Origin of the sequence: Acidovorax sp. NB1, from assembly GCF_005405905.1 — a bacterium.
GTDB lineage: Bacteria > Pseudomonadota > Gammaproteobacteria > Burkholderiales > Burkholderiaceae_C > Acidovorax.
Genome location: NZ_BJHU01000030.1, coordinates 111,878 through 169,548, shown reverse-complemented (window position 1 = coordinate 169,548; position 57,671 = coordinate 111,878). Strand labels below are relative to the sequence as shown.

Here is a 57,671-nt window from a genome sequence, read left to right as displayed (position 1 = left end):
AAGTTTTTGACACGTTCAAGGCGCAGACCGGCAAGGCCGCAGCGCCAGCCGCTCAGGACAAGGGCAAGCCACCGGAGGTGCAACGCCGCGTCCCCAACTCGCTGTCGGAGGCATCGGGTGAGCAACACCAGGACATGGCCCAGCAAGTGATTGCTTCGGCTGGTGCAGACCCCAACGCGCTCATTGAGCGCATGCAGGACATGACGCCCGAGCAGATCGAGCGCGTGCTGAACGCCATTTAGTTTTGAAACCGGGCCGCTCGTGATGAGCCGCCCCCATCCCATCGAAGGAGTTCACTATGAACAGCCACGTACCGGCCGGTTCCGACAAGGGGCAGTTTGTCCAGTCGGCTGGCATGTTTGCCCTCGCAGAGAACCGTGGTTCTCGCCTGGGCCAAATGTCCGGCCCACTGCCCAAGGGCGAGGGGAAGGTCGCGGAAATGATCCGCAAGCAGTCCAGCTCCGATTTCCCCATCGTGAAGTGCATGGACTTGTCGCGCGGCACTGGTGACGAGGTGGAATTCCACTTCGTCCAGCCGACCAAGATGCGTCCCACCATGGGCTCGCGCATGGTCGAGGGCAAGGGCAAGGGCCTGGCATACGAGAAGGCCCGCATCCGCGTGGACCAGGCTCGTATCCCTGTGAAGCTGGGCGACACCATGACGAACATCCGTTCGGCCGTGGACTTCACCCGCTTGGCCCGCCCGGTCGGCCAGTCGCATGCCAATGCGTACCTCGACCAGTCGATCCTGACCCACATTGGTGGTGCTCGTGGCTTCCACGACAACATCGAGTGGCGCCTGCCCACCGAAGACGATCCCGACTTCGCGGAAATGCTGGTGAACCCGGTGAAGGCCCCCACCAAGAACCGTCACTACCTGGCTGACGGTACCAACGGTGTGAAGGCTTTCTCCGTGAGCGCTGGTGAAGTCGCGCTGGCTACCACGGATGACCTGAACATGACCGTGGTGGACGCGATCCGCACGCTGATCGAGTCGCTGCCGCTGCCACCTCCCGCCGTGAAGATCCCCGGCGACGTGGCCGCAGAAGACGAGCCTCTGCGCGCGCTGATTCTGTCCCCAGCGCAGTACCACGCCTTCGCGCAGGATGACGCTTTCCGCAAGTTCCAGGTGGCGGCCCTGAACCGCGCTGCGAACGCGAAGCGTCACCCCTTGTTCCTGGGCGAGGCTGCACTGTGGAACGGCATCCTGCTGCTCAAGCAGCCCAAGCCGATCCGCTTCTACGCGGGCAACACCATCCGCTACGCCGCGAACTACACGACCGAGAACGAAAACACCTGCGTGGTGCCCGCCTCGTTCGGTACCACGCACGCGGTGGACCGTGCCGTCCTGCTGGGTGGTCAGTCGCTGATGCAAGCCTTCGCGGCCTCCGGCCTGTCGGGCATGCCGTTCTTCTGGAACGAAGAAACCTTCGACCACAAGGACAAGCGCGAGCTGATGATCGGTGTGATCCAGGGCCTGCAGAAGGTGCGCTTCGCAGTGGATCAGGGCGAAGGCACGAAGCACTGGACCGATATCGGTGCCATGGCCATCGACACCGTGGTGAAGCTCATCCCCGGCGAACGCTGATAGGCCACGCAGGACGCCCCGCGCGTCCTGCCCCCATCCCCATCAATTCAAGAACGGAGGCCAACCATGGCAACCATTACCAAGAAGAACCCGGACAACGGTGTGCAGCTGGGCAACACGCCCTGGGGCAACCTCACCGCGCTGCGCTATGTCCTCAAGACGGCCGCGAACGGTTCCGTCATCAACTCCGATTCCGCCGTCGCCCTGGCCGCGAACGATGTCATCCGGGTGGGCCATCTGCCTGCTGGCTTTCGCTTCGTGGACAGCCAGGTGGTGGTGGTCAACGGCATGACCGCAACCGTCACCGGCGACCTGGGCTTTGCCTACAAGGACGGCGTGGACGAGACGGCTGTTCCCCAGGACGCCGACTACTTTGGTGCCGGCCTGAATCTGGCTGCAGTTGCCCGCCTGCGCAATGCCACGGCCAACCCTGCCGTGGTGCTGCCCAAGGATGCGCACCTGACGCTGACCGTGAAGACGGCTGGCAACACCGAGGCCTCGGAAATCGAGGTGGTGATTTTCGGCATTGCCGAAGGCGTGAAGTAAGGAACGGCGGGCCGGGTAACCGGCCTGCCTCCTTTTCTGGAGGCTCCCATGAAGTTTGAGTTGATCCGCTACGAGGGCACGGCCCCGTACACCGACCGCACCCCCATGCGCAACGCTTGGGAGCCCGGCGATGAAAAGCTGGTGTCCGAAGCGGATGCCAAGGCGCTGTTGCGCTACCTGGAGTTCAAGCGCGTGCCCGCAGACGCCCAGAACGCGGCCAAGGCCGACGACTCCAAGACCGACCCCGCTCTGGCCCTGGCCAAGCAGGCTGCCGCCGAGCAGCAACTGCGCCAGAAGAAGACCGCCGACCAGATCGAATCCACGCTGCTGGAGGTGTCCCAGATGACCAAGGGCGCACTGGCTGAATTTGCCAAGGCGAACTACGGCGTGGAGCTGAGCATGAAGGACAAGGCCGATGACCTGCGCAACCAGGTCACGGCGCTGGTGCAGGGCGGGCTCAACTGATGACGCTGGCCGACCTGATCCGCCGCTTTCGGGTGCTGGCCGATGACAAGGTGCAGCCGTACCTGTGGTCGGATGAGGATGTCATCGACTGGCTGAACGACGCGCAGGCCCAGGCGGCAGTGCGCGGGCGTTTGCTGCGCGAGGACGCCAACCCAGCCGTGTGCAACATCACGCTGGCCCCCGGGGTGCACACCTACCCGCTGCACTACAGCGTGTTTGAAATCGCCATCCTGCGCCTGATCCCCCCGGCCGGTGCGGACAAGCCACGCACGATCTTCCTCAAGTCGCGCGAGTGGCTGGACCGGGAGTTCTCGAACTGGCGCGACTACCCCAGCCCAGCGCGGTACGCCATTCAGGAAGACACCACGCTTCGCCTGGTGGGCGGGTTCAACGCTGGCGACACGCTGGCGCTGGAGTGCTACCGGCTGCCGCTCAAGCAGTTCACCGGCACAAACCTGACTGCGAAGCCAGAGATCCACACAGCGCACCACGCGCACCTGATCCAGTGGGCTTTGCATCGCGCCTACGGCATCCCGGACGGCGATGGCTTCGACCCGCAGCGCTCCGAGAAGGCCGAACGCGAGTTCACCGATTACTTTGGCCCTCTGCCAGACAGCGACATGCGCCGCACCACACGTGTGGACGAGGTGCACCACAACGTGGCTGTGCTGCCATAGCTTCCGCACGGCCAAGACAGTTACAGACCGAGATTCCAAGGAGGCTCCATGCGAGGCTTTCAACCTGCTGAGGCCCGTGCCAAAGCCAAGAACTATGCAGACGGCGGCGTGGTGCACTCCATCAAGGGCATGTTGGGCTTGCGGCCCCGCACGCCTGACGAGCTGCGCGCAGCCGATGCGAAAGCCCAGGCGCGAAACCAGGAGGCCTCTGCCGCCGTCGCTGAACGTGCGCAATCGGCCCCAGCTCCCAGCCCAGCACCGTCTGGCGGGACCGCAACAGCTCTTTCCGGCTACTCCGGCATGACGGCGGTGGAACGCCGTGAAAAAGCGGCGGGCTTTGCCAATGGAGGCCTGGTGCGCGGGCCAGGCTCTGGCACTTCCGACGATGTGCCTGATGAAGTGCCCCAGGGCACCTACATCATGCCTGCGGACAGCACCGATGCCGTGGGCGTTGAGGCGCTTGAATCCATGGGCGCACCGCGTGGCTTCAAGCCCGGTGGCGAGAAGTCGGTCCCCGTGAACCTGAGCAACGGCGAGTTCAAGATGCCGCCCGAGCAGGTGCATGCCGTGGGGGTGCAGGCCCTCGACCAGATGAAGAACGCAACGCACAAGCCGGTGCGCGGATTCGCCCCCCAGGCTCAGCCGGAGGAACCGCGCCAGTTCTTTGTGGATGGCGGTGTGGTTGGCAACGAAGTCACCCGCGTGGGCAACAGCTACAGCGGTGGGAACGTGTCGGGCGGTATTGCAGTCAATGGCCAGGCCCCTGGTGGCGCGGTCAGCTCGACCTCCTGGACAACGCCAGCACCGGCCCCGGCGCCAGCTCCAGCACCAACCATCGTGGCCACGAACACTGTGGCACCTGCAGCGCCCGCCGCATCTCCTGCGCCAGCGCCTGCAGCCCCTATGGGATGGGCGGAGCGCAATGCTCAGCGCAGCACCGAAGTGACGGCTAGCTCCATCATGGATAGTCCAGAGCGCCGGGCGGCACAGACTGCTCTTGCGCCGCCGCCCGCACCTACACTCACTCCAGCCCCTGCGTCCCAGGCGCCGGGGTATCCCCCTGCAGCGCAGCGCCCGAGCACTCTGCCCGTTGTTGGTTTCCAGCCCCGGCGGTACGCGGATGGCGGCGTGGTGACGGATGAGAAACGCCAGTCTTTTGTGGATGGTGGCGAGGTGAAGCGCCTGGTCGCAGGCTTCATGCCCGGCACGCGCGCGGTGTTCAATGAATCGGGCAAGGCCATTGGTGATCTGGCAAGCCAGGGCCGGTATGGCGCTGCTGCAGGCGAGACTGCCCGGGCAGCGCTGGCCTACGGCCCGGCCGTGGTGGATGACGTGGTGGGTGGTGCATGGCGCGCCGCCGCGCCTGCCGTGGCGGATGCCGGGAAGCAGTTTTTTGGCATGGACGGCACCAGTGCACCGCAGGAACAGGCCGCGCCCACTGCGGCCAGCCCTGCGCCCGTTGCTGCCCAAGCACCGGCTGCGCCAGCGCCTGGTGCTGCTCCAGCCCCCACGGCGCCGACGCAGGCTGCCGTAGCGCCCGCCCAAGGCGCTGTCACCCGCGTGGGCAACAGCTATTCGGGCACCAATGTGTCGGGCGATGTGTCGATCAACGGTGCGGCGCCGCGCAATGGCGGCCAGATCAGCGCCCAGAACATGGCCGCAGCCGACGCGCTGGCCGGGCGGCAAAGCCAAGCGCCTGTCGGTTTTGCCCCAGCAGGCGTTGCAACTCCCGTGCTGCGCAACTCGACCAACGACTGGGCCGCGCGCAAGGCTCTGGAGAATGCGGCCACGTCTGCTTCCAGCATCACCAACAATGGCGGCAAGTTCGACCGTAGCGGGCCGGGCGATTCCGTTGCGATGGCGGGCTACAAGGCAGCCCTGGCCACCGACCAGGCTTCGCAGCAGGCGCAGGCCGGCCTGGAGCAGACGGCCATGCGCGAAAACGGTGGGCTGCAGCGCGAGCAGGTGCAGCAGACCGGGGCGAACGAGCGTTCTGCTAGGGGCTTCCAGGTCGATAGCCGCCGGGCGGACATCGAGGGCAAGCGCGCGAACAGCGAGATCGAGGCGCGCGGGTTCCAGACACGGGCGCTGCAACAGCAGGAGCAGTTGCGCGAAGTGCTCACGAACCCCAATTCGACCCCGCAACAGAAGGCACAGGCTCAAGGTGCGCTGCAGGCGCTCAGCGGCAAGGGCGATAGCTGGAAGGCCGTGGCGCTGCAGGGCGGAACGGATGCACAGGGCAACAAGACCGAAAGCATCCTGGGTGCGGTGAACGAGCGCACGGGGGAAATGAAGCGGATGGATGGGCAGGGCGGGGCGGCAGGGCAAGCCGCGCCACAAGATGCTTCGCAGCGTCGGGTTGGCACGACTTACACCCTGCCCAATGGGAAGTTGGGCCAGTGGACGGAAAAGGGTTGGCTGCTGGTTGGCTAGCGTTTCGCCGGGGAGCCAACTTCTTCAATTGCAGTGAGCGTAGCCTGCCTGCATGGTGCATGTCCGCCCGTCAGTGCTATTCAGGTGGTTGCCGTTCCGATAGTAGGTGTTGCCGTTGGTGTCGGAGCAAAAGCCAGCGTTGCAGCTGGTGATCATTGCGGGAGGGTTTGGGGCGGGAGTCCGAAGCGCTTCCTCCCGGCGCGCCCTGGCGCGCTCTGCTTCTGCCTTTTGATCCCATCGGCTTCGATTGTTGGCAATGCTGCTGGAGGTCGTTGCCGCGTTTTCTGCGTCTTTGCGTCGTTGCCAGTCGCTGGTGGCACTGCCGACCACAGGAGGATTTTGAAGGCCGCGCCGCTGGTCGGCCGCCTCTCGTTCTTGCTCCGCAAGCCGCTGAGCCTGTTTTCGCTGCTCCGCGTTCATGGCCTGCTCGCGTTCCAGAAGGATTTCACCCTGCGTGCGCTTGCGCTGGACCATTTCGCCCGATTGGCTGGCTTCACATGGGCGGTCGGAAAAAATCAGCTTACCAGTGGCGTCCTTGCAGCGATGAACTTGGGCGCTTGCTGTGGTGGCACAAAGCGCGACGAGTAGGCTTGCGATGATGTTGGCGATCTGCATCTGGTCCTCCTGGAAGGAATGTAGCAGGGGACTATGCATCGCCACGGTCGGGCCCCAGCATAGGGTTTCCCGCTTTCCCTTGTGCGCGAGAGAGTGGGGGGATGAACCCACAGCATTTGACCGACCAAGAAGTAGGCTTTGGCGCACCGGCCGCAGGCAGCAGCAAATCCAAAGCTGACAACAAATACCTGAGCGATGTCGAAGCTGGCTTTGAGCCGCCATCGCGCGGTTTCAAGGGTTGGGTAGGTGATGCACTCGGGGTCGCGGCCCGTGGCGCTATCTCCGTGCCGGAAGCGGCGGTTGGCCTGCTCGACATCCCCACCGGCGGCGCAGTCGGCAAAGCCCTGGAGAACGAGGGTGGATCTGTGGGCCTTCGGTTCAAGCAAGCCAAGGAGGCCGCGAGCGATCTGTTCGACTCGGACGCCACCAAGCAGCAGAACCAGCAGTTCCAGCAAGCCGATGGCATCGTAGAAAAAGCCAAGGTGGCGCTTTCCAACCCCAGCATGGTCGTGCGTGCGGTTGGCGAGTCGCTTCCGGCCATGGGCGCCGGTGGCGTTGCCTCGCGCGGCCTGATGGCTGCCACCAAACTTGGCCAGATGGGCACCGCTGGTGCAGCGCTGGCGGGCGCGGCTGGTGAGGGCATCACGATGGCGGGCTCTGCGGCCGAGCAGATCCGCCAGGAAACCCCGGATGGTTTGCTGACCCCCACCCAATCGGGCCTTGCCGCGGCTACCGGCGTGGCTGGCGCTGCAATCGGTGCGCTCGGTGGGCGCGTGGCCCAGAAGCTGGGCATTGGCGATGCTGAAACCCTGCTGGCCCAGGGCACCAAGGGCATGGCCAAGGCCAATGCGGATGACGCGGCCCGTGCCGCCGTGAATCCGCTGGTGCAGCAGCAGGCCGCCAAGAGCATCCCCCGCCGCGTGGTGGAGGGCGCCATTGCCGAGGGCTTCCTGGAGGAACTGCCGCAGTCGGTGGCCGAGCAGGTGTTCCAGAACGTCGCGTTGGGCAAGGACTGGCTCACGGACGTGGATGCGGCCGTGGTCATGGGCGTGTTGTCGGGCTCTGCAATGGGGGGCGCAGCCGCCGGTTACCACGGATTCCGCCAGCCCAAGGCAGGGGAGCCTGGCGCAGCACCCGGCAACGCGCAGCCCGCAGGTGGCGAGCAGCCGGGCGCTGCCGTGCGCAACCCTGGCATGGACCGCATTCAGCAGGCGTTCGCTGACCAGCTGAGCGCCCTGCAGCAGCAGGAGCAGGGCGAGCCCGCAGTGCCGCAGACCACGCCACCCGATGGCGCCGCCGCGCTGGCCCAGCAGCAGGCCCAAGCCGCCGCGCAGCGCCAGGCAGCCCTGGACGCATCGCGCGCTGTGCAGAGCCCGGATGACGAGATTTACCAGTCCACCGGTGCCACCGTGCCGCGCTCTGTGGCCATGGGCCTCGATCCGGCTGCAGGCCCGCTGTCTGCCAGCGCCGCGCTGGCCGTCGATACCGGCGTATCCGACCAGGTGCAGCAGGCTGCCGCGCTGGCGCAAGCCGCAGAAGTGGCGCAGAAGCAGGGCAAGAAGCCTGCCCGGGGCAATCAAAAACAAGAGCAACAAGCGCTTAAGCAGCAAGGCGTGAACCAGGAAACCGGCGAGATTTCGCAGGGTTCGGCAATGGAGAGCTGGAGCGATGCCCAGCTGTCCGACACCTTCCGTGGCGCCCAGTCGCGCGAGGTGCGCATGCAGCTGGCCCAGGAGCTGGGGCGCCGCCGCGCATTGCGCGAACAGCAGGAGCTGCAGGCCGAGCTTGATGCCGAGCAGCGCGCCACCGTGCCTGGTGCAGATCGCGCCGATGCCGCTTTTGCCTCCCTGACCGAAGACGCCGGCCCGGTACCGGCCGATCTGACCATTCCCGCAACCACCGAAGGAAACAGCAATGGCCCTCAAGCCGCCCAAGCCCAGCAAGATCGCGCGCAACCATCGCAAGTCGGCGCAGCGCCAGCAGACGCACGCGGAGCAACAGATGCTCAAGGACGCGCAGGCGCGAATGGCGCGCAGCAATCAGCAGCGGCAGGCCTGACCGATGGCGCCCCGACTGAGAACCCTGGAGCGCAAGCAGCGGCAGCGCCAAGCGCGCAAGCTACGCCGAAAGCAGAAGATCCCGCGCAGCGCGTAGCTCGCACGGGTGACGCCTGGACGCGCATGCCCACCGCCGAGCGCCAGGGCCTGGCCGAGCGTGCTGACCTCAAGCCCATCGTGCGCAAGAACGTGCACCGGGCTGCCTGGGCCGATCTGAACCGCGATGTGCAGCGCAAGCTGGCGGATGCGATGGAGCCGAATGCCGCCGCACCTAGCGCCCAGCAACGATTGGGAGCACTGACCGAGCAATGGAATGATGCTGTGCGTCGTTACAACGTGGCGGATGAAGGCGGAAAAGCGCTTATTCGTCCTGCCATGGACAAGCTGGACGCGGAAATCAAGGCGGTGCAGCGCCAAGGTTTGGTAGAGGCCAGACAGGCTATTGAAAAAGAGGGAGAGGCTCGTGCCGCTGAGGATGGCCGCAAGGCCGCCGAGATGCCTGTCGGTTCGCGTTTTCGTCCGTCAGAGTTTGCAGAGGCCACGGGACTGTACTGGGAAAAGACGGGTCAGGATGAGTGGACGGCACGTGGCGACTGGCACCAAAAAGGCAAGACCCGGACCAGCGCTGAACTGATGAAGAATGGCGGAATGGTGGCAATGGCGCCTGTGCAGCAGGCCCAGGCCGACGAGCAGAAAGAATCCCAGGAAAAACAGGCGGGTACCAGCGCCAATCAAGCGCCTGCAGCTATCAATTCGGAAGCGGACAAGGACGGAAACGCCATCGTCGGCCGCCGCGCTGATGGCGTGATGATTCGCCAGGACAAGAACGGTGTGCGCTGGTACGCCCAGGGCGGCGTGCGCATCGAGGAAACCGTGTCCATGCGCCCAACGCGCCAGGGCATGCAAATCGAGCGCGGCGAGCTGAAACCCGAGTTCATGACGGCTGCCGAGAGCGAAAACGCGAATTCGCGCTCGGCCAAAATGCAAGGCAAGGATGCTGACAAGCTGAATCCAGCGATTGAGGCTGTGCGGGAGCACGTTGCCAACAATATCAACAAGGCTGAACTGATTGATCGTCTGCGCCCGCTGGGCCTGACCGAAGCGCAGGTGGGCTCAGTCACCATGAAGCTGGGCGATGATTTTTCGGCGGCGGACATTCGCGCTGTGCTCGCCCCAGCGCCAGTAACGCAGCCTCCCAAGTCCGCGGCCAAGAAGAAGCCCAGCACCGACCAGACCCGCGCCAAGGCCGACCTCATGAACGCCCTGGCCGACCTGGGCGACATCCTGGGCAAGGGCACCCGCATGAACATCGTGCCCGAGCAGGAGCAAAAGCTGCTGCCGGTGCTCACGCGCGTGCTGGATGCCGCATTCCGCCTGGGGTACCACAAGTTCAAGGATTCGGCTAAGTTCGCCTTGGACCAGATCCGCACCCACCTGGGCGACGAGGCGGCCGACGCGCTGACGCTGGATCACCTGCAAGGCGCCTACATCGCCATGGCGGGGGGCAAGCCGAACGCGGACACCAAGCGCGCGGTCATCGACGTGGAAACGAAGGGCGAGATTGAACAACACGAGGCGGTTGTTGCTGCCGAACAGGCCGAGGCTGATAATGCAGAGCAGGAGAACCCCAGCGATGAGCGCACAACTGTACGAAGCGAAAGCCCGCAAGCACTGGATGCAGTGGCTGCCGAAGAAGGTGGCCGCGTTGAAGGCGGGCGGGGAGCTGGAGCAGGCGCTGCAGACAGCGGGCAAGCAGGCGCAGCAGGAAGTGCTGTCGTTGATGGCGCAGGGCTTCCGGCAGCACGAAGCGGAGGAAGTGGCGTTGAGCCAGTACGTGCTCCTAAAACCCGAGCCCGAGGCCGATCTGGAGCCGTGGGAGCGCAAGGAACTGGCACAGCTGGAGAGCCAGTACCGCAAGCAGATGGGCGCGTAGCCGTCCCCGGGGGCGAGGCCAGCGCCCCGAACATCCCCGCTGCAGACTTCCAGATCACCGATGAGGTGGGCCTGGGCAAGGGCGGCGAGGTTCAGAAGTTCAATGACAACCTGGCCGCGATCCGTGCCCTCAAGGCCATCGAGGCGGCCAACCGCCGTGCCACCCCCGAAGAACAGGCGATGCTGGCCCGCTATGTGGGCTGGGGCGGCTTGGCCAACGCTTTCCCCGCCCCCACTTCCGGCCAGTTCAAGGACAAGTGGAAGGCGCGTGGCGAGGAACTGCGCGAACTGCTGACCAAAGAGGAATACACCGCCGCGCGTCGTTCGACCCGCAACGCGCACTACACCTCGCAGACGGTGGTATCCGCCATGTGGGACATGGTGCGCCGCCTGGGCTACCGTGGCGGCCTGGTGCTGGAGTCCTCGATGGGCTCCGGCAACTTCCTGGGCCTGGCGCCCAAGGACATGGCCAATCGGTTTGTCGGTGTGGAATACGACAGCCTGACCGCGCGCATCGGGCAGGCTCTGTACCCGCAGGCGACCGTGCTGCATTCCGGCTTCCAGAAGGTGCCGGTGGCCGACAACGCTTTTATGCTGAACATCGGCAATCCGCCGTTCGGGGATGAGTCGCTGCGCTTCCAGTTCAAGCCCGAGCTGCAGGGCGTTTCGATCCACAACCAGTTTTTCCGCGCCGGCATGGATGCACTGCGCCCCGGCGGCATTCAGGCCATGGTGGTGTCGCGCTACCTCATGGACGCGCAGGACAAGAGCAGCCGCTTGGCCCTGGCCGCGCAGGCGCGCCTGGTGGCCGCGATCCGCCTGCCTGATACGGCATTCAAGGAGAACGCCCGCACGGAGGTGGTGACGGACATCCTGATCTTCCAGAAGATGGACGCTGGTGAGCAGGCCGCGATGCAGGCCGCCATCACCGAATACAACAAGCTCAAGGCCAACAAGAAGGACGCGGACGCTGCCGCCGCCGCGCTGGTGCCGTCCTGGGTAGAAACGGTCAAGGTGCCCGACCCGCTGGGCGGCGAGCCCATGAACGTGAACGCCTATTTTGCGGAGAACCCGGCGAACGTCCTGGGCGTCATGGAGCGCTCCGGCTCCATGCAGCATGGTGCCGACATTACCGTGCGCCTGGACAACCCGGCCGAGCTGGGCAAGCTGCTGAGCGCGGCGGTGCAGCGCCTGCCCGTGGGCATCCAGAACTTCCAGCAGGATGTGCTGGACGCTACTGCATCCCGCCACAAGTCCATGAGCGATGCGCTGCGCATCGCCGTGGCCAACGAAGAAGCCGGGCACATCAAGGCCAACCCGGACGGCAAGCTGCAGCGCGTCATCGAGCGCGAGACGCCAGAGGGCGATTTCGAGTTTGCCTACCAGGAGGTTGGCGAAAACAGCCCATGGCACGAATCCCTGAGCCAGAACGCGGATGGCCAGTGGTACTCCCTGGAGCCCGTCCTGGACGATCAGGGCAAGAACGTCAAGGCGGTGAACGCCAAGGGCGAGGCCACGCGCAAGAACCTGTACGAGCGCAAGGTGTACGCCAAGCCCGAAGACGTGCCCGAGAAGCTGCGCCTGGGCAAGCTGGGCATGAAGCGCCTCAGTGGGCTCGTGGGCCTGCGCGACATGCTCAAACGCCAGCTGGTGCTGGAGACAGCAGATGCCGTGCCCGCAGTCATGGAGGGCAACCGCAAGAGCTTGGCCGCCGCCTATGAGGCGTTCGTGAAGGCCAACGGCCCGGTGGGACTTTCCACCAACATGAAGTTGGCGATGACGATGCCGGATGGCGGCCTGATCGCTGCGCTGGAGGTGGACTACCAGCCCGAGCGCACCGCCGAGCAGGCCGCACGGTCTGGCCTGGAGGCGCAGAAGGAGAAGGCAACGCCAGCGCCGATCCTGCGCGAGCGCGTGGTGCCCAAGTATGAGCCCGCGACAAAGGCCGCCAGCCCATCGGACGCCCTGGCCATCACGCTGGCTGAATCCGGCCGCGTGGACATGGAGCGCATTGCCAGCCTCCTGGGCGTGAGCCCGGAGCAGGCCGGGGAGCAGCTGCAGCAGGGGGCCGACCCGCTGGTGTTCAAAGACCCGGAAACCGGCCAGTGGGAAACCGCAGACGCCTACCTGTCCGGCATGGTCAAGCGCAAGCTGAACGCTGCGCGCGCCGCTGGCATGACCAAGAACGCCGAGGCGCTGGAGAAGATCATTCCAGCCGATTGGACCGCCGAGAACGTGGCTGTGACCATGGGCGCGACCTGGGTGCCCCCTGAAATCTATGCGGACTTCGTGCAGCACCTGGTGGGCGGCAAGGCCCGCGTGAGCTTTTCGTCCCTGACCAACAGTTTCAGCGTGACGGCGAGCGGCAGCGACGGCCCCAAGTGGACGAACTGGAGCAGCGAGGGCGCCCCGGCCGACTACATCATCACCCGCATCCTGAACAGCAAGGCAGTGACCGTCACCGCGCGCGATGCGGACGGCAACACCTTCATCGACAAGGAGCGCACCGCCCTGGCCGGGCTCAAGGCGCGGGAGATTGAGGCCGAGTTTGGCGACTGGGTTTTCAAGAATGGCGAGCGCCGCCAGCGGCTGGTGGACGTGTTCAACGAGAAGTTCAACACCCGCGTGGTGCGCCAGTTCAATGGCCAGCACCTGCAGCTGCCCGGCAAGGTGCCCGACGCCATCCTCAAGATGCGCCGCCACCAGATGAATGCCATCTGGCGCGGCATCTACGAGCGCTTCATGCTGGTGGATCATGCCGTGGGCGCGGGGAAGACCTTCACCGCCATCGCCCGCGCGATGGAGCGCCGCCGCATGGGCCTGTCCCGCAAGCCCATGATCGCCGTGCCCAACCACCTGGTTGAGCAGTGGGCCGCCGACGTGTACCGCCTGTACCCCGGCGCCAAGGTGCTGGCCGCTGGCAAGAAGGACTTCGAGGCCAAGCGCCGCCGCCGCCTGTTCGGCAAGATCGCCACGGGCGACTGGGACATCGTGATCGTTCCCCATTCGTCCTTCGGGTTCATTGGCATCGCGCCAGAAACGGAAACCCGCTACCTTGAGCTGGAAATTGCCCAGGCGCAGGCCGCCATTGAGGACGCCTGGGCGCAGGCACAGGAGGACGGCACGGACAACGGGCGCCGCAAGCCGTTCAACGTGAAGGAGGCTGAGCGCCTGGCCGAGAAGATCCAGGCGCGCATGGACCGCCTGGCAGAGGGCGTGCGCGACCGCCTGCTGACCTTTGAACAGCTGGGCGTTGACGACCTGACCGTGGACGAAGCCCACGAGTTCAAGAACCTGTACTACTCGTCCAACTTGACGGGTGTGCGCGGCATGGGCGACAAGACCGGATCGCGCAAGGCCAACGATCTTTACAACAAGGTGCGCGTGCTGCGCGAGCAGCCCACTGGCAGCGTCACCTTCCTAACCGGCACGCCCATCAGCAACAGCGCAGTGGAAATGTTCACGATGCTGCGCTACCTGGCGGCTGATTCGCTGGAAGAAATGGGCCTGTCCCACTTTGATGCATTCCGCGCGCAGTTCGTTGAGGCGACCCCGGCATTTGAGCCCACCGAATCGGGCCGCCTCAAGCAGGTAACGCGCCTGGGCCGCACCTGGTCGAACATGCGTTCGCTGATGGATCTCTACTACCAGGTCACGGACGCCGTGAGCCTGGACGACATCAAGCGCTTCTACGCCGAGGACAACCCGGGCCTAGAGTTCCCCGTGCCCAAGGTGGCCGGAGGCAAGGACCGCAACCTGGTGGCCGTCAAGCCCACGCCCGCCCAGGAGCAGGGCCTCAAGGATGTGATGGACGGGTTCGACGGCCTGGACGGCATCGAAGACCCCTACGAGCGCAACGCCGAGCGTCTGCGCCTGATGGACCGGGCGCGCAAGCTGTCTCTCGACATCCGCGCAGTGGACCCGCGCAGCACCAGTACCGAGCAGGGCGGGAAGCTGCAGGTGGTGAGCGAGAACATTAAGCGCATCTACGACAAGTGGGACGCCGACCAGGGCACCCAGCTGGTGTTCCTCGACCGTTCCGTGCCGAAGTCCAAGGGCGACGACGCCATCATCAAGGCCTATGACGAGCTGGTGGCCAAGCGCGACGCCGCGCTGCGCGCCGATGACCAGGAGGCGTTTGAAGAAGCCCAGGAAGCCCTGGACCGCTACGACCCCCAGGAGATTGCCGAGCTGCGTATGGCGCAGACCTCTCCTTGGAGCGCCTACCAGCAGATCAAGGACAACCTGATCGCTTCGGGCATCCCCGCCAACGAAATCCGCTTCGTGCAGGAGGCCAACAACGACGAGCAAAAGGCCGCGCTGTTCGACAGCGTGAACGGCGGCAAGGTGCGTGTCCTGATCGGCTCCACCCCGCGCATGGGCGCCGGTACCAATGTGCAGCAGCGCATCGTGGCGCTCCACCATGTGGACGTGACCTGGAAGCCCAGCGACATCGAGCAGCGCGAAGGCCGCGCTATCCGGCAGGGCAACCTGTTCAGCACGCCACCAACGGCCGAAAAGCCCAATCCATTGTTCCGCCCAGACTTTGAGGTGGAAATCCTGGCCTACGCCACCGAGCGCACGGTGGACGCCAAGATGTGGGACTTGAACGCGACCAAGCTGCGGACCATCAACGGCATCCGCAAGTATGACGGCGCGTTTTCCATGGAGTTCGATGACGAGGAAGCCGTGGGCATGGCCGAAATGGCGGCCCTGGCTTCCGGTAACCCCCTGCTGCTGGAGCGCGTCAAGACGGAATCCGAGATCACCACGCTGGAGCTGCAGGAGCGTGCATTCCGCCGCCGCATGTTCGGTATCGAGGACGCTGTGGAGAGCGCGGAGCGCGCCATCGAGCGCAACCCCGGCCGCATTGCCGACGAGCGCGCTAAGAAGGAAAAGGCCAACGCAGCCATGGAGGCTGCCGACGCCCGCAAGGCAGAGCGCCGCGTGAGCATCGAGGGCAAGGAGTACGACAGCCTGCGCGACGCGATGACCGCCGTGAACGAGGCCATCGAGCAGCAGCAGGGCGGCAAGCCCACGGCCCGCTACTCCATTTCTGTGGATGGTGCGCGCCTGACCAACAAGGATGGCATCGACGCCGCCATTGGCGCTGCCCTGGGCGACGCATCCCTATTCGATGTGACCATCGACGGGCGCCTGATCGCCCAGCACACCGTTGCTGCCCGTGAGCTGGCCGCCAAGTTCAACGAGCTGACCAAGGGCATTCAGCCCGGCGACTCGCGCACCGCCACCGTGGGCAGCATGCTGGGCTACGACCTGGTGCTGGACGCCCAGGCCCGAGAAACCGGCAAGGGCGGCGCCCAGATCGACGCCGCGGTATCGCTGGTGGACGAGGACGGCTCCACCGTCACCAGCCGTGGATTGAATTCGTTCGCGGTCAATCAGTCCGTAGTGCCGGCCAACGTGCGCAACCTGGTCACTGACCTGTTCGATGACATCGGCCGTCTGGCCAACAGCAGCACCGACTACCTGGAGCGCCAGCTGGCGCGTGCGAAGGAGGAACTGCCCGCGCTGCGCGAGCAGCTGAACCAGACTTTCCCCAAGGGTGCGGAACTGGTTGCCAAGCGCGAGCGCCTGCGGGAGCTGGTGGGCATGCTGGAGGGCAAAGCGCCGAGCGACGCCCAAACGACCCCCGAAGATGCCGAGGCGGGCGATGCTCCTGCCTTCCGCCGCGAGGATGAGGGGCGTGCAACGCCCTTCGACGTGGGCGCATTCCTCAAGGCCCGGGGGCGTCCATCGGCATACTCCGAGGCCGCACAGCGCCAGGCCATCGACACGGTTTCGGCCACGGTGGACGCCATCCGTACCGCCTGGGGGCCGAATGCTCCCGAGGTGGTTGTGGCGTTCGACATGCAGGACCAGCGCATCCCGGAGGCGGCCCGCAAGGCTGACCTGCGCCAGCGCAGCGGCGGTGCGCGCGGAGCGCCCGAGGGCTTCTACTACCGGGGCAAGGCCTACCTGATGGCCTCTCGCCTGAACACGCCCAACGATGCGGCGCGCGTGCTGTACCACGAGGTGCTGGGCCACCATGGGCTGCGTGGCAAGTTCGGCAGCGACCTGGACCAGGTGCTCAATCAGATCGCCACCATGCGCAAAGCTGAGGTGGCCTCCAAGATGCAGGAATACGGCCTGCGGGGGGTGAACAGCCTGAGCGTGCGCGAAGCAGCCGAGGAAGTCCTGGCAGAAATGGCCGAGAAGAATCCCCGGCTGCCCTTTGTGCAGCGGGCGATTTCTGCTATCCGCAACTTCCTGCGCCAGCACGTCCCAGGCTTCCAGAGCCTGCGCCTGACGGACAACGACATCATTCAGGCGTACATCCTTCCGGCACGCGGCTGGGTGGAGCGCGGGGGGCCTGACGGCGGGCCGCGTGGTGGCCAGCCGGTGATGAGCCGAGCTGGTGATGCTGACCGGGCCAACCAGGACATCCGTTTCAGCCGTTCCAGCGCAGCCGACCTGAAAGACAGTGCGCTGGCGCAGATCCACCAGACGCTGACGCACGCGGGCAAGGTGTCGCTGTGGGACAAGACCGTGGGCACCATGCGCAACCTGGGCGAGCGTTCGCCAGCGTTCAAGCCGGTGTACGAGGCCGCGCAGCGCTTCATTGATGACGTGTCCATGCTGGGCAACGACGCGGCCGACCGCGCGCCACGCCTGCTGCCCCGGGTGGAAACGCTGGCCGACCTCAAGAAAAAGCCCATCACCGCCGCCGACAACCAGGCCGTGGCCAAGCCACTGTTCGAGGGCACGCTGCTGTGGGCCCGCGACGTGGATGGCACGCCCGTGACCACCGAGGCGCTGAACGCGAAGTACCGCAACTCCACGCCCGACGAGAAGGCGCAGATCCTGCTGCGCACCGGCAAGATCCAGGAGCAGATGCTCAAGGAGTGGCGCGGCCTGCCGGTGGATCAGTACAACACCATCATCAACAATAAATTTGATAGCACTATTCTCAAGCCGGGCGTGGTTTGGACCCAAAAAGAACTGAAAGAATTGTTCGGCCTGAGCACCCAGCAGGTGAGCCTGTACCAGGAGGCGCGCGCGGCCATTGATCGCTCCATCGACATGACCGCCCGCGCCGACATGCTGCGCGCCCTGGGCAATGGCTACGCTGACCTGCGCGAGGCGGTGCTGGCGCAGGCCACTGCGGAAGACGCCATGGTGCTCATCACGGACACGCTGCAGGCCGAGGCGCGCGAGTACCCCGACCAGGCCGATCGCGTGCTGAGCCTGAACAACGCCGTGGTCAAAAGCCACGAGCGTGCACAGGCGCTGATGGACGCAGGCTACGCGCCGCTGTCGCGCTTCGGCCGCTACACCGTGGATGTGGTGGGCAAGGACGGCACGCGCGAGTATTTCGGCATGTTTGAGTCGATGTACGAGTCCAACAAGATGAAGGCCGCCATGGAGAAGGAATTCCCAGGCGCGACCGTCACCCAGGGCACCATGAGCGACGAGGCTTTCAAGTTGTTCCAGGGTGTCACCCCGGAAAGCCTTGAGCACTTCGGCCAGATGCTGGGGCTGAGCGGCGAGGGCACGGACCCGAAGGACAAGGCGTTTCAGGCTTACCTGCAGCTGGCCAAGAACAATCACAGCGCGCTCAAGCGCCTGATCCACCGCAAGGGCATCAGCGGCTACAGCGAGGACGTGGGCCGGGTGCTGGCGAGCTTCGTGTATTCCAATGCCCGCCTGGCGGCCGGTGGCCTGAACGCGGGCACGCTGGAGACGGCCATCGAGGGAATTCCGAAGGAGCAGGGCGAGCTGCGCGACGTGGCCATGGGCCTGCGCAGCTACATCCAAGACCCCCAGGAAGAAGGCCAGGCCATCCGGGGCATGCTGTTTGCGCAGTACCTGGGCGGCTCTGTGGCTTCGGCCGTGGTCAACATGACCCAGCCTTTCCAGATCACCATGCCCTGGCTGTCGCAGTACGGGGGCATGCGCAGCGCAGCCTCGCACCTGGCCGGCGCCGTGCGCGACATGACCCGCCGCAGCGCCTACGAGCCGGACTTGGCCAAGGCGCTGCATACGGCCGAGGCCGAAGGCATCGTTTCGCCCCAGGAAATTCACCAGCTCATGGCCCAGGCCCGGGGCACGGGCTCGCTGCGCACTGGGGATGGCACCAAGCTGGGCGATGCCCGCGCTGCCGCTTCCAACAACTGGGAGCGCGTGAAGGTGGCATGGGGCCAGCCCTTTGCCCTGGCCGAGCAGTTCAACCGCCGCAGCACCTTCATTGCCGCCTACCGCATTGCCAAGGAGCAGGGCATGGCCGACCCGGCGAAGTTCGCCGAGCGCGCAGTGCTGGAGACGCAGTTTGTCTATTCCAAGGCCAACAAGCCGAAGTGGGCACGCGGCGCCATCGGCGGGACGCTGTTCACCTTCAAGACCTACTCTGTCAGCTACCTGGAGCTGATGCACCGCATGTGGAGCCAGGGTGGCCCGGAGGGTAAGCGTGCCGTGGGCTGGGCCGTGGCCATGCTGCTGCTGATGGGCGGCGCCGGTGGGCTGCCGTTCATGGAGGATGCCGAAGACCTGATCGACGGCGCCGGCCAGCTGATGGGCTACAACGTCAGCACCAAACAGTGGCGCAAGCAGGCGCTGCGCGATGTCGTGGGCAAGGAGCTGGCCGACTTTGTGGAAAACGGCGTGTCTGGCTTGCCTGGTGCGCCCATCGACGTGTCGGGCCGCCTGGGCATGGGCAACCTGATCCCTGGTACCGGCCTTCTGCTGTCCAAGCAAAGCCGCGAGCGGGATCTGCTGGAAGTGGCGGGCCCTGCGGGCGACCTGGTGGCACGCGGCTTCACCGGTGCGCGCAAGCTGCTGACTGGCAATGTGGGCGGCGCGGCGCTGGAGGTGTCTCCTGCTGCGGTGCGCAACTGGGCCAAGGGCATCGACATGGGTTTCAGCGGCATCTACAAGGACGCCAAGGGCTACAAGGTGCTGGACACCACGCTGGCCGAAGCTGCGGCCAAGTTCTTCGGGTTCCAGCCGCGCAGCGTGGCCGAGGTGCAGGAGGCCAACAGCTTCATGCAGCGCTCCAAGAGCTTCTACGTCCAGACCAGCAGCGACATCAAGGCGCAGTGGGCCCAGGCGGTGTTTGAGAAGGATGAGGCCGCGCTGCAGCGGGTGCGTGATCGGCTGGCCGACTGGAACCGCAACAACCCGGACCAGATCATCGTGGTGAAGATCCCCGATGTGATGAAGCGCGTGCGCGAAATGGGCAAGGACCGGACCCAGCGGATTGCCGACACGGCGCCCAAGGCGCTGCGCCAGCAGATGCGGGACATGGCGCGGGAGACTTCGCAGGGCCCAGCATAGGGCTAAGGAAAAAGGGGGTTTCCCGGAAACATACCGGGCATGGCCGCCACAACCCCCACCCTTGGCCCATTCCCCGGCGGGATGGACAACCGCCGCGCTGACTACGATCTGCGCGGCGGCCGTGACGTGGGCGACCTGCTGCGCAACGCGGTCAACGTGGACCTGACGAACCAGGGCCGCGCGCGGCGCCGGGCTGGGTTCGACCTGGCCCAGGCTGGGCTGGACTGTCATTCGCTCTGGGCCCCGCGCTCCGGCGCCTTCGGGCTGTATGCCGATGCGGGCGATGTGTTCTGCGTGCGGCCCGTGGCCGGGGCCTTGCAGCGCGTGCAGATCGCCCAGGGCTACGGCATGACCAGCGCCCTGAGCTTTGCCGAGGTGCACGAGGCCGTGTATTTCTCGGACGGCCTGCGCGTGGGCTCCTACCACCCTGTTTCCGGGCCAACGCCCGCATGGGTGCCTCAGTTCGGTGTGGAGATCCAGGGGCGGCGCCTCGATGCGCTGCCTGCGGGCCACATCGTGGCATTCCACCGCAACCGCGCACTGGTGGCCGTGCACAACACGCTGTTTTACAGCGAGCCCTTCGTTCCCCACCTGTACGACCCTGCGCAGAACTTCATGCAGTTCCCGGGCCGCATCACGGTGCTGGCCTGCGTGGAGGCGGGTATTGCCGTCTGCGCGGATCAAACCTACTTCCTGCCCGGCGGCGTGCCATCGGCCTCGATGGTGGCAACCCTCAACTACGGCGCCGTGGAGGGCACGTTGACCTACCAGCCCGGAACGGGCGGTGGCGCTGCCTGGATGAGCCCGATGGGCCTGGTCACATTGAGCCAGTCGGGCGAGATCACCAATGTTCAAGAGAGCCGCGTGGTGGTGGGCACCGCCGACCGTGGCGCCTCTGTCTACCGCCGCAGCAATGGCCTGCGGCAGCTGATTTCCACGCTCTCCGACCCCGGAGAAGCGAAGGCGGGGATTGGCTCATTCATGGAAGCCGAGATCGTGAGAAAGGAAACCCTCCTATGAACCAAGTCAACATGGGCGCGACCTACGTGGTCGAGCTTTTCGACAAGCGCACTGGTGTAGTGCTGCACCGCGATGTGGCCAAGAACCTGGTGCCCACCGAGGGCCTGAACGCGATGGCGAACATCCTGTTCGCTGGCGCTGCTGCCCCCGCGAATCTGTACATCGGGCTCTATGGCGCCGACTACACCCCGCTGCCCACGGTGACGGCCGCCACGCTGCCCGCACTGGCGGGCGAGATCACCGACTACGAGCAAGCCTCGCGCGTGCTGTTCGTGCCCGATGCCGTGGTGGCAGGCGCCATCCTGAACACCGCCAACAAGGCCGAGTTCTCGTTCGCGGCCCCGGATCAGGTGTACGGCGCCTTCATGTCCACCAACTCCACCAAGGGCGGCACGACCGGAACGCTGTTCAGTGCCGTGAAGTTCCCTACCGTCAAGAACGTGGACGCCGACCTGGCGCTGCGCGTGCACGCCGGTTTCCAGTTTCTGTCCATCTAAGGAGCCACCATGCCCCTCAAGTCCTCAAAAGGCCTGCGCAACTACATGCTCGACTCGGGCAGCCTCAAGGCCGCGCTCGCGGACGGCCTTCTCAAGATCTACGCGGGCACCATCCCGCCCACTGCCGATGACGCCCTGGGCGCCGCCACGCTTCTGTGCACGATCTCCGATAACGCCACGGGCGGCGGGATCGAGTTCGAGGTCAACGCCGTGGATGGCGCCATTGCCAAGAAGGCGTCGGAAACCTGGAAGGGCGTGAATGCCGCCAGCGGCACGGCGACTTTCTTCCGGCATGTGGCCCCGGGCGATGACGGCACGGCCAGCACGACACAGCGGCGCCTGCAGGGCACGGTGGGCACGTCGGGCGCCGACCTGAACCTGTCCAGCATCATCCTGACGGCGGGCGCGGATCAGCTGATCGACTTCTACAACGCCAGCCTGCCCACGTTCTAAGGCCCGCCCATGGCCGAGGTGCTGATCTATTCGGGTGGTTCGCTGGTCCCCGGCGGTTCGCCGCCGCGCGAAGTGTCCACGAGCGGCATCCTGTGCACGAACAATGCCGTGGATGAGCCCTGGGCGATTGGCATGCTCGCGGATGGCGCGCGGCCGGACCCAGCTCCCACGGTGGCCGGTGCGCCTGGCTGGAAGCTGGATTTCACGGCGGGCGCGCAGCACGCGATGGTGGCCATGTGCACGGGGCCCAGCCCGTTCTCTCCCTGCCTGATCGCTGCGTTCGGCTACTCGGAGCCTTCCCTGCTGCCCGTCATCATGATCGGGGCCTTCGACCGGGAGGGCCAAACCTTCGACGGGTTCGTGAACCCAGCCGCCGGCACGCTGGTGATGGGCGCGTTGACCGGCACGCTGTCGCTGAGCTTTGAGGCGGCGGGCCTGTTCCTCAAGGATGCGGGGGGCGCGAACCTGGCCATCGTGTCCGCTGCCACTATCGCCGCGCTGTTCACCGGGCTGCTTTATGAAGATGGCGTGACCCCCGTGGATTACGACTGGAGCAAGCTCTACCCCTACGCCGTGACGGCGGCGACGGGCGCCCCCAGTGCCCAGCCCATCACCCACGATGCCCTGAGCCTGGCCGCGTTCCAGGAGGATGCCTACGCGGGCGATTCCGCCATGGTGGCCTTCACTTACGACTACGAGGGCGGGGGCACGGTGCCCACCGCGTTCTGGCAGAAGCTGGTGGGCTGCGAGGAACGGCTGTGACCATCCGCCGCATCCACGACCAGGTGCCTGCCGATTCGGGTTTCGAGCGGCAGGCCATGGCCTCTATGGAAAACGTCGGGTCGGACTTCATGACCTACGACGACGGGGCCAGCCGTGTGCAAATCTCGGGCGAGTTCCGCGAGCTGGAGCGGCGCAGCCCCCAGGGCCTGCAGCTGTTCGCCATCTGGGAGCCGCAGGGCGACCGCTGGCGCGTGCTGGGTTCCGGTGGAGAAAACCCATGGGAGGGTGTGGTGGGTGATGACCAGTCGCTGGGCGATGGCCTGGCGCCCGTGTCTGGCCCGCTGCCCCGAACCCATGCCATGGCCTGCGACGGCCAGGTGTGGGAGGTGTCGGCCGCCAAGAAGCTGCGCGCGCGGGCCCCGGTGTTCGACTTCAATGGCTGGCTCGGGCTGCTGCGCTCCAAGCGCGCGCCGCTGCACAAGCTGCCCCGGGGGCGGCTGCAGCTGGTGGCCGAGGGCAACTGGCGCGCGGAGCGCAAGCTGGTCGGCTACCGGATGACCAGCTACACCATCGTGTTCCCCACCAACATGCGCCTGATGGCGCGCGTGTGGGCGCCCGCACTGACCACCGTGCGCGTGCTCAGCGTGGACCCCGCGACCATGGCCAGCCGGGCGTTGCTGGAGTTCAGTCCGTTCTGCGGCCTGGGCCCCTCGCTCACCGGCCTGACGGCCGATGCGGACGACCTGCGTGAAGCCCAGCCAGCAGAGCCCGCCATCGACCCGATCACCCACGAATACATCATCCGCCCGCTGCTGTGGCACCGCGACGGCGACCCCGCAGAAATCTACTACCCGAACCTCATGCGCATCGGGCCCTGGTCCGGTGTGTCCTGGGTGGACCGCCAGCGGCCGGCGCACTACGACGTGTCGCCCCCCGCCCTGGTGCAGGAGGGCGATTCGGCCTTTGTCTCCGTGGCGGCGGTGTATGCCACGGCGGCAGGCGCGATCTACCCCGATGGCTCCGGTGTGGCCAGCCTGACGTGCATGCGCACCACCAGCGGCGACCCCGCGCTGTCGGCTGTCACCTGGGATGACCCCGAGGGCTGGGGGCCGGAGTTCTACGCGGCTGCCGCCCAGTTGTACCTGCACCGCGCCGGGCCCACGCGGCTGTTCCTGCTGCTGCGCACGCTGCGCCAGCTGCGCCCCGGGCAGGCGTGGGAGGTGGTGAACGTCGGCGGCACCTACACCGTCAAGCTCCCCAGCGACCTGCAGTATCGCTCGCCCGCCAACGACCTGCGCCTGATCTGGTCGGACACCAACGGGGCGGGCTGGGCCCAGATGCCCATGGCGGCCGTGCGCGCAGCGCTGGGGGATTTTTCAGCCACGGACGTGGTGGCGCCGGATGGGGAGGGTGGTGTCTGGATGACGGCGGTGCTGCAGCGCACGGTGAGTTTCAGCCCCACCACCTCGCCGATCTACGGGCAGTGCAACACCCACCGCGTGCTGCGCGCTTCGCCCACGGGCCTGGAGCAGGTGTTTGAGGTGACGGACGAAGACCTCTACCAGCACCTGTACCCGGGCGCCATGCGCACGGCGTCGCCGCGCTCCAGCATGGTGGAGGTGGTGCCATTCCGCCGCTGGGCGGCCTTTCGGCTCACGATGGGCTGGTTCAGCTCTGGGTCGGCGGTCACGCTGAACGACCCGCGCACCGTGCTGGCCGTGGCCGAGTTCAACGGAGCTTCCTGGTCCTGGTCATTCCGTGCACTGCCTGTGGCGGATGCCCGCGCCGTGGTGCGCATCTTTGCCATGGACGAGAAGACGCTGGCGGCCGTGGTGGTGCTGGGCGCCCCGCGCTTCAACAGCTTCACGACGGCGGGCGGCGTGGACTACCCCGGGGCCCTATCGAAGATGAAGGGCGTGCTCTGGGTCAGCAAGGACCGGGGCCTGACCTGGAAGCGCCACCCCAGCGGGGAATTCGCGCTGCCACGGTACGCGCAGCTGGATGGCACGTCCCACACGGCCCTGCGCCAGACGCTGAACGCGACCATCAGCGATCTGCGCGCGAACACCTCCATCCATGTCACCCAGGAGCTGTATGGCCCTGTGGTGATCGAGGACAACAGCGGGCGCGAGGCCGCTATGTGCCCCGGGCTGCCCTGGGTGTACGACCAAACCAAGGAGATTCCTACGTGAGCAACGACCTGATCAAGCTGCGCAAGACCGAGGGCGGCGGCATCGGCGGCGGAACGGGCAGCGGCGGCATCACTCTCCCGGCCCAGCCCTACGAGCCCGGCGGATGGGTTGCGCCTGGCGACGGCGGCCCGGGAGAGTTCGTGGTGAACCCACCAGGCACCCCGCCCGGCTTCAACTGGCCCGGCACGAGCTGAACAAGGACGCACCATGAGCACAACTGATTGGGGCACGGTGTACGTGCCGCCATGGCCGCAATACGTACCGCCCCGCCCAGGGCAAGCGGTCACGCCGCCTCTCAAGCGGCCAGAGGACTACACCGAAGCCGAGTTCAACCTGGGCTGGAATGCGAGCGCGTTCAGCGTGGCCAGCCTGACGGGCAACCTGGTGGCGCGGTTCAACGTGCGCGCGGGCTCCATCGGCGTGGTGGTCGGCCTGGCCGCTGTCCCAGAGGGCGATGGGTTCTCCAACATGAGCCATTCGCTGGCCTTCGACCGAGGCGCGATCGGCGTGCGCGAGCTGGGCGTGCTCGTGGCCGACGACCTGGGCACGAACGCGGCGGGCGATGTGTACGAGATCATCCGCATGGGCAATGACGTTGTGTACTACCGCAACGGCGCGGTGTTGTACCGCAGCAAGGTGCCCAGCGACGGCAAGGTGTGGATGGACGCGGCCCTGTTTGCTGCGGGCGATGGGGTGCTGTCCCCGGCGTTCGAGCCCTACACCGGGGCCTACATGAACACCATGATCCACCCCATTGGCGAGGTGCAAAGCTTTTCCGGGCTCGCGCAATTGGTGCTGCGACCGCTGGATCTGGCCCAGCCGCAGGGGGCGACGCTCACCATGGCGCCGCTGGCGGTGTGGGGCGCCAACCAGCTCAGCGGCAGCATGGCCAGCAGCATGGCGGGCCTGTCGCTCCAGGCGCACAACGAGGCGTGGACGCCTGCCTATGCCATCTGCTCCAGCTACCTCTACCCCATGATCGGCGTGGGCCGGGGGCTGACGGGCACCATTGGCGGCGGCGATGTGGCCTTGCAGGAATTGTCCCTGCTGGCCGCCGACCACCCGTATGCCGAAGGCCGTGGGCGCATGCGCCCCATGGAGGCTTTCAGCTGGGCCGCCCCCGAGGCGGATCTGGTCTACATGATCGAGCGGCCATTCCTGCTGGGCGACTTCCGCGCCACGCGGTCCGTGGTGCTGGCGATGAACGAGACGCTGACGGCCGGTGCGCTCATCACGGTGGAGGCCCTGGCCGGGGTGTCCACCATCGAAGACCTGAGCATCGAGACGCTGGCCTCGCTGTCGGGCGAGTTCGCTGCGGCCCTGGTCGAGGCGGTGTGGGTGAGCGATCCGGCCACGGCCAGCAACGGCGTGGACGACTCGGAAACCTGGGCGGTGAACGCGGAAACCGGCGCATCCAGCCGTTACGAGAGCTATGGATTTAATAGCTATGCGGTCATTGATGGCGTGGCCTACGGGGCCAAATCATCGGGAATCTTCAAGCTGGAAGGCGATGACGATGCGGGGGAGCCCATTCAGGCACACCTGCACTTCGGCCAGCACGATTTCGGGATGCCGGAGATCAAGAGCGTGCCCAACGTGTATGTGGGCGTGGGCGCCAGCGGTGCCGTGTACCTGCGCGCCGGGGATGGCAAAGACGCCTACCTCTACCGCGTGCGCCACACCGACACGCGGCAGGCCACCCAGCGTTTCGATCTGGGCAAAGGGCTGCGCGCGTCCTACTTCACTTTTGAGCTTTACAACGAAGGCGGCGCCGATTTCGAGCTGGACACGATCCGGTTTGAGGTGGTGCCGCTGAAACGGAGAATCTGATGCCAAACGGTCACGCAATGAACCCCACGCTCGTCTTCGACGGGCTGCTCGGGCTGGCTTGGGACAAGGCCAAGCTGAGCGCGAACGCGGCGGTGTCGCTGGCCGCGCCAGTGTTCGACAAGGCGCCGCAGCGCGCGGCAGGTGCGGACAGCCTGCCCGCGTTCGTGCCGGGCGACAGCGCCACCAACGCGGCAATCATCGCGGCGCTGGGTGACAACGACCAGGGCGTGGCGGCGGCGCTGCAGCGTCTGGCCGCCGATTGGGCGGGCGAGTTCGCCCGGATCATGGAGGCGGTGGCTCCGCTGTCGGGCTCGTTCCGGGCCGCGCTGGACTGGTACGCCCGGGTCATGGCCGGTGGCGATGGGCTGGGCGGGGTAGGGCAGCACCAGCGCCTGCAGCAGTCGCAGGCGGCCGCCGCGCAGGTGCCCGGCCTGCTCAATGCCTATGGACTGCCGATGCCCGCCGGTGCTAGCGCTGCGCTGACCGCCGAGGCCGCCCGGCGCATGGCGGTGAGCGGCGCCCGCCTGGCCGCCCAGATGCAGGCCGACGCCGACAACGCCAAGCAGCAGCTGCGGGCCGCAGCCATCGTTGATGTGCTGCAGCTGCGCGACCAAGCGCTGGACGCCGCCATGGATTACGCCTTCGGCCAGATCAACCTGATGTTCGACGTGTTCGGCCGCAACAACGACTACCTGACCGAGCTGCGGCGCACCAACGACCTCAAGCGCGCCCGCATGGAGCGGCTGGCCGAGGAACTGGCGCGCTGGCGCATCGGGGTCGATGGCGACAACGAAGCCGCCGCCGACGACGTGCGCATCACAGGCCAGGTGAACGATCGGTATGCCGAACGGGTGGGGCTGGAGGTGGACGGCTACATCAAGCGCATCCGCCGCCACTCCAACCGCGCAACCGCTGCGCTCAATGGCTTTGGCGTAACTGTCACGTCTGAAGCACGCGAGAGCAACACCGTGAGCCTGACCGAGAGCACCTGACATGAGCCTGCCACCCTTCAACGTCGATACCAACAAGACCCTCCCGGCCGTGTTCGTGCCGGGCCTGGCCGCTGCCGTGGTGATGCAGGCCATCGAGCTGATCACCAACCTGGCGACGGCGACCGACCAGTATGCGAATGGCATCACCGCCGAGGCCGTGGATGCCCCCATCAACGCCTTGGGCGCGCCAGACGCGGCGGGCGTGCGCTGGTCTTCCAGCCTGGCCAGCAGCCGGAACGCCCTGGACCGCGCTCTGTCGCCTGGGCAAGACGATGACATCGTGGTGCCCGGCCTGCCCGGGGATCTGATGGATGCCGCCGTGGCCTCGCTGACCTACAACATGCTGGATGCGTTCGACCGGCTGTTTCCGGGGCTGGCCGCAACAGGGGATGCCGCAGATGCTGCCGCGCGCGGGGCGCTGATGGCGGGCGCGCCGGGCGTGACCTACGTGGAGGCGTTTGACCGTGCGGCAGCAGACACCGCGCTGGCCTTCGGGCGACTGGAAGCTGCGGACCAGCAGGCCGAGCTGATGGCCGCCGCCGCCGCCGGGGGGCATCGGTTCCTGCCCGGGGCAGCCCATGGCGCTGTGGCGAAGCTGCACGCGGCCGTGGGCCGCAACCACGACGCGGCCATTGCGGCAGCGTTCCAGGCCCGCCTGGATGCAGAGCGGGGGGCGAAGCTGGCCCTGGCCAATGCAGCGGCAGGCATCCGGGCGAGCAAGATCCGCGACATCACGGGCAAGGTGGCTGACCTGTTCAACAAGAAGCGCCAGGCACGCGCCCTGCACATTGCCGACCAGGACGCCGTGATCGACCAGATCACCGGCCTGGAGAAACTCACGCTGGCCGAGCAGACGCGCATTCAGACCCTGGTGCTGGAGACGGCCAAGCGGCGGCACGACACCGCCGTGAAGGCGGCCTTGGCCAGCGACTACGACCTGCAGAAGGCCAAGCTCAACAGCGCATCGGGCCAGGAGCTGGTGGACATGCTGGGCAACATGGTCACCCAGCTGTGGAACCAGGTGCGTGCGAACGGCCAGTTCAATGGCTCCGAGCGCGACACCACCGACTGGAGCTGACCCCGTATAGGGTTCGACCAAAACACCATGGCCCGGAAAACTGCAGGGCATGCTGACCCCCGCCAAGCGAAACCTCATCATCTACAAGGGCGCCAAGTTCGATCCAGGCTGGACCTGGAAGGCTGGTGGCGTGCCTGTGGATCTGACGGGCGCCACTGCGCGGATGCAGGTGCGTGCTGAGGTTGACTCGCCCGATGTGCTTCTGGAACTCACCACCGAGAACGGGGGGATCGTCTTGGGCGGCGCTACGGGCACCGTCGATTTCTGGGTGGGCGCAACTGAAACCACCGGCATCACCTGGGAGGGTGGTGTCTGGGCGCTGGAGATCCAGTATTCGGCCGACCCTGACGATGTTGACCGCCTCATGGAGGGCGGGATCTCCGTTTCGGCGGAGGTGCCCCGGTGACAGACGTTCTGGTCGAACGCGAAACCCTGGTTCTTGTTGAGGAGGCCAGGCAGGAGCTTCTGGTCGAAACCCGAGAGCGCGTGCAGATCCTCACGGAGGCCAAGCAGGGCCCCAGGGGCGCTCAGGGCATCCAGGGCCCGGCGGGAGGCACCACCACCATCACCGTCGGCGGCGCGCCGCTGAGTGGCCACAGCGCAGTTGCAGTGGATGCCTCTGGTCTGCTTGTGGAGGCCGACTGCACCAACCCCGCGCACCTTGGGGCTGTATTGGGCCTCCTGACCAACGCCTACAGCCCCGGCGATCAAGCAGTCGTTCAAACCGCATTCACTGTAGAGCACGTCGGATGGACGTGGACACCTGGGCCGGTGTTCGTCGGCACTTCGGGCCAGCTCACTCAATCGCTCCCGGGCGGCGCAGCTTTCTCTCAGGTGGTGGCGCATGCGCTGTCCGCCACGCTTGTCCTTGTGGACGTTCAACCACCCATCACCCTTGCATAGGAGCCCACCATGGCCGCAAAGAAATTTCTCCGCTTCATCAACGGCATCTTCACCGAGGTGTTTGGCGTACAGACCTCGGCTGGCGCCGCAAACGCTGGCGACATCGTTGCGCTGGATGACACCGGCCGACTCGACAACAGCCTGATGCCGGTGGGCATCGGCGCCGACACGAAGTCCATCACGACTAGTGAGGCCCTGGCCGCTGGTGACTGGGTGAACATCTGGAACAGCTCGGGCGCCAAGGCGCGCAAGGCTGACGCGACCACCGCAGGCAAGGAGGTGCACGGTTTTGTGTTGGCTGCAGCCTCCAGCGGCGCCAGCGCGCTGGTGTACTTCGAGGGTACAAACACCCAGGTCACCGGCCAGACCCCGGGCCCTGTGTTCTTGCAGACGACTGCTGGGACCGGCGGCGCAACGATCCCGAGCGCTTCGGGCAATGTGGTGCAGCGCATCGGTGTGGCGCTCAGCGCCACCGAAGTGAACTTCGAAGGCGGCCCGGCGATCACGCTGGCGTAATGACATGGCAGAGCGCAGGCCTCTCGTTGTCGTGGATGGTGTGGTTCGTGAGCTACCGGCCGGTGATTCTTTGCCGGGCGGTGGCAGCGGCGCAACCCTTCCTGATGGTGAGGTTGTCGGGCAAGTCCTGAAATGGGACGGCTCCGAATGGGTGCCGGGCACTGATGAAACGAGCAACACAGCCGGTCGGATGATGATCCCCATCATGGCGGGCTCGATGATGCCCAGCGCCTCGGGGGGCAGTGGCGTGCTCACCAACATCGCCACCGCAGCGAACCAGCCCGATGTGCAGACGTTGAACTTCAACCAGACGACGCAGCAGCATGCGCAGTTTGCCATTCCGCTGCCGAAGCGTTGGAACAGGGGCACCATCACCGCGCGCTTCCGCTGGTCGCACGCTGCCACCACTGTCAACTTTGGCTGTGTGTGGGGGATTCAGGCTGTCGCTGTCGGAGACAACGAGGCCATCAACCAGGCCTACGGGACCGCCGTGGAGGTGACGGACACCGGCGGCACCACTAACAGGCTGTATGTGTCGAGTGAGACAGCGGCGATGACCGTTGCAAACACCCCGGCCGATGGCGACACCATCTTTTTCCGCGTGTACCGCAAAGCCGCCGATGCGGCCGACACCCTGGCCATCGTCTCCCGGCTGCATGGCGTTGACCTGTTCGTCACGACGAGCGCGGAGAACGACGCATGATGCTTCTGCAAGCCGGGCAGTCTGGGCTCTATCGCCGCGACAGCATCTGGACGGACAGCATTCCGCCTGACAGCGTGTCTGGGGGGACGTTGTGGATCGACGGGACTGACTCAAACCACCTGCTGGATGCTTGGGGAGGGGCGCCTGTAACTGCCGACGGGGCGAGCGTCTACGCTGCGCGCAACAAACTCAACACGTCGAACGGGATGCTGGAGACAGGTTTCCCACCGAAGCTGAAGGTGGGGGCGGTCAATGGCCTGAGCGCGCTGATTTTTGAGGGGGCATCCGCGAGCAACATGCGCGCCGACAACGGATCAGCCGCTCTCCCCATCTCTACCTTCTTCACAACCACAACAAAAGTCGTCGTGGTCGGCGTGAAGATTAGCTCGGCCAACCCCTACACAGGCTCTGCGTTTGAGTCTGACGCAATCATTGCCGACTCAGATGGCTACTACGGCCTGTACGTCACTGATGACGGCGTTTCTGGGCAGGTCACTTTGCGTGGGTACAACTACGGCGGCGACAGCCACCAGATCACCCAGTCCATTGCGAAAAACCAGTGGGTGATCGTCACCCTTTCTCATCAATCCAGCCAGCTCAGGATGCGGGTCAATCGGGTTGCGTGGACAACGCTCGCCAGCGGGGCGACCTTTGCGATGACCGCGTTGCTGCGTATCGCATCCACCGGCACGCCAGCGAACCGCACGATGGAGATTGCGCATGTAGCTGGCTTCAATCAGACGCAGGCAGACGCTGCGATTTCGGCCATAGAAGGATGGATGGCGGGGCAGTTGGGGATTTCGCTATGAATTCCACGCGCGGCAGGCATCTTGCCGGAGCTGCTCAGCCAAGGGTTGGTTTGCGGGTTACGTGATCTGCTGCCAGGTGGACCCCGTATAGGGTTCGACGCTTTCGAGGGAGCCCGGAATCATCCGGGCTCATGAAAGACCAAATCCTGCACCCTGACTCGGCCGTGACGGCAAAAAACATCGTCAACTGGCTGGCCGCCTTCCTTGGGCTGGGCACATTCCTCGGAGTGGTGAACCTCGCCGTGGGCGTTCTGTCGGCAGCATGGCTGGGCGTGCAGATTTATGGCTACCTCGCGCACGAACTGCCGATGAAGCGCATGCGCAAGCAGATGCTCAAGCGTGACTTGGAGCGCGGCGCCACGCAGCCAGCAGAGCTGGGGGCCGACAAATGAGCCGCGCAAAAGTCTGGTCTTCCCTCGGGGCCGCAGTCCTGGCAATCGTGGCGGGAGTGTTTGCGGTCGAGGGCGGCTACGTCAACAACCCTGCTGACCCGGGCGGCGAGACGAACCACGGTGTGACGGTGGCCGTGGCGCGCGACGCTGGGTACACCGGCCCCATGCGCGAGCTGCCCAAGGAATTCGCCCAGCAGCTCTATGCCAAGGACTACATCGAGCGGCCGAACTTCCACCGCGTGATCGCCATGTCCCCCGCCGTGGGTGAAAAGCTGGTGGACGCAGGCGTGAACGCTGGGCCCGGTCGCTCCGCGCGCTGGTTCCAGCAGAGCCTGAACCACCTCAGCCGGGGCGGCGCCGACTTCCCCCTGGTGGCGGTGGACGGCCAGATCGGCGCCCAGTCTCTGGCCGCCTACCAGGCGCTGGAGCGCAAGCGCGGCCGCGTCAAGGCCTGCGAGCTGACCTTGAAGCTGGTGGACGCGCAGCAGGGTGCGCACTACATGAGCCTGAACAAGCCCATGTTCATCGTGGGCTGGGCCGACAACCGCCTGGGCAACGTTCCGCTGGCGCGCTGCGCTGATTCGGTACAGGGTGAGTCGAAATGATTGGCGCCTTCATTGACGCGCTGATCGTGATCGTCCTGCCGGCCTCGGCGGGCATCGTGGTTGGTCTGGCCATATGCAAGTTACTGGGGCTTCTGCCGTGAACCTCACTCTCATCACCCACCTTGCCGTGGCCCTGGCCACTGCTGCTTGTGTCTGGGTCTTCCAAGACGCCCGCATGGATGCCGCCGTGGCCGATGTGCGCCTGGAGCAGAGCAACGAGCGCCTGGAGGCAGTGACCCAGGCCCGCGCCGACGAGCGCGCAATCACCAAGACCTACCAAGGAGCCCTCAATGCTGCCCGCACCCGTGAAGCGCTTCTGCGCACTGAAATTGACCATCTGCGCCTTGTTTCTGACGGGCTGCGCGACCAAAACGCAGACGGTGCCCGCCGACTCGCTGCAGCTCCCCCCGCCGCCGTCCTTGAGTACGCCACTGCCCTCGGAGCCGTATTCGAAGACTGCCGCGCAGCGTATGCGGAGCTGGTCCCAAAAGCTGATGGCCACGCAGGTGATGCGCGAACCCTTCGCGAAGCCTGGCCAGTGATCCCGCCCCGGCCGGCTGCCGGGTCAACACCCTGAGAACACCATGACCCAATTCCGCAAGAAGCCCGTCGTCATCACCGCCATCAACTTTGCCCAACTTGTCGCCCACGGCATCGCCTCTGGCGGCAATGTGGTGAACGGGATGCCGTGGTCCTTTACCTATGCCGGCCATGCCATCACGCATGAGAACGACGACTGCTACCTGATCCCGACCCTGGAAGGCACCATGAAGATGGGCCGCGACGACATGCTCATCACTGGCGTGAAGGGCGAGATTTACCCGTGCAAGCGGGATATTTTCGAGGCGACCTACGACCCGGCGCCGACCGCACTCCCCGTGGTGGACCCCGGCCCCGACTCCCTGGAGCGCGAGATCCAGGCCAAGGCCGACAAGGGTCCGCGCGTGATGCCTGCTGCGTTGCAAGCGGAGATCGTCAGCGAGCACTACTTCACTGCCAAGCAGGGATGCATCGGGGCGCTTGGTGATGCATACGAACTCCTTGGCAAGACTCTTGATAACCCGCTGGGGCTGCTGACCTTCTGCGTCCTGATCCTGCGCAACGGCTTCACTGTGCACGGTGTGTCGGCCTGCGCAAGCCCCGAGAACTACAACAAGGAAATCGGTGAGCGCATCGCCCGCGAGAACGCCGAGCGCGAAATCTGGCCGCTGCTTGGTTTCCGCCTGCGCGACGAGCTGGCCCGCCCGGTGCTGACAGATGCGGATGCCGCTGCAGACCTGGCCGGCACGCCGCGCCCGGATCACCCCACGGCAGAGGCCGCTGACTTCCTGGCCAGCGTCAAGGCCTGCAATTTGGCAGGCGAGGGCCCCTGCGAGGCCTGCCAGTAAATCATGGTCCCCTATGCCCGCCATACCGAGCGCTCGTGGTTCTTCATGCCCACGCTCGGGTTCATCCAGTATGAAGACGGTGAGTGCGCATTGGCGCTGATCTGGCTTCAGCTGGAGGTGGGCATTCGGTGGACCCCCTGAAATTCCCCGCCACGGCAAGGGGCCCCCGCCGGTAGCCACGGCATCACCTTCTGGAGATACACCATGCGATCCAACCGCCTCTTCGCCATTGCTGCCATCGCCTGCGCAGCCGCCGCTGGCGCTTTCATGTCGGCAGCCGTTTCCACCCGGGATTTCATCGTGAGTGCCGCCCGCAGTGGCTGGGCTCGCCTCAGCACCTGGCTGGAGCCCTCCCGTGAAGGTTTGCCCAAAAGCCAAGCCCCATCGAAACCGCGCGTGGCGCTGGTGATGGCCAAGGCCTTCGTGCTGCGCCTGGCCAAACGCGAACGCCCCCGCGTCACCCCGCGCTGGCGCATGTGCCCATCCGCGTGATGCTGGTTGAGCGCACTTCAAATTGAAGAGGCCCGCACTGCGCGGGCCTTTTTCGTTAGAATTTGGTCGTTCGGGTCCGCGACCCCGACCGCAGAAGCTGGATGGCTCTGCATAGCCGGTTTAAAGCTGATGCCCGGCGCCCGCGACCGAGGCGGATGCACCGGCGGGAATAGCTTGTTCAACCAAGTCTGTTCCTGCCATGAAGAAACTGGCCTCACTTCGCCGCAAGGCATTCCAAGCTCAAAACTGCCGTTGCTTCTACTGCCAGCTTCCCATGTGGGACGGTGATGGCGAAGCCGAGTTTGTGGAGCGGTACCACCTCACCGTGGCCCTGGCCCGTCTTCTGCGGGCGACCGCAGAGCACCTGGAAGCTCGCCAGGATGGCGGCCGGGACACTGCGGCAAACATCGCTGCAGCGTGCTTTCACTGCAACTCCATGAGGCACAAAGGGCGCCCGCGTGCAGCTCCTTCGCCAGTGCAGTACCGCAATCGCGTGCAGGCCAGGATCGCAGCGGGCAAGTGGCACCCCGCAATCAAGCACCTGCAGAAGGCCGATCAGGCTGGCATAGTGTCGTAGTCAGCCAGCAGCATTTCCGTGCCGTCATGGGCCACCAGCACGCCGGCCGTCGTTGCCGACACCTCAACTGGGCGGTCAAAGAACTTGCCTTTCGTGAGCTTGAAGCCGGGCAGCGAGGAGCCACCGTAGCGCTGGGCCAGTTCGAGGTCATAGGCCTGCTTCTGGGTCAGAACCAGTTTCTGCACGGTGGTCCCTGGATGCGTCTTCCAGTGCACGCGGAATGCGTTCGTCACCCGGCGACGGATCACTGCCATGTCGGGGTTGTGAGGGGGGAGGTCAACGATGTTTTGGGCTGCCATGCGTCCGATTTTGCCTACGCCGCAGCGGCTGATGGCTTGGCGCGGCACTGTTTTTGCATCCAGTGATGCAAAATCCCGGGATGCTTTCAGATCAAGTTGTTCAGGCGGTGATCGCCACCACGGGCCCGGCGGCGATCTGGCTGTCCCAGGCGCGAAGCCTGCAGTTTCGTCGGTGGGCCAGCGTCATCGGCATGGCCAGTCAGCCGTTTTGGTATCTGGCGCTAAAGGACAGCCCACATTGGGGGATCATTGTTGTGGCTGTGGTGAGTGCCATGGGCTGGGCTATGGGGTTGTGGGTTCACTGGCTGGCGCCGAGGGCGCCGGGCGGCGTTGGCACAATACAGCTACCGCCGGACAGCAGGCGCCCGTGAGTTCTATTGCGGCTGGGTAGCTCAAATGGTAGCGCGCTCGCAACACATTGATTTGCAATAAAAAATTCGGCCTTTTAATCCGTTGGTCACTGGTTCGAATCCAGTACGTCCTACCACCAATTCATTGCACGCTTTAAGGTGTGCAATTTCAAAGGCCTCCCTGCGGAGGCCTTTGTTTTTTCGGCTGGACTGATTGCAAGCGCCGCCGAAGGTGGCAGCGTTTTGCGTTACGGGCTGCTCGTGGAGTCGGTGTGGCTCGGGGCAAAAAGGTCCCAGCTGGCCATGAACAGCGCAGCGATGACGGGGCCGATCACAAAACCTGTCAGGCCGAAAAGTCCCATGCCTCCCAGGGTGGAGATAAGCACGATGTAGTCGGGCATCTTGGTGTCCTTGCCGACCAGGATGGGGCGCAGGATGTTGTCCACCAGTCCAATCACGCCGATGCCAAAAGCGGTCAACACGGCGCCTTGCCACACGGCTCCGGTCGCCAGGAAGTAGATGGCGACGGGCACCCAGATCAGGCCTGCGCCCACGGCGGGCAGCAGCGACAGGAATGCCATCAGCACGCCCCAGAGGACGGGGCCCTGAATGCCCAGTGCCCAGAAGATCAGGCCGCCCAGCGCGCCTTGGGAGGCGGCCACCACAATGTTGCCCTTGACCGTGGCGCGGATCACCGTGGTGAATTTGCTGACCAGTTGCCGTTTGTGGGCGTCGTCCAGTGGCGTGGCCTGGCCAATTCGCTGCGCCAGGCTCGCGCCATCACGCAGCAGGAAAAACAGGAGATACAGCATGATGCCGAAGCCAACGAGGAATTCCAGGGTGTTCTGGCCAATGCTCAGCGCTTGCGTCGCCACGAATTGGCTGGCCTGGACGGCGACGGAGGAGAGCTTTTGCTGCAACTCCCCGATGCTGGTGAGATTCAACCGGTCCAGCAGATTAGCGGCCCATGCAGGCAGGGCTGCAATCACTTGCTGCAGATACAGCCCGAAATTGAGCTGGCCTGAGCGTACCCGCTCGTAGATGACGCTGGCTTCCTGGACCAGCGACACGGTGATGGCCGTCATCGGCAGGATCACGATCACCAGACACAGCCCCAGTGTGCACAAAGCCGCCAGGGTAGGGCGCTTGGGCATGCGCTTGAGCAGCTTGCGGTGCAGTGGGGCAAACAGGATGGCCAGAATGACGCCCCAAAAGACGGCGCCGTGAAACTGCCAGAGGATGGCCCCGAAGGCGATGGTCACAGCAATCAGCAGCAGCAGGAAGGCTTTGTCTTGGAGGTGGTTGGGTGTCGTCATGTCGCTTCGAAGCAATGGGATACCCGGAATGTACGCGAGGCCCGAAAGCGTCAACTTGCCCATGCCTGCAGAGATGCGCATGCCCCCTTGGTTGGGCGATTGCCTGTTCGGTGGCACAATACCGCCCGTACCAAGGCCCTTCCCCAGCCACAGTCGCATCCGCCAATCGGTTCAGCCGTGTCGCGGAAGGTTTCTCAACCAGCTAATGCTTTCCCAAGGAAAGCGGAGGTCAGCGGAATATGAGCGATACGACATCCGTCTATCAAGCCTACCAAGGCAACACCTACCTCTTCGGCGGCAATGCGCCCTATGTCGAAGAGATGTACGAAAACTACCTCGCCAACCCAGGTAGCGTGCCAGACAACTGGCGCGAGTACTTTGATGCGCTTCAGCATGTGCCCGCAGTGGACGGCAGCAACGCCAAGGACGTCCCCCACCTGCCCGTCATCAATGCCTTTGCAGAGCGCGCGAAGCAGGGCGGCACCAAGGTTGTTGTTGCCACTGGCGCGGACTCTGAGCTGGGCCGCAAGCGCACCGCAGTTCAGCAGTTGATCGCCGCTTACCGCAATGTGGGCCAACGCTGGGCCGACCTGGATCCGCTCAAGCGCACCGAGCGGCCCGCGATTCCCGAACTTGAACCGTCTTTCTACGGCTTCAGCGATTCTGATCAGGAAGTGGTGTTCAACACCAGCAACACGTTCTTCGGCAAGGAGTCGATGCCGCTGCGCGAGCTGATCAATGCCCTGCGCGAAACGTATTGCGGCTCCATCGGTGCCGAGTACATGTATGCCACCGACCAGAATCAGAAGCGCTGGTGGCAGGAAAAACTCGAAAAAATCCGCAGCAAGCCCAGCTTTGGCGTGGAAAAGAAAAAGCAGATTCTCGACCGCCTGACGGCTGCCGAGGGTCTTGAGCGTTTCTTGCACACCAAGTACGTTGGCCAGAAGCGTTTCTCCCTTGAAGGGGGCGAAAGCTTCATCGCCGCGATGGACGAGCTGATCCAGTCTGCGGGCGCCAAGGGCGTGCAGGAAATCGTGATCGGCATGGCCCACCGCGGCCGCCTGAACGTGCTGGTGAACTCCCTGGGCAAGATGCCTGCGGACCTGTTCGCCGAATTCGACCACACGGCCCCTGAAGACCTGCCATCGGGCGACGTGAAGTACCACCAGGGCTTCAGCTCGGATGTGACCACCCCCGGCGGCCCGGTCCACCTGTCGCTGGCGTTCAACCCCTCCCACCTGGAAATTGTGAACCCCGTGGTCGAAGGCTCGGTGCGCGCCCGCATGGACCGCCGTGCCGACCCCCAGGGCAAGCAGGTGCTGCCCGTGCTGGTGCACGGCGACGCGGCCTTTGCCGGCCAGGGCGTGAACCAGGAAACCCTGGCGCTGGCCCAGACCCGTGGCTATTCCACAGGCGGCACGGTGCACATCATCATCAACAACCAGATCGGCTTCACGACCTCCGATCCGCGCGACGCACGCTCCACGCTGTATTGCACCGACATCGTGAAGATGGTCGAGTCGCCCGTGCTGCACGTCAACGGCGACGATCCTGAAGCCGTGGTGCTGGCCACCCAGCTCGCCTTGGAGTTCCGCATGGAATTCCAGAAGGACGTGGTCGTGGACATCATCTGCTTCCGCAAGCTGGGCCACAACGAGCAGGACACGCCTGCCCTGACGCAGCCGCTGATGTACAAGAAGATCGGCCAGCATCCTGGCACGCGCAAGCTGTATGCCGACAAGCTGGCCGCGCAAGGCCTGGGCGAGTCGCTGGGCGACGACATGGTCAAGGCCTACCGCGCTGCCATGGACGCGGGCAAGCACACGGTCGATCCGGTGCTGACCAACTTCAAGAGCAAGTACGCCGTGGACTGGAGCCCCTTCCTGGGCAAGAAATGGACGGACGCTGGCGACACGGCCATCCCCCTGGCCGAATGGAAGCGCTTGGCCGAGAAGATCACCACCATCCCCGAAAGCGTGACGCCGCACCAGCTGGTCAAGAAGGTGTACGACGACCGCGCTGCGATGGGCCGTGGCGAGATCCCCGTGGATTGGGGCATGGGCGAGCACATGGCGTTTGCTTCGCTGGTGGCCAGCGGCTACCCCGTGCGCCTGTCGGGCGAAGACTGCGGCCGTGGCACGTTCACGCACCGCCACTCGGTCATCCATGACCAGAAGCGCGAAAAGTGGGACATCGGCACCTACACGCCGCTGCAGAACGTGGCTGACAACCAGGCTCCGTTCGTTGTCATCGACTCCATCCTGTCCGAAGAAGCCGTGCTGGGCTTCGAGTACGGCTATGCGTCGAACGACCCCAACACGCTGGTGATCTGGGAAGCCCAGTTCGGCGATTTCGCCAACGGCGCGCAGGTCGTGATCGACCAGTTCATCGCCTCGGGTGAAGTGAAGTGGGGCCGTGTCAACGGCATCACGCTGATGCTGCCTCACGGCTACGAAGGCCAGGGCCCCGAGCACAGCTCGGCACGCCTGGAGCGCTTCATGCAGCTGTCGGCCGATGCCAACATGCAAGTGGTGCAGCCCACCACGGCCAGCCAGATCTTCCACGTGCTGCGCCGCCAGATGGTGCGCGATCTGCGCAAGCCGTTGATCATCATGACGCCCAAGTCGCTGCTGCGTAACAAGGATGCGACATCGCCGCTGTCCGAGTTCACGAAGGGTGCGTTCCAGACGGTGATCCCTGAGCAGAACGACGCCATCGTGAAGAAGGCAGCCAAGGTCAAGCGCGTGATCGCTTGTTCGGGCAAGGTGTACTACGACCTCGTGAAGAAGCGCACCGAGCGTGAAGACGACGACGTGGCCATCATCCGCGTGGAGCAGCTCTACCCCTTCCCCCACAAGGCGTTTGCTGCAGAACTCAAGAAGTACCCCAACGCCACCGACGTGGTGTGGTGCCAGGACGAGCCACAGAACCAGGGCGCCTGGTTCTTCATCCAGCACAACATCCACGAGAACATGCTGGACGGTCAGAAGCTGGGCTACTCCGGCCGTGCCGCTTCGGCATCGCCTGCCGTGGGTTACTCGCACCTGCACCAGGAACAGCAAAAAGCGCTGGTCGATGGCGCGTTTGCCAAGCTCAAGGGTTTTGTCCTGACCAAGTAAGGCCAGCACCCCCTACCGAACACAGAACAGAACCCTACTGAAAGAATTCAAAATGGCTATCGTAGAAGTCAAAGTCCCCCAGCTGTCCGAATCCGTGGCCGAAGCCACCATGCTGACCTGGAAGAAGAAGGCCGGTGAAGCCGTGGCCGTGGACGAAATCCTGATCGAAATCGAAACCGACAAGGTCGTGCTCGAAGTGCCCGCACCGTCGGCCGGCGTGCTGGCAGAAATCATCCAGGGCGACGGCGCCACGGTGGTGGCCGACCAACTGATTGCCAAGATCGATACCGAAGGCAAGGCCGGTGCGGCCGCTCCTACTGCCGCTGCTGCAGCACCCGCTGCTGCCACGGCGTCGGCTCCTGCCCCCGCACCAGCGGCTGTTGGCGGCTCCAAGGGCGACGTGGCGATGCCCGCTGCTGCCAAACTGCTGGCTGAGAACAACCTGTCCGCATCTGCCGTGGCTGGCAGCGGCAAGGATGGCCGCGTGACCAAGGGCGACGTGCTCGGCGCCGTCGCTGGCGGTGCAGCCAAGGCTGCTGTGGCTGCTCCAAGCGCCATCCCCACGGGCGTGCCCACCAAGGCACTGCCTCAGGTGTCGGCCCCGGCCGCCAAGGAAGACCTGGGCGATCGTCCTGAGCAGCGCGTGCCCATGAGCCGTCTGCGCGCCCGCGTGGCCGAGCGTCTGCTGCAATCGCAATCGACCAACGCCATCCTGACCACGTTCAACGAAGTGAACATGGCGCCAGTGATGGACATGCGCAAGAAGTTCCAGGACACCTTCACCAAGGAACATGGCGTGAAGATCGGCTTTATGAGCTTCTTCGTGAAAGCTGCCGTGCACGCCTTGAAGAAGTACCCCGTGCTGAACGCCTCGGTCGATGGCAACGACATCGTCTACCACGGCTACTTCGACATCGGTATCGCCGTGGGCTCGCCCCGTGGCCTGGTGGTGCCCATCCTGCGCAACGCAGACCAGATGAGCTTTGCCGACATCGAGAAGAAGATCGCCGAGTTCGGCAAGAAGGCCGCTGAAGGCAAGCTGGGCATTGAAGAAATGACCGGCGGCACGTTCTCCATCTCCAATGGCGGCACCTTCGGCTCGATGATGTCCACCCCCATCATCAACCCGCCCCAGTCGGCCATCCTGGGCGTGCACGCCACCAAGGACCGCGCCGTGGTTGAGAACGGCCAGATCGTGATCCGCCCGATGAACTACCTGGCCATGTCCTATGACCACCGCATCATCGACGGCCGCGAAGCCGTGCTGGGCCTGGTGGCGATGAAGGACGCGCTGGAAGACCCATCGCGCCTGCTGTTCGACATCTGATCCCCTGATCGCATTGACCCACCCGCGTGGCCCGGCCTCTGGTCCTGCCCGCCGGTGGGTCTTTCTCCAACTGACTGAACGAGATTTCCCATGAGCAAACAATTTGATGTGATCGTCATCGGTGGCGGCCCCGGCGGCTACATCGCCGCCATCCGCGCCGCCCAGCTGGGCTTCAACGTCGCCTGTATTGATGAATGGAAGAACGACAAGGGTGGCCCCGCGCCCGGTGGCACCTGCACCAATGTGGGCTGTATTCCCTCCAAGGCGCTGCTGCAGTCGTCCGAGCACTTCGAGCATGCCAACAAGCACTTTGCCGAGCACGGCATCACGGCCACCGGCGTCAAGATGGACGTGGCCAAGATGATTGCCCGCAAGGACACCGTCGTGAAGCAGAACAACGACGGCATCCTGTACCTGTTCAAGAAGAACAAGGTCAGCTTCTTCCATGGCCGTGGCTCGTTCGCCAAGGCCGTTGAAGGTGGCTACGAGATCAAGGTGGCGGGCGCCGCCGAAGAAACGCTGACTGGCAAGCAGATCATCATCGCCACCGGCTCCAACGCCCGTGCGTTGCCCGGCACTCCGTTTGATGAAGAACTGGTGCTGTCCAACGACGGCGCGCTGCGCGTCGGCGCGGTGCCCAAGAAGCTTGGCCTCATTGGCTCGGGCGTGATCGGTCTGGAAATGGGCTCGGTGTGGCGCCGCCTGGGCGCTGAAGTCACCATTCTCGAAGGCCTGCCGACCTTCCTGGGTGCGGTGGACGAGCAGATCGCCAAGGAAGCCAAGAAGGCGTTTGACAAGCAGGGCCTGAAGATCGAGCTGGGCGTGAAGGTTGGCGAGATCAAGACCGGCAAGAAGGGTGTGAGCATCGCCTACACCAACGCCAAGGGCGAAGCCCAGGCGCTGGACGTGGACAAGCTCATCGTCTCCATCGGCCGCGTGCCCAATACCATCGGCCTGAACACCGAAGCCGTGGGCCTGGCCCTGGACGAGCGCGGTGCCATCGTGGTCGATGCCGACTGCAAGACCAACCTGCCCGGCGTGTGGGCGGTGGGCGACGTGGTGCGCGGCCCGATGCTGGCGCACAAGGCCGAGGAAGAGGGCGTTGCCGTGGCCGAGCGCATTGCCGGCCAGCACGGACACGTGAACTTCAACACCGTGCCCTGGGTCATCTACACCAGCCCCGAGATCGCTTGGGTGGGCCGCACCGAGCAGCAGCTCAAGGCCGACGGCGTCAAGTACAAGGCCGGCACCTTCCCGTTCCTGGCCAACGGCCGTGCGCGCGCACTGGGCGATACCACCGGCATGGTCAAGATGCTGGCGGATGCCGAGACCGATGAAATCCTGGGCGTGCACATCGTGGGCCCACAGGCCAGCGAGTTGATCTCCGAAGCCGTGGTGGCGATGGAGTTCAAGGCCAGCAGCGAAGACATCGCGCGCATCTGCCACGCGCATCCCTCGCTGAGCGAAGCCACGAAGGAAGCGGCCCTGGCGGTGGACAAGCGCACCCTCAACTTCTGATGTTTGAATAAAAAAGGGCTCCAGCGCCTGCTAGTCAAGCGCTGGTAGCTATCAAATTCATAGTATCAGAAGGGTGCCCATCCCGTGACAGTCAAACAGGCTTACCTGGCCGAGCTGGCCGCCAAAGGCTACCAAAGCGACCCGGCCCAATTGCGGGCCGTGGATGCGTTGCAGCGCTGCGCTGACGAGTGGGCGGCCTACAAGGCGCGGCGCTCCAACGCACTCAAGAAGCTGATCAACCGGCCCGAAATCCCGCGCGGCGTGTACATGTACGGTGGGGTGGGGCGGGGCAAAAGTTTCCTGATGGAGTGCTTTTTTGACGCCGTGCCCCTGAAGCGCAAGGTGCGTCTGCACTTCCACGAGTTCATGCGCGAGGTGCACCGCGAGCTGGTGGCTCTGCAGGGCACACAGAACCCGCTGGATGTGCTGGGTGAGCGCATCTCCAAGCGCTACAAGCTCATCTGCTTCGATGAGTTCCACGTGGCAGACATCACCGACGCGATGATCCTGCACCGTTTGCTGGTAGCGCTGTTCGATAACGGCGTGGGTTTTGTCACCACCTCCAATTTCAAGCCGGACGATCTGTACCCCGGCGGCCTGCACCGCGACCGCATCCTGCCCGCCATTGCACTGCTCAACGAGAAGCTGGAAGTGGTGAACGTGGACAACGGCACTGACTACCGCCGCCGCACACTGGAGCATGTGAAGCTGTACCACACGCCCCTGGGCCCCGAGGCCGATGCCGAGATGGGGCAGGCGTTCGACCAGTTGGCCGAAGTGCACGATGAAGACCCGGTGCTGCACATCGAGCAGCGCGAGATCCGTGCGCGGCGCAAGGCGGGTGGCGTGGTGTGGTTCGACTTCAAGACGCTCTGCGGCGGTCCGCGTTCGCAGAACGACTACCTGGAGATAGCCACACAGTTCCACACCGTGTTGCTCTCGGATGTGCCCTACATGCCCGTGAGCATGGCATCGCCCGCGCGGCGTTTTACCTGGCTGGTGGATGTGCTGTACGACCGGCGCGTCAAGCTCATCTTGTCGGCCGCCGTGCCGCCCGAGCAGCTCTACACCGAGGGGCCGCTGGCGCACGAGTTTCCGCGCACGGTGTCGCGCCTCAACGAAATGCAATCCAAGGAGTTCCTGGACCTGGAGCGCCGCATGGTGGATACGGGGCTCACATGATGCAGCGTGGATGTTTTGCAGCGGCGCTTACCGCCTTGCTGGTGCTGCCAGTGGCCCCTGTTTGGGCCCAGGCCACCGATGGAACGCCGGACAGCACACTGACCGCTGAGGTTGCGCACCGCAGGGCGGAGCACGACCGCATCCGCCACGAACGCGAGGCGCTGGCTGCCGCGCGCCAGAGAGATGAAGCCGCCTGCTACAAACAGTTTGCGGTGGAAGATTGCCTGCGCGGCGTTCGCACCAAAGCACGCGAAGCGGGCGACCGGCTCCGCACCCAAGAGGTGGAGTTGAATGACGCCGAGCGCAGGGAGAAAGCAGCCGAGCGCCAGCGTTCCATCGAGGAAAAGCAGAAGGCTGTGCCGCCCCCGGCATCCAGAGGGCAGGGCACAGACGCCACGGTCCGCAAGACCCCGGCAGACCCCGCAAATACCAAGGCACAGCGGGAGCACGATGCAGAGCAACGCGCGCAGTTGCAACGCAACCGGGCCCAGCAGCATGACAGCGAGCAGGCTGCCCGAGCAGCCGTTCAGGCAGACCGCGCAAGCCAGGCGCGTGTCCGCCATGCGGAAACCTTGAAGGCGGCGGACGAGCGCCGTGCGCGGGTCGAGAAATCCCAGGCCGATGCCGCAGCAAAGGGGCACCCACCTGCCGCACCGCTGCCAGCACCGACGCGGGCTGCATCCAGCCCGGCGCGTTGAGCGCCTGATAAGGATGCGGGACCAGTGGCGGCCCGCTGGCCCGTCGAATGATGGAGGTGGCTATCTCCCCCGTAGGTAACTTGGCTGCCCGGTGGCCTGTGCAGCCCTCACAACAGTGCGTAGTGGTCTTTAGAGCGTTGGGTTAGGCGCGGCCTGCGTCGATCGGCATGAGGCGTGCGATCTTCTTTTCTTCGACCAGGGCCTCTATCTTCACGATGACCAGCGACAGGTTATCGCCACCGCCCCGGGCCCGAGAGCGCGCTTTTTCAATCAGGAATTCGGTGGCTTCGCGGGGGGACAAGGAGTCCACCACCGAGGCCAACTCGGTGGGCGAGAAGTAGTGCCACACCCCGTCGCTGCAGGCCAGCAGCACATCGCCCGGTTGCAGCTGGGGAATCACATGGGTGGTGATGGGCGGATCGCTCTCGGTGCCCAGGCAGCCCACCAGGATGTTCGAGTGGGGGTGGTTGTTGGCCTCGGCCTCGGTCAGCTCGCCCCGGTCCACCAGCGCCTGGACATAGGAGTGGTCGCTGGTCCGGAACACCATGCGGGGGCCCTGGAAGTGGTAGATGCGCGAGTCGCCTGCATGCACCCAGTGGCAGTCGCCCCGGGGGTTGATGAGGAAAGCGGCAATCGTGCTGTGGGGTTCCTGCTCCGCCGAAATGGCCGTCAGCCGGATGACGATGTGGGCCTCTTCAACCATGTTCTTGAGCATGGACACCGCATCGTCGGTGTCGGGCGAGTAGCGCTCGAACAGCTGCCGCGCGGTCATCATGACCTGGTCCGATGCCTTGCGGCCACCGCTGCGGCCGCCCATGCCGTCGGCGATCACGCCCAGCACGCAGCCATTGTGCCGGTCGTGGGAGATCAGGGCGACCTGGTCTTGCTGGTATTCCCGGTCGCCCTTGTGGATGCCGGTGGACGCGATGAGGCGAAACGCTTTGGTCATGCTGGTGATTGTGGGGGCGCGCGCACAAACGCTCGTCGTGGAAAACGGGCCAAGCGCGTATTATCCGCCCGCCTGTGGCATTTTCGCCATGCTTGTGGCGCTCTTGCCTTGAAACCCAGTCTTCACTCTCCCCACCGACAACTGATCGAATTGCGCATGGAGCACGCGGATCTGAATGCGTTGATCGATCGCTGCGCACCCGATGCGGCGCCCGATGAGCTGACGTTGCGGCGGCTGAAAAAGCGCAGGCTGGCGCTGCGCGACGCCATGGACCGGCTGGAGCGTGACCTCCAGCCGCAAGAGCCAGCCTGATGGCGCTCGTGGACATGGTGTCGGAGGTGTTTGCCTCCGGTGGCGTCTTGCAACGGGCAGACACGCATTTCCAGCCCCGCGAAGGGCAGACCCAGATGGCCTGTGCCGTGGCGCGGACCATCGAAGCAGGGGGCGCCCTCGTCGTGGAGGCTGGCACCGGGGTGGGCAAGACCTTCTCTTACCTGGTTCCGGCGTTGCTCAGTGGCGAGCGTGTGCTGCTGTCCACCGCCACCAAGGCACTGCAAGACCAGCTTTTTGCACGCGACCTGCCCTGGTTGGTGGACACGCTGGGCATGCCGGTACGCATGGCGTTGCTCAAGGGCCGCTCCAGCTACCTGTGCCTGTACCGCATGGAACTGGCGCGCCAGGACGTGCAGGCGCAGGATCGGGGCGTCGCGCGTGTGCTGGCCAAGGTGGAGGGCTGGTCGCACCACACCCAGTCTGGCGACCTGGCCGAGCTGACAGGACTGGATGATCGCTCGCCCGTGATTCCCCTGGTCACCTCCACCCGTGAGAACTGCCTGGGGTCGCAGTGCCCCCGGTTCCGTGAATGCCATGTGCACAAGGCGCGGCGCGAGGCGCTGGCGGCCGACATTGTGGTCATCAACCACCATCTGTTTTTTGCCGATGTGGCGGTGCGCGAGTCGGGCATGGCAGAGCTGTTGCCCACTGTGCGCGTGGTGGTGTTTGACGAGGCGCACCAGATCAACGAGACAGGGGTGCAGTTTTTGGGCACCCAGTTGTCCACGGGGCAGGTGATGGATTTCAGCCGGGACCTGTTGGCAGCAGGCCAGCAGCACGCCCGCGGCCTGGCGGACTGGGTGGGGCTGTCCCGCCTGGTGGAGCTGTCGGCGCGGGACCTGCGCCTGGTGGCCGGTGCGGCGCCCGGTGGCGCCAAACTGCGCTGGACGGACGAAACCCCGGAGGGGATTCCCGAAGGCGACTGGCGCGATGCCCTGCGCCGCGTGGCGCTGGCTTGTGTGCAGGCCCAGGAGGCGCTGGACACGGTCAGTGAAATTGCGCCGGACTTTGTGCGGCTCTATGAGCGAGGCTCGGAGCTGCTGGCGCGGCTGGCCCGGTTTTCAGCCCCTGCTGACGCTGAGGGGGTGCGGTGGGTTGATGTGGGGGCGCAACTGCGGCTGGTGGCGTCCCCGCTGGACATTGCTGATGCCATGCGCACGCGCCTGTTGGCGGCGCCTGCAGAGGCTTCGGAGAACGAGGAGGGCGACGGATGGCCCGAGGCCCCTGCCGCAGGCCCGGGACGGGCGTGGATCTTCACGTCGGCGACCCTGGGAGATGACGATCGGCTGAGCTGGTTCACCGAGCGGGCCGGGCTGCAGGAGGCCGAAATCCTGCGCGTGACCAGCCCCTTTGACTATCCCGCCCAGGCCGCGCTGTATGTGCCCCGCCAGCTGCCTGCGCCAGCCGACCCTGCGCACAGCCCGGCGCTGGCGCAATGGGTGGGCGATGCTGCCGAGCGGCTGGGGGGGCGCACCCTGGTGCTCACCACCACCTTGAAGGCTTTGCGCACCGTGGGCGAAGCCCTCCAGAAGCGGTTTGCATCGTCAGGCGCCCTGGAGGTGCTGGTGCAGGGCGAATGGCCCAAGCGCAGGCTGATGGAGCGTTTTCGGGAGGGGGCCGGGCATGGTCAGCCGGGGTGTGTGCTGGTGGCGTCTGCCACCTTCTGGGAAGGGTTTGACGTGCCCGGGGATGCGCTGCAGCTCGTGGTCATCGACAAGCTGCCTTTCCCGCCACCCGGCGACCCATTGGTCGAAGCGCGCACCCAGCGCATTGAAAAGACCGGGGGGAAAGCCTTCAAGGCCTATGCATTGCCGGAAGCGGCCGTGGCGCTCAAGCAGGGGGCCGGGCGCCTGATCCGGCGAGAGTCGGACCGGGGCATTCTGGTGGTGGGGGACACCCGCCTTGTCACCATGGGCTACGGCAAGCGCCTGCTGGCTGCATTGCCGCCCATGCGGCGGCTGGAATCTGAAGAGGCTTTTGGCGAAGCCCTTCAGGCGTTGCTTACCAGACCTTCCACCACGGATCCGACTTGCCCTTGAAGCCGCCGCTCAGGTAGGGGCTCTGGGGGTAGGACTTGTCCATGACGCGGCGCGCATCGTCGCGCAGCTGGGTCATGCCCAGGGCGTCATAGGACTGGATGAGGATGTACAGCGCTTCTTCCAGCGCTGGCACGCCCTGGTAGTCGGCCACGGCCACCTGGGCGCGGCTGATAGCGGCCACATAGGCACCACGCTGGAAGTAATAGCGGGCCACATGCACTTCGTACTGCGCGAGCGAGTTGACGATGTAGGTCATGCGCTGGCGCGAGTCCTGCGCGTAGCGCGAGTCAGGGAAGCGGGTGACCAGTTCGCTGAAGGCCTCGAACGAGTCCTTGGCGGCTTTCTGGTCGCGCTCGGACAGGTCCTGGCGGGAGATGAACGAGAACAGCCCCAGGTTGTCGTTGAAGTTCACCAGGCCCTTGAGGTACAGCGCGTAGTCGAGCGCAGGGCTGGCGGGGTGCAGCTTCATGAAGCGGTCCAGCGTGGCGATGGCCTGGGCTTTTTCGCCAGCCTTGTAGTGCGCGTAGGCCTTGTCGATCTGGGCCTGCTGGGCCAGAGGCGTGCCTGCGGCACGGCCTTCGAGCTTTTCGAGCAGGGGAACCGCCTTGTCATAGGCGCCGCTGCTCATTTCGTCCTTGGCTTCCGAGTGGATGCGGTTGGGGCTCCAGCCAGCCGTTTTGTCTTCGGTGGTGCTGGAGCAGCCTGCCAGCAGACCAGCAAGCAGCAGGGCGGAAACGAGGGGCAGAGGGGCACGCAGCATCGCAAGCAGCTTTCAGCAAATGAGGGAACAGGTGCACACAAGGCTTTGTGCGGCCGGGGCGAACGTTGCGCTTCCGGCCCAAGGCCCACGGGCATCTTGAACAGACAAGGCATTGTACTGGTGGCTGTAATCGCCCAGCGGCGCCGTGAGCCCGGCTTTCGGCCAGGCGGGTGCGGGGCTTTCTACAATGGCTCCATGTTTGTTCACTTGCGCCTGCACACCGAATTTTCCGTCGTGGACGGTACCAATCGAATCGATGAGGTGGCCAAGGCGGCCGCCAAGGACGGCCAGCCAGCCTTGGCCATCACCGATCTCAACAACCTTTTTGGCGCGATCAAGTTCTACAAGGAAGCCCGTGGCAAGGGCGTCAAGCCCATCCTGGGGGCTGAAATTTTCCTGGAAGGCGAAGCAGGGGCCGCACCATCGCGCATGATCGTGCTGGTGCAAAGCCGTCAGGGCTACCTCAACCTGTCGGAGTTGCTGGCCCGTGCCTGGACGCGCAACGTGGTCAAGAACCTGGCGCTGTGTACCTGGGCCTGGCTGGAGGAGTTGTCCGAGGGGCTGATTGCGCTTTCGGGTGCCCAGGCGGGCCCAGTGGGGCAGGCCCTGCTCAAGGGCGATGAGTCCGGCGCGGCCGACCTCGCACTGCGCCTGGCAGGGGTTTTTCCGCACCGCTTTTACATGGAGTTGCAGCGCGCCGGCCGCGTTGACGATGAAAGCCATGTCGCGGCTGCAGCCCAGCTGGCGGCGCGCCTGAACCTGCCGGTGGTGGCCACACACCCGGTGCAATTTGCCACGGCAGACGACTACGAAGCCCATGAGGCCCGCATCTGCATTGCTGAAGGCGAAATCCTGGCCAATCCGCGCCGGGTGCGCAAGTTCACCCGCGACCAGTATTTCAAGTCATCGGCCGAGATGCAGGCGCTGTTCGCCGATGTGCCCTCGGCCCTGGCGAACACGGTGGAAATCGCCCAGCGCTGCAACCTCACGCTGGTGCTGGGCAAGCCGCAACTCCCGGACTTCCCCACGCCCAATGGAATACCCATCGATGAGCATTTCCGCAATGCTTCCTTCGCAGGGCTGGAGGAGCGCCTCAAGTTGCTCTTCCCCAAAGAGACCGATCGCGACCAGCAGCGCCCGCGTTATGTGGAGCGGCTGGAGTTCGAGATCGGCACCATCCTCAAGATGGGCTTCCCGGGCTACTTCCTGATCGTGGGCGACTTTATCCAGTGGGCCAAGGAAAATGGCTGCCCCGTGGGGCCGGGTCGGGGCTCGGGTGCAGGCTCACTCGTAGCCTATGCGCTCAAGATCACCGATCTGGACCCACTCGAATACAACCTGCTGTTCGAGCGTTTCCTGAACCCTGAGCGGGTCTCGATGCCCGACTTCGACATCGACTTCTGCCAGGGCAACCGCGACCGCGTGATCGACTACGTGAAGGAGAAGTACGGCAAGAACGCTGTGAGCCAGATTGCCACCTTCGGGACGATGGCGGCCAAGGCGGCCATCCGCGATGTGGGCCGTGTCATGGACATGAGCTACACCTTCTGCGACGGCATCTCCAAGCTGGTGCCGGGCAAACCGGGCATGTCGTACACCTTGCAGTACCCGCCCGAGGTGAAGAAAGAGGGCGACAAGAACAACTACGCGCTGGAGCTGGAGCCCATGCTCTACGAGCGCGTGCGCAAGGAAGAAGACGTCAAGACCGTCATCGAGATGGCGCAAAAGCTAGAAGGCATGACGCGCAACATCGGCATGCACGCCGGGGGCGTGCTGATCGCGCCGGGCAAGCTCACCGACTTCTGCCCGCTGTATCAGCAGCCGGGCAGCGAATCGGCCGTGAGCCAATACGACAAGGACGACGTGGAGGCTATTGGCCTCGTGAAGTTCGACTTCTTGGGCTTGGCCACGCTCACCATCCTGGAGATCGCGCGCGAGTTCATCATGAAGCGCCACAAGGGCCAGGAGAACTTTGCGTTCGAGGCCATTCCGCTGGATGACGGCCCTACGTACCGGCTGTTCTCCGAGGGCAAGACCGAGGCCGTGTTCCAGTTTGAAAGCCGGGGCATGCAGGGCATGCTCAAGGAGGCCAAACCTAGCCGCCTTGAAGACCTGATCGCTCTGAACGCGCTCTACCGTCCAGGCCCCATGGACCTGATCCCCACCTTCGTGAACCGCAAGCACGGCAAGGAACCTGTGGAGTACCCACACCCGCTGGTCGAGCCCGTGCTGTCGGAGACCTACGGGATCATGGTGTACCAGGAGCAGGTGATGCAGACCGCTCAGGTGCTGGGCGGCTACAGCCTGGGCGGTGCCGACATGCTGCGCCGGGCCATGGGCAAGAAAAAGGCCGAGGAGATGGCCGAGCACCGCGAGATCTTCCGCAAGGGGGCGGCCGAGAAAGGCATCAACCAGGAGAAGGCCGACGAAGTGTTCGACCTGATGGAGAAGTTCGCGGGCTACGGCTTCAACAAGTCGCACGCCGCCGCTTACTCCCTGCTGGCGTACCACACCGGCTGGCTCAAGGTGCATTTCACCGCTGAGTTCTTCTGCGCCAACATGACCGTGGAAATGGACGACACCGACAAGCTCAAGGTGTTGTACGAGGACGCGGTCAAGCACTTCGGCATGACCTTCGAACCCCCGGACGTGAACCGGGGCAAGTACCGGTTCGAGCCGGTCACGGACAAGATCATCCGCTATGGCCTCGGCGCCGTTAAAGGCACGGGCCAGCAGGCCATCGAAGCCATGGTGGCGGCGCGCGAAGGGCGGGGCGAGGGCCCCAACGGCTCCACCACCGGCCCCTTCAAGAGCCTGTTCGATTTCTGCCTGCGCGTGGACAAGGCGCGCATGAACAAACGCACTGTGGAAGCGCTGATCAAGGCGGGTGCGTTCGATTCGATCAACATGAACCGCGCCGCGATGGTGGCATCCATCGACCGGGCTTTTGACTTTGCAGCAGCCACGCTGGCCAATGTGAACCAGGGTGGATTGTTCGACATGATGGGCGACGATGCCCATGGCTCCAGCACCCAGGAGCCGGATCTGGTGGAAGCACTCCCCTGGGGCATCAAGGAGCGGCTCACGCTGGAAAAAACGGCGGTGGGCTTTTATCTCTCCGGCCATCTTTTTGACGAGGTGGCCACCGAGGTGCGCCGCTTTGTGCGCACCCAGATCGATGAACTGCTCGACAGCCGCGAACCCCAGGTGCTAGCCGGGATCATCAGCGACTTTCGGGTGATCAATGGACAGCGGGGCAAGCTGGCCTTGTTCAAGCTGGATGACAAGTCCGCCGTCATCGAAGCATCGGCCGACGAGGCCTTGATCAACACCTACCGCAACCAGCTCAAGGAAGACGAGTTCGTGGTGATGATGGGGCGCCTGCAACTGGACCACTTCAGCGGTGGCCTGCGCGTGAAGGTGCAGCAGGTGTGGGATCTGGCGGGCGCACGCTGCCGGTTTGGCAAGTACCTGCATGTGGCGGTGGGCGACAAGTTGCCCGATGTCCCGCGACTGGTGCAGGAGTTTCCGGCCCGGCGCGAGGAAAGTGCCGAGGGCGAAGTCGCCGTGCATGGCCTGCGGGTGCGCATGGGGGTGCGCTGCAAGGCCGAGGACGCGGCGGCAGTGGCCGAGCTGCAACTGGGCGAAAACGCACGGTTTTTCCCGTCGGATGCAGCCTTGGCGGCATGGACTGCGCAGGCGGGCCCGGGGGCGGCGAGCGTGGTGTACGAATAACGCGGGGGGAGTGGCTGCCTCTGTGGCAGCCATGGCTTGAAAAATACCGGGTCAACTCCCAACTTCTTCTGCGGCAGCCCCCTGCGCGGGTCGCTAGAATGATTTTCATGGCAACAAAACCACCCTCACCCCCCACCGCGCCGCCCGTCACACGGCCTGCGCGGGATGATGGCGGTTCGGTCGTGCTCGAAAGGCGCACCCAGAAGACCCAGCCGCCCCAGATGTACCAGGTGGTCATGCTCAATGACGACTACACCCCCATGGAGTTCGTCATCGTGGTCCTGCAGGAGTTCTTCAGCAAGGACCGTGAGCAAGCCACCCAGATCATGTTGAAAATCCATCTGGATGGCAAAGGCGTCTGCGGGGTGTATTCCCGCGACGTCGCCGCTACCAAGGTGGAACAAGTGCTTGACGCCGCCCTCAAGGCGGGCCACCCACTGCAATGTGTCAGTGAACCTGTTGAATAACAGGTCTTTTGTCCCGATCTAAAGTTATCCCTTCCACGCAAGCACAAAGGAGTTCACATGATTGCCCAGGAACTGGAAGTCAGCTTGCACATGGCCTTTGTTGAGGCCCGCCAGCAGCGCCACGAGTTCATCACCGTGGAGCATCTGTTGCTTGCATTGCTCGATAACCCCAGCGCAGCGGAAGTGCTGCGCGCATGTTCGGCCAACATCGATGATCTGCGTTCATCGCTGTCGAACTTCATCAAAGACAACACCCCCCAGGTCGCCGGGACCGATGAGGTGGACACACAACCCACGCTGGGCTTCCAGCGCGTGATCCAGCGCGCCATCATGCACGTGCAGTCCACGGGCAATGGCAAGAAAGAGGTGACGGGTGCCAACGTGCTCGTGGCCATCTTCGGCGAGAAGGACTCGCACGCTGTGTACTACCTGCACCAGCAGGGCGTGACGCGCCTGGACGTGGTCAACTTCATTGCCCACGGCATCAAGAAGGGCGAGCCGCCAGAACCCGCCAAGGCTGAGAACCAGGCTGAGGGCGAAGAAGGCGGTGGTGGTGAGCGCAGCGAAAAGGCCTCGCCCCTGGAGCAGTTCACCCAGAACCTGAACCTGGCGGCCAAGGACGGCAAGATCGACCCGCTGATCGGCCGCCACTACGAGGTCGAGCGCACCATCCAGATCCTCTGCCGCCGCCGCAAGAACAACCCGCTGCTGGTGGGCGAGGCTGGCGTGGGCAAGACGGCGATTGCCGAGGGCCTGGCCTGGCGCATCACGCAGAACGACGTGCCCGAGATCCTGGCCGAGGCCACGGTGTATTCGCTCGACATGGGCGCGCTGCTGGCGGGTACCAAGTACCGGGGGGATTTCGAGCAGCGCCTCAAGGGCGTGCTCAAGTCGCTCAAGGACAAGCCCAATGCCATCCTGTTCATCGATGAGATCCACACCCTGATCGGTGCGGGCGCAGCCTCGGGCGGCACGCTGGATGCGTCCAACCTGCTCAAGCCGGCGCTCTCCAGCGGCCAGCTCAAGTGCATCGGCGCGACCACCTTCACGGAATACCGTGGCATCTTCGAAAAGGATGCAGCCTTGTCCCGCCGCTTCCAGAAGGTGGACGTGGTTGAGCCCAGCGTGGCCGAGACCATCGACATCCTCAAGGGCCTCAAGAGCCGCTTTGAAGAGCACCACAGCGTGAAGTACGCCGCTGCGGCCCTGCAGGCTGCGGCTGAGTTGAGCGCCAAGTACATCAACGACCGCCACCTGCCCGACAAGGCCATCGACGTGATCGACGAGGCCGGTGCGGCCCAGCGCATCTTGGTGCCCAGCAAGCGCAAGAAGACCATCGGCAAGGCCGAGATCGAAGAGATCGTGGCCAAGATCGCGCGCATCCCGCCCGCCAATGTCAGCAACGACGACCGCAGCAAGCTGCAGACGCTGGAGCGTGACCTCAAGAGCGTGGTGTTCGGCCAGGACAAGGCGCTCGAAGTGCTCGCTTCTTCCGTGAAGATGGCGCGCTCTGGCCTGGGCAAGGGCGACAAGCCGATTGGCTCCTTCCTGTTCAGCGGCCCCACGGGCGTGGGCAAGACCGAAGCGGCCAAGCAGCTCGCCTACATCATGGGCATTGAGCTGATCCGCTTCGACATGTCGGAGTACATGGAGCGCCACGCCGTGAGCCGCCTGATCGGCGCGCCCCCCGGCTATGTGGGGTTTGACCAGGGTGGCCTGCTGACCGAAGCCATCACGAAGAAGCCGCACGCGGTGCTGCTGCTCGACGAGATCGAGAAGGCGCACCCGGATATTTTCAACGTGCTGCTGCAGGTCATGGACCATGGCACGCTGACGGACAACAACGGCCGCAAGGCCGACTTCCGCAACGTGCTCATCATCATGACCACGAATGCCGGCGCCGAGACCATGAACAAGGCGACTATTGGCTTCACCAACCCGCGCCAGGCGGGCGACGAGATGGGCGACATCAAGCGCCTGTTCACGCCCGAATTCCGCAACCGGCTGGATGCCATCGTCAACTTCAAGGCCCTGGACGAGCAGATCATCCTGCGCGTGGTGGACAAGTTCCTGCTGCAGCTGGAAACGCAACTGGCCGAGAAGAAGGTGGAGGTCACCTTCACCGACACGCTGCGCAAGCACCTGGCCAAGAAGGGCTTCGATCCGCTCATGGGCGCACGCCCGATGCAGCGCCTGATCCAAGACACCATCCGCCGCGCGTTGGCCGACGAGCTGCTGTTTGGCCGCCTGACCGAAGGTGGGCGCCTGACGGTGGACATCGAGATGAAGACCGACGACAAGGGCGTGGAAACGCCCGAGGTGTTGCTCGACATCCAGCCGCTGCCCAAGAAGGAGCGTTCTGCCAAGTCGGAGCCTGCCGAGCCAGAAGAGGCCACGGCAGACTGACCCCGGGGGGCACCGCTGGTGGGGCGCCTTTCGGGGCGCCGCCTGACAAGCAAAAAACCCACGGTGAATGCCGTGGGTTTTTTTGTTTCTTGGCCCGCGCAGGCGGACCTTGGGTCTTTCCATCCTGCTGGGCCCCATAGAGCCCAATGCAAGGCACTTCAAACCGCGTCTCTATCCCGAGGGCCCGGTTGGGTGCTCCAGACCCGTCGATCAGCGCAGCATCAAGGGGTTTGCAGCCGCTGCAACAGCTCCACCGTTGGATAGCCGTCTGCCGCCATGCCCAAGCTGCGCTGATAGCCGCGCAGCCCGGCGCGCGTGGCAGGGCCCATCACACCGTCGGGCGTGCCCGCTGCAAAACCTTTGCGGTTCAGCGCCTCCTGCAGCGCCTGCATCTGCGTGCGGGACAAGGGCTCCAGGTCGCGCGGCCAGGCGCCGATGACAGGGGCGCCGCCGCCAATCTGGCGTGACAGCAAGGCCACTGCCAGCGCGTAGTTCACCGAGTTGTTGTAGCGCAGGATGGCCCGGAAGTTCGCTCCCACCACAAAGGCCGGGCCGCGCGCGCCCGCCGGTGCGGTGATGGAGGCCGCGCCCAGGGCTGGCAGTGGCTGGCCGTCGGCCGAGCGCACGCCTTCTGCCTCCCACTGCGCTGTGGTCTGCCGCACGGCGGGGTCGGCCCGGGCGTGGTCGAAGTGGGGCAGCAGTACTACTTCGGCGCCCCAGGTCTCGCTGGCCTGCCAGCCAGAGCGTGCAAGGAAGTGCGCGGTAGAGGTCAGCACATCGGGGATGCTGCCCCAGATGTCGCGCCGCCCGTCACCATCGGCATCCACGGCGTAGGCCAGAAACACCGAGGGCAAAAACTGCGTGTGCCCCATGGCGCCCGCCCACGAGCCCAGCATGCGTTCGGCTGCAATGTCGCCCCGGTCCACGATGCGCAGCGCCGCCAGCAGCTCGCCCTGGGCCCAGGCGCGGCGGCGCCCTTCGTAGGCCAGGGTGGCCAGCGCGTCCACGGTGCGGAAGCTGCCAAAGTTGCTGCCGTAGTTGCTCTCCATGCCCCAGATGGCGGTGACCACTGTGGCAGGCACGCCGTAGCGCGCGGCAGCGGCCTCCAGCGTGGGGCCGTGTTCGGCCAGCTTGGCCTGGCCCTGGGCTACGCGCTGGGCCGATACCGCGCTGTCGAGGTAAGCCCAGGGCGTGCGCGAGAACTCGGGCTGGGCCCGGTCCAGCTCCACCACACGCGGCTGCCACTGCGCCTGGCCCAGCACATCGCGCACCGTGTTCGGCTGGATGCCCGCCGCCAGGGCCTGGGCCGCAAACTCGATGCGCCAGGCTGCAAAACCTGCGGTGTGGTCATTGGAATCGGTCACCGATGGGGCCGCGCCTGTGGGCGCAGGGGCCGACGCAGGCACTGGATGGGGGGGCGCGGAAGGTGTGGGGGAGGGCGCGGGGACTGCAGAACAACCCGCCAGCGCCAGGCCCGCGAGCCAGACCGCCAGCGGCGTGGACCCTGCAGGCAGCGGGCGGTGGGGCGAGGCGATGGTGGGGCGGGAGTTGGTGTTGGAGTTGGGGAGGGGGCAATGCATGGCGCCATTGTCCCGCGCGGCCACGCTGCGGCCGGGCCGCAGGTGTATCACCTAGTGAACGCCATGCAGCCACGGGTTATGATTTGCTATTATTTGTATAGCTATAAAGGCATGATGGACAGGCGGTAGGGGCCTAAAAAGCCTGCAAATCCGGTTACAGTTGCGCCTCCACCCCGCCGACATCCCCGTCCCGCCCCTGTTTGCTGACCGACCATGGCTGCCCACACCTTCCTCTGGCACGACTACGAAACCTTCGGGGCCAACACGCGCCGCGACCGCCCCGCGCAGTTCGCCGCCATCCGCACCGATGCCGACCTCAACGAGATCGGCGAGCCGCTGATGATCTACTGCCAGCCGGCCAACGACTACCTGCCCGACCCTGAGGCCTGCCTCATCACCGGCATCACCCCCCAGCTCTGCCTGGAAAAAGGCCTGCCCGAGCGCGAGTTTGCCAACCGCATCGAGGCCGAGTTTGCGCAGCCCGGCACCATCGGCGTGGGCTACAACACCATCCGGTTTGATGACGAGATCACGCGCTTCATGTTCTGGCGCAACCTCATCGACCCCTATGCGCGCGAATGGCAGAACCAGTGCGGCCGATGGGATCTGCTGGATGTGGTGCGCATGACCTATGCGCTGCGGCCCGATGGCATCACCTGGCCCAAGAAGGAAGACGGCGCGCCCAGCTTCAAGCTCGAACACCTCTCCAAAGCCAACGGCCTGCTGCACGAAGCCGCGCACGATGCGCTGTCGGATGTGCGCGCCACCATTGCGCTC

46 protein-coding genes (2 of these 46 running past the window's edge) are annotated in these 57,671 nt (G+C 65.1%); 40 read left to right on the top strand and 6 right to left on the bottom strand.

Translation table 11 applies throughout. The features are described 5' to 3' along the window. The 6 genes from AvAM_RS15885 to AvAM_RS25710 form a co-directional block, all read left to right on the top strand. Positions 1–242: the final stretch of a hypothetical protein gene (locus AvAM_RS15885; RefSeq protein ID WP_137747945.1), read on the top strand. Its footprint begins 802 nt before the window's first position; the window shows 242 of its 1,044 coding nt (coding positions 803–1,044); the start codon falls outside the window, past its left edge; its stop codon occupies positions 240–242. Positions 243–298: 56 nt separating this feature from the next. Continuing rightward, on the top strand, positions 299–1,588 hold the full coding sequence (locus tag AvAM_RS15880; RefSeq protein ID WP_137747944.1) for a DUF4043 family protein: 1,290 nt from the start codon (positions 299–301) through the stop codon (positions 1,586–1,588). Positions 1,589–1,654: 66 nt separating this feature from the next. Further along, positions 1,655–2,134, top strand: a complete 480-nt coding sequence (locus tag AvAM_RS15875) for a hypothetical protein (protein ID WP_137747943.1) — start codon at positions 1,655–1,657, stop codon at positions 2,132–2,134. Between the two features lie 48 nt (positions 2,135–2,182). Next, positions 2,183–2,599 carry a hypothetical protein gene (locus AvAM_RS15870; protein ID WP_137747942.1) on the top strand — a complete coding sequence of 139 codons (417 nt, stop codon included), beginning with the start codon at positions 2,183–2,185 and terminating at the stop codon, positions 2,597–2,599. Further along, positions 2,599–3,276 carry a DUF6682 family protein gene (locus tag AvAM_RS15865; RefSeq protein ID WP_171012260.1) on the top strand — a complete coding sequence of 226 codons (678 nt, stop codon included), beginning with the start codon at positions 2,599–2,601 and terminating at the stop codon, positions 3,274–3,276. Before AvAM_RS15870 ends, AvAM_RS15865 begins: the two co-directional genes overlap by 1 nt. A 48-nt stretch (positions 3,277–3,324) precedes the next feature. Then, a complete protein-coding gene (locus AvAM_RS25710) occupies positions 3,325–5,709 on the top strand; it encodes a hypothetical protein (protein WP_171012258.1) in 2,385 nt (794 codons plus the stop codon). Positions 5,710–5,733: 24 nt separating this feature from the next. Here AvAM_RS25710 and AvAM_RS15845 read toward each other — a convergent pair whose 3' ends face one another. Next, positions 5,734–6,324 carry a DUF4124 domain-containing protein gene (locus tag AvAM_RS15845; RefSeq protein WP_171012256.1) on the bottom strand — a complete coding sequence of 197 codons (591 nt, stop codon included), beginning with the start codon at positions 6,322–6,324 and terminating at the stop codon, positions 5,734–5,736. A 101-nt stretch (positions 6,325–6,425) separates the two neighbouring features. Here AvAM_RS15845 and AvAM_RS15840 point away from each other — a divergent pair, with 101 nt between their 5' ends. From AvAM_RS15840 to AvAM_RS15740, 23 genes are all read left to right on the top strand, one after another. After that, complete coding sequence (locus AvAM_RS15840; protein ID WP_171012254.1) at positions 6,426–19,646, top strand: PLxRFG domain-containing protein; 13,221 nt, start codon at positions 6,426–6,428, stop codon at positions 19,644–19,646. A gap of 39 nt (positions 19,647–19,685) precedes the next feature. Beyond that, positions 19,686–20,666, top strand: a complete 981-nt coding sequence (locus AvAM_RS15835) for a hypothetical protein (RefSeq protein ID WP_137747936.1) — start codon at positions 19,686–19,688, stop codon at positions 20,664–20,666. Then, positions 20,663–21,163, top strand: a complete 501-nt coding sequence (locus tag AvAM_RS15830; RefSeq protein ID WP_137747935.1) for a hypothetical protein — start codon at positions 20,663–20,665, stop codon at positions 21,161–21,163. The genes AvAM_RS15835 and AvAM_RS15830 overlap by 4 nt, the downstream gene beginning before the upstream one ends. A gap of 9 nt (positions 21,164–21,172) precedes the next feature. Further along, positions 21,173–21,616, top strand: a complete 444-nt coding sequence (locus AvAM_RS15825; RefSeq protein ID WP_249368166.1) for a hypothetical protein — start codon at positions 21,173–21,175, stop codon at positions 21,614–21,616. Between the two features lie 9 nt (positions 21,617–21,625). Beyond that, complete coding sequence (locus tag AvAM_RS15820; protein ID WP_137747934.1) at positions 21,626–22,378, top strand: hypothetical protein; 753 nt, start codon at positions 21,626–21,628, stop codon at positions 22,376–22,378. After that, positions 22,375–24,531 carry a hypothetical protein gene (locus AvAM_RS15815; RefSeq protein ID WP_137747933.1) on the top strand — a complete coding sequence of 719 codons (2,157 nt, stop codon included), beginning with the start codon at positions 22,375–22,377 and terminating at the stop codon, positions 24,529–24,531. Before AvAM_RS15820 ends, AvAM_RS15815 begins: the two co-directional genes overlap by 4 nt. Then, positions 24,528–24,725 carry a hypothetical protein gene (locus AvAM_RS15810; protein WP_137747932.1) on the top strand — a complete coding sequence of 66 codons (198 nt, stop codon included), beginning with the start codon at positions 24,528–24,530 and terminating at the stop codon, positions 24,723–24,725. Before AvAM_RS15815 ends, AvAM_RS15810 begins: the two co-directional genes overlap by 4 nt. 13 nt (positions 24,726–24,738) lie before the next feature. Further along, positions 24,739–26,361: a hypothetical protein gene (locus AvAM_RS15805; RefSeq protein ID WP_137747931.1), complete on the top strand. Its 1,623-nt coding sequence runs from the start codon at positions 24,739–24,741 to the stop codon at positions 26,359–26,361. Continuing rightward, positions 26,361–27,353 (top strand): hypothetical protein, encoded by a 993-nt coding sequence (locus AvAM_RS15800; RefSeq protein WP_137747930.1) that lies wholly within the window; start codon positions 26,361–26,363, stop codon positions 27,351–27,353. The genes AvAM_RS15805 and AvAM_RS15800 overlap by 1 nt, the downstream gene beginning before the upstream one ends. Before the next feature lies 1 nt (position 27,354). Beyond that, complete coding sequence (locus tag AvAM_RS15795) at positions 27,355–28,431, top strand: hypothetical protein (protein WP_137747929.1); 1,077 nt, start codon at positions 27,355–27,357, stop codon at positions 28,429–28,431. 49 nt (positions 28,432–28,480) lie between these two features. Beyond that, complete coding sequence (locus tag AvAM_RS15790) at positions 28,481–28,837, top strand: hypothetical protein (RefSeq protein ID WP_137747928.1); 357 nt, start codon at positions 28,481–28,483, stop codon at positions 28,835–28,837. Then, a complete protein-coding gene (locus AvAM_RS15785) occupies positions 28,834–29,334 on the top strand; it encodes a hypothetical protein (protein WP_137747927.1) in 501 nt (166 codons plus the stop codon). The genes AvAM_RS15790 and AvAM_RS15785 overlap by 4 nt, the downstream gene beginning before the upstream one ends. Before the next feature lie 9 nt (positions 29,335–29,343). Continuing rightward, positions 29,344–29,850, top strand: a complete 507-nt coding sequence (locus tag AvAM_RS15780; RefSeq protein WP_137747926.1) for a hypothetical protein — start codon at positions 29,344–29,346, stop codon at positions 29,848–29,850. Beyond that, positions 29,850–29,981 carry a hypothetical protein gene (locus tag AvAM_RS26050; protein ID WP_283202041.1) on the top strand — a complete coding sequence of 44 codons (132 nt, stop codon included), beginning with the start codon at positions 29,850–29,852 and terminating at the stop codon, positions 29,979–29,981. The genes AvAM_RS15780 and AvAM_RS26050 overlap by 1 nt, the downstream gene beginning before the upstream one ends. A gap of 59 nt (positions 29,982–30,040) precedes the next feature. Then, entirely contained in the window at positions 30,041–30,553 is a 513-nt protein-coding gene (locus AvAM_RS15775) for a hypothetical protein (protein ID WP_137747925.1), read from the top strand. Then, a complete protein-coding gene (locus AvAM_RS15770; protein ID WP_137747924.1) occupies positions 30,550–31,362 on the top strand; it encodes a hypothetical protein in 813 nt (270 codons plus the stop codon). Before AvAM_RS15775 ends, AvAM_RS15770 begins: the two co-directional genes overlap by 4 nt. A gap of 131 nt (positions 31,363–31,493) precedes the next feature. After that, entirely contained in the window at positions 31,494–31,754 is a 261-nt protein-coding gene (locus AvAM_RS15765; RefSeq protein WP_137747923.1) for a hypothetical protein, read from the top strand. Beyond that, the gene (locus AvAM_RS15760) at positions 31,751–32,359 is read left to right on the top strand and encodes a glycoside hydrolase family 108 protein (protein ID WP_137747922.1); all 609 of its coding nucleotides are present in this window, start codon (positions 31,751–31,753) and stop codon (positions 32,357–32,359) included. Before AvAM_RS15765 ends, AvAM_RS15760 begins: the two co-directional genes overlap by 4 nt. 175 nt (positions 32,360–32,534) lie before the next feature. Further along, positions 32,535–32,936: a hypothetical protein gene (locus AvAM_RS25810; RefSeq protein ID WP_249368165.1), complete on the top strand. Its 402-nt coding sequence runs from the start codon at positions 32,535–32,537 to the stop codon at positions 32,934–32,936. 7 nt (positions 32,937–32,943) lie between these two features. Beyond that, complete coding sequence (locus tag AvAM_RS15750; protein WP_137747920.1) at positions 32,944–33,747, top strand: Gp49 family protein; 804 nt, start codon at positions 32,944–32,946, stop codon at positions 33,745–33,747. Positions 33,748–33,750: 3 nt separating this feature from the next. After that, positions 33,751–33,888 carry a hypothetical protein gene (locus tag AvAM_RS25700; protein WP_171012250.1) on the top strand — a complete coding sequence of 46 codons (138 nt, stop codon included), beginning with the start codon at positions 33,751–33,753 and terminating at the stop codon, positions 33,886–33,888. A gap of 63 nt (positions 33,889–33,951) precedes the next feature. After that, the gene (locus tag AvAM_RS15745; protein ID WP_137747919.1) at positions 33,952–34,239 is read left to right on the top strand and encodes a hypothetical protein; all 288 of its coding nucleotides are present in this window, start codon (positions 33,952–33,954) and stop codon (positions 34,237–34,239) included. A gap of 199 nt (positions 34,240–34,438) precedes the next feature. Continuing rightward, on the top strand, positions 34,439–34,816 hold the full coding sequence (locus AvAM_RS15740) for an HNH endonuclease (RefSeq protein WP_137747918.1): 378 nt from the start codon (positions 34,439–34,441) through the stop codon (positions 34,814–34,816). Here the strand turns inward: AvAM_RS15740 and AvAM_RS15735 are convergent. Both AvAM_RS15735 and AvAM_RS15725 read right to left on the bottom strand, forming a co-directional pair. Then, positions 34,795–35,001 carry a hypothetical protein gene (locus AvAM_RS15735; protein WP_137747917.1) on the bottom strand — a complete coding sequence of 69 codons (207 nt, stop codon included), beginning with the start codon at positions 34,999–35,001 and terminating at the stop codon, positions 34,795–34,797. The two genes, AvAM_RS15740 and AvAM_RS15735, sit on opposite strands and share 22 nt — an antisense overlap. A 712-nt stretch (positions 35,002–35,713) precedes the next feature. Continuing rightward, on the bottom strand, positions 35,714–36,781 hold the full coding sequence (locus tag AvAM_RS15725) for an AI-2E family transporter (RefSeq protein ID WP_137747916.1): 1,068 nt from the start codon (positions 36,779–36,781) through the stop codon (positions 35,714–35,716). 239 nt (positions 36,782–37,020) lie between these two features. Between AvAM_RS15725 and AvAM_RS15720 the strand changes: the two genes are divergently transcribed. The 5 genes from AvAM_RS15720 (at position 37,021) to AvAM_RS15700 (ending at position 44,625) form a co-directional block, all read left to right on the top strand. Then, positions 37,021–39,900 (top strand): 2-oxoglutarate dehydrogenase E1 component, encoded by a 2,880-nt coding sequence (locus tag AvAM_RS15720; protein ID WP_137747915.1) that lies wholly within the window; start codon positions 37,021–37,023, stop codon positions 39,898–39,900. Positions 39,901–39,952: 52 nt separating this feature from the next. Next, positions 39,953–41,227, top strand: a complete 1,275-nt coding sequence (odhB, locus tag AvAM_RS15715; protein WP_137747914.1) for a 2-oxoglutarate dehydrogenase complex dihydrolipoyllysine-residue succinyltransferase — start codon at positions 39,953–39,955, stop codon at positions 41,225–41,227. Between the two features lie 90 nt (positions 41,228–41,317). Continuing rightward, a complete protein-coding gene (lpdA, locus tag AvAM_RS15710) occupies positions 41,318–42,745 on the top strand; it encodes a dihydrolipoyl dehydrogenase (RefSeq protein ID WP_137747913.1) in 1,428 nt (475 codons plus the stop codon). 84 nt (positions 42,746–42,829) lie between these two features. Next, positions 42,830–43,927, top strand: coding sequence for a cell division protein ZapE (gene zapE, locus AvAM_RS15705; RefSeq protein ID WP_137747912.1), 1,098 nt, complete (start codon positions 42,830–42,832; stop codon positions 43,925–43,927). Further along, on the top strand, positions 43,924–44,625 hold the full coding sequence (locus AvAM_RS15700; protein WP_137747911.1) for a hypothetical protein: 702 nt from the start codon (positions 43,924–43,926) through the stop codon (positions 44,623–44,625). Before zapE ends, AvAM_RS15700 begins: the two co-directional genes overlap by 4 nt. 142 nt (positions 44,626–44,767) lie before the next feature. Here AvAM_RS15700 and AvAM_RS15695 read toward each other — a convergent pair whose 3' ends face one another. Next, complete coding sequence (locus AvAM_RS15695; RefSeq protein WP_137747910.1) at positions 44,768–45,574, bottom strand: PP2C family serine/threonine-protein phosphatase; 807 nt, start codon at positions 45,572–45,574, stop codon at positions 44,768–44,770. 156 nt (positions 45,575–45,730) lie between these two features. Here AvAM_RS15695 and AvAM_RS15690 point away from each other — a divergent pair, with 156 nt between their 5' ends. Together AvAM_RS15690 and AvAM_RS15685 are read left to right on the top strand one after the other, a co-directional pair. Next, on the top strand, positions 45,731–45,886 hold the full coding sequence (locus AvAM_RS15690; RefSeq protein ID WP_375708159.1) for a YdcH family protein: 156 nt from the start codon (positions 45,731–45,733) through the stop codon (positions 45,884–45,886). Further along, entirely contained in the window at positions 45,886–47,946 is a 2,061-nt protein-coding gene (locus AvAM_RS15685) for an ATP-dependent DNA helicase (RefSeq protein ID WP_137747908.1), read from the top strand. Before AvAM_RS15690 ends, AvAM_RS15685 begins: the two co-directional genes overlap by 1 nt. Here the strand turns inward: AvAM_RS15685 and AvAM_RS15680 are convergent. Further along, positions 47,909–48,706, bottom strand: a complete 798-nt coding sequence (locus AvAM_RS15680) for an outer membrane protein assembly factor BamD (RefSeq protein ID WP_137747907.1) — start codon at positions 48,704–48,706, stop codon at positions 47,909–47,911. The two genes, AvAM_RS15685 and AvAM_RS15680, sit on opposite strands and share 38 nt — an antisense overlap. A gap of 195 nt (positions 48,707–48,901) precedes the next feature. Between AvAM_RS15680 and dnaE the strand changes: the two genes are divergently transcribed. The 3 genes from dnaE (at position 48,902) to clpA (ending at position 55,314) form a co-directional block, all read left to right on the top strand. Further along, positions 48,902–52,441 (top strand): DNA polymerase III subunit alpha, encoded by a 3,540-nt coding sequence (gene dnaE / locus AvAM_RS15675; RefSeq protein ID WP_137747906.1) that lies wholly within the window; start codon positions 48,902–48,904, stop codon positions 52,439–52,441. Positions 52,442–52,539: 98 nt separating this feature from the next. Further along, entirely contained in the window at positions 52,540–52,908 is a 369-nt protein-coding gene (clpS, locus tag AvAM_RS15670) for an ATP-dependent Clp protease adapter ClpS (RefSeq protein ID WP_029414237.1), read from the top strand. 57 nt (positions 52,909–52,965) lie between these two features. Then, positions 52,966–55,314, top strand: a complete 2,349-nt coding sequence (clpA, locus tag AvAM_RS15665) for an ATP-dependent Clp protease ATP-binding subunit ClpA (RefSeq protein WP_137747905.1) — start codon at positions 52,966–52,968, stop codon at positions 55,312–55,314. A 221-nt stretch (positions 55,315–55,535) separates the two neighbouring features. Here the strand turns inward: clpA and AvAM_RS15660 are convergent, their stop codons facing one another. Continuing rightward, on the bottom strand, positions 55,536–56,894 hold the full coding sequence (locus AvAM_RS15660; RefSeq protein WP_137747904.1) for a lytic murein transglycosylase: 1,359 nt from the start codon (positions 56,892–56,894) through the stop codon (positions 55,536–55,538). 213 nt (positions 56,895–57,107) lie between these two features. Between AvAM_RS15660 and sbcB the strand changes: the two genes are divergently transcribed. Beyond that, positions 57,108–57,671 carry the 5' end (the start) of an exodeoxyribonuclease I gene (gene sbcB / locus AvAM_RS15655; RefSeq protein WP_137747903.1) on the top strand. Its footprint extends 882 nt past the window's final position, so only the first 564 of its 1,446 coding nucleotides appear in the window; its start codon is at positions 57,108–57,110; its stop codon lies beyond the right edge, outside the window.

Bases quoted from the DNA above. Each gene is read 5' to 3' on its own strand.
- AvAM_RS15690 (WP_375708159.1), top strand. From the start codon at position 45,731: ATGGAGCACGCGGATCTGAATGCGTTGATCGATCGCTGCGCACCCGAT.
- AvAM_RS15685 (WP_137747908.1), top strand. From the start codon at position 45,886: ATGGCGCTCGTGGACATGGTGTCGGAGGTGTTTGCCTCCGGTGGCGTC.
- AvAM_RS15770 (WP_137747924.1), top strand. From the start codon at position 30,550: ATGATGCTTCTGCAAGCCGGGCAGTCTGGGCTCTATCGCCGCGACAGC.
- AvAM_RS15680 (WP_137747907.1), bottom strand. From the start codon at position 48,706: ATGCTGCGTGCCCCTCTGCCCCTCGTTTCCGCCCTGCTGCTTGCTGGT.
- AvAM_RS15820 (WP_137747934.1), top strand. From the start codon at position 21,626: ATGGCCGAGGTGCTGATCTATTCGGGTGGTTCGCTGGTCCCCGGCGGT.
- AvAM_RS15870 (WP_137747942.1), top strand. From the start codon at position 2,183: ATGAAGTTTGAGTTGATCCGCTACGAGGGCACGGCCCCGTACACCGAC.
- AvAM_RS15660 (WP_137747904.1), bottom strand. From the start codon at position 56,894: ATGCATTGCCCCCTCCCCAACTCCAACACCAACTCCCGCCCCACCATC.
- AvAM_RS15805 (WP_137747931.1), top strand. From the start codon at position 24,739: ATGAGCACAACTGATTGGGGCACGGTGTACGTGCCGCCATGGCCGCAA.
- AvAM_RS25710 (WP_171012258.1), top strand. From the start codon at position 3,325: ATGCGAGGCTTTCAACCTGCTGAGGCCCGTGCCAAAGCCAAGAACTAT.
- AvAM_RS15790 (WP_137747928.1), top strand. From the start codon at position 28,481: ATGCTGACCCCCGCCAAGCGAAACCTCATCATCTACAAGGGCGCCAAG.
- clpS (WP_029414237.1), top strand. From the start codon at position 52,540: ATGATTTTCATGGCAACAAAACCACCCTCACCCCCCACCGCGCCGCCC.
- AvAM_RS15865 (WP_171012260.1), top strand. From the start codon at position 2,599: ATGACGCTGGCCGACCTGATCCGCCGCTTTCGGGTGCTGGCCGATGAC.
- AvAM_RS15800 (WP_137747930.1), top strand. From the start codon at position 26,361: ATGCCAAACGGTCACGCAATGAACCCCACGCTCGTCTTCGACGGGCTG.
- AvAM_RS15740 (WP_137747918.1), top strand. From the start codon at position 34,439: ATGAAGAAACTGGCCTCACTTCGCCGCAAGGCATTCCAAGCTCAAAAC.
- AvAM_RS15775 (WP_137747925.1), top strand. From the start codon at position 30,041: ATGATGATCCCCATCATGGCGGGCTCGATGATGCCCAGCGCCTCGGGG.
- clpA (WP_137747905.1), top strand. From the start codon at position 52,966: ATGATTGCCCAGGAACTGGAAGTCAGCTTGCACATGGCCTTTGTTGAG.
- AvAM_RS15760 (WP_137747922.1), top strand. From the start codon at position 31,751: ATGAGCCGCGCAAAAGTCTGGTCTTCCCTCGGGGCCGCAGTCCTGGCA.
- lpdA (WP_137747913.1), top strand. From the start codon at position 41,318: ATGAGCAAACAATTTGATGTGATCGTCATCGGTGGCGGCCCCGGCGGC.
- AvAM_RS15825 (WP_249368166.1), top strand. From the start codon at position 21,173: ATGCCCCTCAAGTCCTCAAAAGGCCTGCGCAACTACATGCTCGACTCG.
- AvAM_RS15795 (WP_137747929.1), top strand. From the start codon at position 27,355: ATGAGCCTGCCACCCTTCAACGTCGATACCAACAAGACCCTCCCGGCC.
- AvAM_RS25810 (WP_249368165.1), top strand. From the start codon at position 32,535: ATGGATGCCGCCGTGGCCGATGTGCGCCTGGAGCAGAGCAACGAGCGC.
- AvAM_RS15835 (WP_137747936.1), top strand. From the start codon at position 19,686: ATGGCCGCCACAACCCCCACCCTTGGCCCATTCCCCGGCGGGATGGAC.
- AvAM_RS15700 (WP_137747911.1), top strand. From the start codon at position 43,924: ATGATGCAGCGTGGATGTTTTGCAGCGGCGCTTACCGCCTTGCTGGTG.
- dnaE (WP_137747906.1), top strand. From the start codon at position 48,902: ATGTTTGTTCACTTGCGCCTGCACACCGAATTTTCCGTCGTGGACGGT.
- AvAM_RS15780 (WP_137747926.1), top strand. From the start codon at position 29,344: ATGGCCGCAAAGAAATTTCTCCGCTTCATCAACGGCATCTTCACCGAG.
- odhB (WP_137747914.1), top strand. From the start codon at position 39,953: ATGGCTATCGTAGAAGTCAAAGTCCCCCAGCTGTCCGAATCCGTGGCC.
- AvAM_RS15830 (WP_137747935.1), top strand. From the start codon at position 20,663: ATGAACCAAGTCAACATGGGCGCGACCTACGTGGTCGAGCTTTTCGAC.
- AvAM_RS25700 (WP_171012250.1), top strand. From the start codon at position 33,751: ATGGTCCCCTATGCCCGCCATACCGAGCGCTCGTGGTTCTTCATGCCC.
- AvAM_RS15695 (WP_137747910.1), bottom strand. From the start codon at position 45,574: ATGACCAAAGCGTTTCGCCTCATCGCGTCCACCGGCATCCACAAGGGC.
- AvAM_RS26050 (WP_283202041.1), top strand. From the start codon at position 29,850: ATGACATGGCAGAGCGCAGGCCTCTCGTTGTCGTGGATGGTGTGGTTC.
- AvAM_RS15725 (WP_137747916.1), bottom strand. From the start codon at position 36,781: ATGACGACACCCAACCACCTCCAAGACAAAGCCTTCCTGCTGCTGCTG.
- AvAM_RS15745 (WP_137747919.1), top strand. From the start codon at position 33,952: ATGCGATCCAACCGCCTCTTCGCCATTGCTGCCATCGCCTGCGCAGCC.
- AvAM_RS15875 (WP_137747943.1), top strand. From the start codon at position 1,655: ATGGCAACCATTACCAAGAAGAACCCGGACAACGGTGTGCAGCTGGGC.
- AvAM_RS15840 (WP_171012254.1), top strand. From the start codon at position 6,426: ATGAACCCACAGCATTTGACCGACCAAGAAGTAGGCTTTGGCGCACCG.
- AvAM_RS15880 (WP_137747944.1), top strand. From the start codon at position 299: ATGAACAGCCACGTACCGGCCGGTTCCGACAAGGGGCAGTTTGTCCAG.
- AvAM_RS15765 (WP_137747923.1), top strand. From the start codon at position 31,494: ATGAAAGACCAAATCCTGCACCCTGACTCGGCCGTGACGGCAAAAAAC.
- AvAM_RS15720 (WP_137747915.1), top strand. From the start codon at position 37,021: ATGAGCGATACGACATCCGTCTATCAAGCCTACCAAGGCAACACCTAC.
- AvAM_RS15845 (WP_171012256.1), bottom strand. From the start codon at position 6,324: ATGCAGATCGCCAACATCATCGCAAGCCTACTCGTCGCGCTTTGTGCC.
- AvAM_RS15750 (WP_137747920.1), top strand. From the start codon at position 32,944: ATGACCCAATTCCGCAAGAAGCCCGTCGTCATCACCGCCATCAACTTT.